Below are 57,671 nucleotides of genomic sequence, written 5' to 3'. Positions count from 1 at the left end.
CCGGTAAACAGTTCAGCCCCGACGCCGCCTGATGCTGCTTCCACCACGCAGCCTGCCAGTGCGCCGGTAAACAGTCCGGCTCCGACGCCGCCTGATGCTGCTTCCAGCACGCAGCCTGCCGGTGCCACCGTCATTGCACCCGCGACAAATCAGGCTCCGGCCAGCGATGCGGCATCTGTGGTGCCCATGAATAATGGTTCCACCCAGACGGCAGGTTCAGACCAGGTAGCCGCCCCGGTCAGCGGTGGAGAGTCTGCAATGCCGTCAGTGTCACCAGCGGCAAATGCGCCATCTGCGACACCGTCCGCAGAATCTGCACCGGCATCGGCGCCACAGAGTGCATCACCCAATGCCATGGCACCCCCGGTGAACGCCTCTTACGCCCCAGGTAGCGAGGCGACATCACAAACTCAGCCATCTTCAGTGACCGGTGACGCGACCTCAACGCCTCAGACCGTGTCATCGACCGGTGAGGCGGCGGCTTCTGCCCAGACCACCGCGCCGATGGCCGCCACCGGCGCGGTGACCCAGGACAGCAGCGCGCTGTCCGCGGTGCCCCTGCCGCAGGGCCTGAGCAGTGCCGATCCCGCGCTGGAAGCGGCCGCCAGTGCGCTGCCCTACGCGCCAGGTCAGGTAGCTGCACCGGTTGCAGAAGCGCAGCCGCCGATCGCGGCTGCCATCAATCAGCCAATCAGTAGTGTTATTTCAGTGGCCCAGATGGGCCAGTCGCGCGGCATCACGCTGACCGGCGGCCAGCTTCAGTCGGGCATCACCTTTACCCTGCCCGGCGATGAAGTCATCACCAATGCGCGACTTAATCTGACGCTGCGCGTCTCAGCTGCGCTGGCGGCACGCAATACGTCGCTGCAACTGATGCTGAATGGTCAGCCGCTCGGCACGCTGCCGCTGGGTGCGACGGACAGCGATGTCAGCGACTATGAGCTGGATATTCCGGCGGCGATGGTGGTGTCGGCGAACAATCTGAGTTTTAAAATCAATGATGCGGACAAGTTGCTGTGTGAAAGAGAGAGCGCACAGCAGTATCAGGTCACCATTCTGCCGAACACATCGCTGCACCTTGAGGGTCAGAAGCTCAATATCGGCACCAGCCTGCGTAATTTCCCGCGCCCCTTCCTGGATCCTCAGCGGATGACGGCGTCCACCGTGACGGTGGGCTTTGCCAGTCATGTTTCAGCCGATGCTGTCAGCGCGGCGGCACTGGTGACATCATGGCTTGGCATTCAGAGTGATTATCGCGGCATCCGTTTCCCGGTGGTGCGCGGCGAACTGCCGGAACACAACGGCATCCTGTTTGGTCATCCTGGTGACCGGATCGGCACCCTGACTTTCCCGGCCAGTAACGGTCCGATGTTGCAGGTGGTGGATAATCCCAATAATCCGGTTTACAAATTGCTGCTGGTCAGTGGCAACAATGAGGAGCAGTTGCGTCAGGCGGCGAACCGTCTGACGACGCAGCCACTGACGACGGATGAGAGTCATCTGCAGGTCCCCGCACAGACTATTGCAAACCGCAAACCTTACGATGCCCCGCGCTGGATTAACACTGACCGTCCGGTACGACTGAGCGAACTGCTGCGTAAAGATCAGAGTCTGACCAGTAGCGGCATCTGGCATGATGCGCTGCGTGTTAACTTCCGCGCCGCGCCTGATTTGTTCCTGTGGGATGGCGACACAGTGCCGGTCAATCTGCACTATCGCTTCCCGTCCGAAAGCTGGATCGATGAGGATAATTCCTTCCTTAACGTCATGCTTAACGGCACTTTTCTGCGCAATCTGACGGTGAACAAAGTCGGTCTGCTGGAGAACGCCTGGCACCGTCTGGGCGGTGATGCGCGTCAGGAGCAGTATCAGCTTAATCTCGAACCCTACCTGATCTATGGCGATAACCAGCTGGCGCTCTACTTCAATATCAAACCGCGGGCTGATGCGCCCTGCGGTGTGTTACTGAACAACAACATCAAGAGCCGGATTGAAGAGGATTCATGGATCGATCTGAGCCATACCCGTCACTTCAGCATGCTGCCAAACCTCTCTTACTTTGTGGGTGCCTCTTTCCCGTTCTCACGTCTGGCCGATTTCAGCCAGACCACGCTGCTGCTGCCGGAAACGCCCAGCGATGCTGAACTGTCAACGCTGCTGGATCTGGCGGCGCGGGCTGGTAAAGCCACCGGTCTGGCGCTGACACAGAATCAGGTACTGTTTGGCCTGCCGACTGGCGGCACCCATCTGGCGCGCATACAGCAGAGCGATCTGCTGGCGGTGAGCACCACCGGCAACAGCGCCTTTAACCAGGCGATGCTGGCGGCTTCCCCTTATGACGCGACTGGCAGCACCTTTGGGGTGAAAGAGCCCGATACGCTGGAAAAATTACGCGGCTGGCTGACCGGTGACTGGAGTCGTCAGCAGCTGGATGCCGATCGTTACTTCTCCTCCAACGAAGCGTGGCGAGGCTTCCTCAGCTATCGATCGCCATGGAACCGCGATCGGCTGGTGGTGATGACGGTGGCAACCAGCGACGATCAGCTGTTGCGACTGCATAACGATTTGAGTTCAGCGCAGATTAACGCCGGCATTCGTGGCGATACCGCGATTATTACCGATGAAAACGGCATTCGCAGTTTCCGCGTCGGCGCGCAGTTCCCCAGCGGTGAGTTGCCCTGGTACATGATGGTGGTGTGGTATGCCAACCAGCACTCGGTGCTGCTGGCGGTGGCGGCGATGCTGCTTTCCGCGCTGGTGGGCAGTGCGGCCTGGGTGATGCTGAAACGTCATGCCTGGCGACGTCTGAACCCAAAGCAGGGCCGTGATTCCGGCAGGAAGTAAGGATAATAACAATGAAAAACAATCTGTTAAGTGCCGGTATCCGTAAGGCGTTGCTGCTGGGCAGCGCGCTGGCCCTGTCACAGCCGCTGCTGGCGGCGGAAAGCGCCAACCCGGCGTTGCAGGCGCTGTTCGATCAGGCCTCTTACTGGCATCAGAAAGCGCATGACGACCTGGCGACAGCCTCACTGCAAAAGGTGCTGATGGTTGAACCCAACAACACTCAGGCGCTCTACCTGCTGGCGCTCTATTCACAGCAGGGTGGCGACACTGCGGCTGCGGCGCAGTATCGCGCCCGGCTGAGCCAGGTCTCCCCCAACGATCCACATCTTGGCGAGCTGGATAACGCGCGCCAGATGCAGACCATTCCGCAGGCGCAGCTTGCGCTGGCGCGTCAGCAGGCGCGCAGCGGCAATATTCCGGCGGCGTTACAGACCTGGCGCAACACCTTCAGCGGCAATGCGCCACCACCCAGCGTCGCGGCAGAATATTATCTCACTATGGCGGGCGACCGTACGCTGCTGCCGCAGGCGGTTGAGGCACTGCGCCAGTTTGCGGCTCAGCATCCGCAGGACACCGGCGCGCGGCTGGCGCTGGGTAAAGCGCTGACCTATCAGGAACCGACCCGTCGCGAAGGCATTGAGGTGCTGAGTTCGCTGGCGAGCGGTAATCAGGATGCCGACCGCTCACTGCGTCAGGCGCTGCTGTGGCTCGGTCCGCAGCCGTCAGATGCGGCGCTCTATCAGACCTGGCAGCAGCGTCATCCGCAGGACTCCGCCGTCATCGACTACTACCGTAAAAACGTCGGCGGCGCAGAAAAAGGGGCCGGATTCAGCGCGCTGAACAGCGGTGACGTCGGAGGTGCGCAGTCCAGCTTTGAAAAAGTACTGGGTGCGAATCCGCAGGATGCCGATGCGTTAGCGGGCATGGGCTATGTGGCCCAGCGAGCCGGACGTTATCAGGAAGCGGCGGATTATCTGCAGCGGTCTGCTCAGCTCGGCGGCGATCAGGGTTCATCGCGTCAGCAGCAGGCTGACGATGCGCGTTTTTATGCACAGCTGGCCAGCGCCCAGCAGGCACTGAAAAGCGGAGACACGGCGCAGGCGCTGACATTAAGCGAACCGCTGGTGCAGGCTGACGGCGAAAAAGGGCTGGCCGCCAGACTGTTCCGCGCCGACGTGCTGCGCCGCACCAATCAGCCACAGCAGGCGGAGCAACTCTATCGCACTATTCTGCAAAGCGATGCGGATAACCGCAGCGCCAAAGAGGGACTGTTCTACGTTCTGCGTCAGCAGAATCGGGGCACCGAAGCTAACACGCTGCTGGGTGCATTGCCGGACAGCGTACGCCAGAGCGTCACGCCACGGGCCAATGAAGCCGATGCGCTGCGTCAGCAGGCGAAGCGTCAACTGGCGGCCGGTAACAATGCCGCTGCCATCGCGACGCTGCAGCAGGGTATTCAGCGTTATCCCACGGATGGCTGGCTGCGGCTCGATTTAGCCCGGCTCTATCGTCAGCAGGGCGACACGCTGCTGGCGGCCAACGTGATGCAGCCGGTGATGCGCAACGGGGCCAGCACCAGCGAACTGTATGCCGGTGCGCTTAACGCCAGCGAAAGCGGCGGCTGGCAGCAGGCCAGCACGTTGCTGTCGCGTATTCCCGCTAACGCGAAGACGGCGGCGATGCGTGAACTGGCGCAGCGGGTTAATTTCAATCTGCAGATGAGCACGGCCGACCAGTATCTGGCGCAGGGCGCGACGGCTGCCGCCGCCAATACCCTGAAGGCGCTCACGGTTAATCCACCCACCAACCCGGTTGATGCCGGAAACCTGGCGCAGAAGCTGGCGCAGGCGGGCGATCTCACCAGCGCCGTTTCGGTGGTGCGGACTAACCTGCAGCGTGGCGTGCAGGGCAATGCGGGCGATTATGCCGCGCAGATGACGGTACTGAATCAGGCGGGCCTCGGCAGTGAGGCGCAGCGCTTCCTCAGCAATCCGGAACTGCAGGCGCGCAGTACGCCAACGCAACTGGCCGGTATTCGCAATGGCTATCTGATTAACGAAGTGGATCGTCTGCGGCAGCAGCGTCAGTACGCGGTGGCGTATGACAAGCTGATTGGTGCACTGCAGCAGGATCCGCAGAACCGCGATCTGATGTTCGCGATGGCCCGTCTCTACCAGGACGGCAAGATGAACCGGGATGCGGGCGTGGTCTATGACTACCTGATGACCCAGGATACGCCGACGCAGGATGCGCGCGTCGGGGCCATCAACGTCGCGCTGGCGCAGAACAATGTGCAGCGCGCTAATGAGCTGAGTCGCGGCCTTAACAGTACGACTCAGACACCGGATCGTCTGCTGCTGCTGGCGCGGGTCGCGGAAGCCAATGGCGAGCATTCTCAGGCGATGGCTTATCTGCGTTCAGCGCGCGGTCAGCTGATTGGCCTGCAGGGCGCGCAGCCTGGCAGCGTGCCGACCGTGGGCGGACTGGCGCTGGCGGATAATCCGTTTATCAACCGTGATACTTCGCCGGTGGGACGTTCACCATCCAGCTACGGCACCGTGCTGCCGTGGCAGGCGGCACCGGCGGGCGTTGCCGCTGGCGTGACAACGCAGGGTGAACCGGCCGCGGGCAGCGAAACCGTTGCTCAACAGTCACAGATTCTGCACGACGTCGACACCATGATGGATTCGCTGCAGGAAAAAACCGGCAGCTGGAGTCAGGGCATGGTGCAGGTGCGCGGGCGTGATGGCGAGTCGGGCCTGAGCAAGCTGACGGAAGCCAAAGCGCCGCTGACCTTCTCTACCGTGCCGTTTGAAACGGCGCGCCTCGACTTTACCGCCACGCCGGTCTCACTTACGGCGGGCAGTGGCGCAGCCGATGCCTGGCGCCGTTTCGGCACCAATGCGCTGAGTCAGGGCAGGGTGGTGGCTGCAGGCGGTGCAACGGTGAATGACCTGCCGAACGCCACCACCGATTCGCAAACCGCTTCGGGCGTGGAGCTGAATCTGGCGCTGAAGGGCGACAGCTATAAAGTGGATATCGGCAGTACGCCGCTGGGCCAGGATCTCAGTACTCTGGTCGGGGGCGTACAGTGGTCACCGAAACTCACCGACTTCCTGACGCTGATCCTGACCGGTGAGCGCCGCGCGATTACCGACAGCCTGCTCTCTTACGTCGGCGCAGAAGATAAAACCAGTGGCAAACGCTGGGGACGCGTCACGAAGAACGGCGCTAACGCCCTGTTAAGCTACGACAATGGCGATGCCGGCTTCTATGCTGGTGCGGGCGCGTACAGCTATCTTGGCGAGAATGTCGCCAGCAACAACAACCTGCAGGCAACTGCCGGTGCCTACGTTCGTCCGTTCCACACTGACGATCGCGAGCTGAAAGTGGGCATGAGCCTGTCGTGGATGGACTTCTCGAAAAACCTCAGCTATTTCAGCTACGGCCAGGGCGGCTACTTCAGCCCGCAGAACTATGCGTCGGTCTCGTTCCCGATAGAGTTCTCACGCAAGTTTGACGATTTAAAAGTCAATATTGGCGGCGCAGCCGGTTATCAGACCTACAGTCAGGATAAGAGCGCGTACTTCCCGTCGGATGCCAGCCTGCAGTCAGAGCTGGAATCCCTTGCCGCCAGCGGCAGCGTGAAAGACGCTTACTACTCCGGCGGCAGTAAAAACGGCATCGGCTACAACCTGCACGCCGGGGCGGACTACAAACTCAATAAAGATGTGACGATTGGCGGCCAGCTGGGTTATGACACCTTTGGTGACTACAACGAAAGCAGCGCGCAGCTCTATGTCCGTTACCTGTTCGGAGAGAAGTAATGAGTGAGCATTCGGGGGTATCGCATCCGTATCAGCCGGGCTGGTTTGACCTGGTCAGCGTGCTGATTGACGGGATGATCGCCAACGCCGGTCATCAGGAGGCGGAAGCCTTTCTCTATAAGATGGGGGAATCGCTGGCGAACCGCTATCCTTTGCCAGAGTCGCGTACCGTGCAGGATCTGGAGCGCGAGTGCAATCTGCAACTGGCGCGGTTTAACTGGGGCTTTGTGCAGCTTCAGCCGGAAGAGAAGGCGCTGCTGATTGCCTGTCACGCCTTACCGGCAGGCGACAACATCCACTCTCCGGCTGACTGGCAGGCGGCGTTTGGTGCGGTGATGGCCGGACTTTTTTCGGGCTGGTTGCAGGGCCAGGGCGGCAGCAGCATTGTGCCGGTTACGCTTGAACTCAACGATGGCAGCACGCTGCACTATCGATATCAATAGGATCGGAAATGAAACGTAATCCACTCTGGCGGGTCTGGCTCTGCTCTGTTTTACTGCTGGCCTGCAGCGCGCAGGCGAGTGCCAGCGGCTGGGAGACTTTTAAAAGTCGCTTTGTGACCTCAGAAGGGCGGATCACTGACACCGCCAATAACAACGTCAGTCATACCGAAGGCCAGGGTTATGGCATGTTGCTGGCGGTGGCCAACGACGATCGCGCCACCTTTGATCGGTTGTGGCAGTGGACGCGCAGCCAGCTGCGTAATCCGCAGACCGAGCTTTTTTACTGGCGCTACGTGCCGGGCAGTGACAACCCGGTCGCCGACAAGAATAACGCCGCGGATGGCGATGTGTTGCTGGCCTGGGCACTACAGCGTGCTGCACAGAAATGGCAGGTGGAGAGCTACCAGCAGGAATCTGACCGTATTCAGCGCGCCATTATCAGGCTGGATGTCACGAGCTTTGGCGGCCACACCGTGATGCTGCCGGGTGCGCAGGGCTTTAACAAAGTCAGTTATGTGGTGCTCAATCCCTCTTACTTCCTGTTTCAGGCGTGGCGTGAGTTTGGTGAACACAGCCATCTTCAGGTCTGGGATAAGCTGATTAACGATGGCTTTGATCTGCTGGGTAAGCTGAGCTTTGGCAAAACCGGGCTGCCAATGGACTGGGTCGCACTGAATGCCGACGGTTCGGTTGCCCCGGCCGTCGGCTACTCGAACCGCTTCAGTTACGATGCGATTCGCGTGCCGCTGAACATCTGGTGGTATGACCCGCACAGTCTGGCACTGGTGCCGTTTCAGCGCGTCTGGCAGGGTTACAGCCGCATGCTGACACCCGCCTGGTTCGACGTGCTGGCGAATGCCCCTGCACCTTACCATCTTGAGGGCGGACTGCTGGCGGTACGTGACCTGACGCTGAATGAAACCGGCTATCTGAGCGATAAGCTGGCTGCGGATCAGAACTACTTTTCTGCCAGTCTGCAGTTGCTGACCTGGCAGGCGTTTCAGGAGAAGCGCTGATAACTGGCAGAATGGCGGCACTGGCCGCTATTCTGCCATCGACAGCCACGCGCTCAACAGGGAGCAGGCGCCGCGCCTGACCCGCCTTTAACTGCCGGGTCAAGGCTCTGCAACCCGGCGGTTACGCGTTACTGCGGATAGGCGACCCAGTCGCCGCCGTTCAGCCTGATCCAGGGTTTGCCCTGATACATTATCACCACTGCACCGTCATTTTCCGACACCACCGGCGTCTGTGGCAGCTTGTCAGTCAGCACCGACATATTCACATTCGGGGCATTAAATACCTGCCCATCTACGACGCGCGACACAATCTCTGACAAGGCCAGCAGGCTGGTCGGCGCATCAATGTTCAATGGCTGAGCCTGATGCGGCGCCTTCATTCCGACGAACTTAATGCCCACCGGTACGTGAGTAATATCCGGGCTGGGAATATCGCGCAGGCCGGACATCTGCATTTTGTCTCCCTGCAGCGCGGCACCGTGCTCGGGCACTACCAGTACCATGACGCGGCGGCCCGACTTCTCCAGCTGCGTCATAAAGGCATCAAGCTGATCGAATAGTAGTTGCGCGCGCGGTTTCCACGGTGCCGTTTTGGTGCTGCCGAGTTCACGGGTGCCGTCGTGCAGCGGGATCAGATTGTAGAAGGTGGCGCTGCGTGCATCGCTGCTTTTGCTGCGGTCGTCCAGCCAGCGCTGCATCAGTTGCGCATCGTTGAATACCGGCGAGCCGTCGAATGATGTCAGTTCTGGTGCGATACCCGCCTGTGACATCAGCGGTGCCTGAATATCGCCGCCCTCGCGCACCTCCTTCAGATAGTTACCGAATACGCCGGTGTGATCCATCATCAACTGCTCTTTAAAGCCCAGCTTCGCCAGATTGTCGAACAGATAGCAACGCGGATCGGCAGGTTTATAGAGATCGCTATGCGAGGTCTGGCCACAACTGGCACGCAGCAGTCGGATACCCGCCGGTCCGCTGTAGCTGGTTGCGGCGTTGTAATTGCTCAGCATGATGTCGAAATGCTGCCACAGCGGATGGTTACGCAGCTGAGAAGCATCCATATCAGACCAGGCGAGCGAACAGATATTGATCACCAGGATGTCGAAAGGCTGCGAATCGGCAGGCAGATTGTCGGGAAAATGCGTCACGCGCTGGCGTTCACTTTCATGAAAGCGGTTCAGCCAGGCGGTGAGATTCGCGCTGGTCGGCGGCGCAGACTGCTCCAGTCCATCCGGCTTGGCGGCTGGCTGGCCGCCGCTGGGTGTCTGATTCAATACGACCTGTGGCGTAGCCGTCCGGGTCGGCAGCAGCGACATCGCCGGGCCAGCAATCGTCAGCACGTTAAGCCAGATCAGCATCAGCGAAACCAGCACCGTGATGCGAATCCATTGTGATACAAACAGATAGAGAACCAGCAGCACAAAGGCGGCTCCCACCATTTGCCAGTTAATAAAGCGATCGGCCAGGTCGAGCAGATAGGCCGCAGAGAAGCCCGCCAGCTGATCGCCCTGGCTGAGTATGCTGCTGAGTCCTGGCAGCCAGGTGTCGTGCCAGAACAGCGCGATGCCAACCGGAATCGAGATCAACTGGCGGATGCGATGCAGGCGCGCCGAGGGTAACGGAAAAAGCAGCCAGGCGAGAAACACCAGATTGCTCAGGGCGTGAAAATTGAGATAGCCATACCACAGCAGGCCGAATTTCAGTAAAAAGTAGAAATTCCAGCCGCCCAGTCCGCGCCAGGAGGACCAGAAGCGGGAAGAGGAGGCCGCCGCGGGTTGATCAGTATTCATTAATTTTTTCTATCCGTTTCAGAGGATTGACGCTGCCAGTAACCTTCCGATTTAAGCGCGCGCGCTGGCAACAAACGATTCATGATGCCGTTCCAGCGACGGGGTAGCCATTTTTGATATAATGGCTTTAAAAACAGCAGGATAACCAGAATAAGTAGCGCAATTTGTATCCAGTCCATCAGATTCATCAGGCTTTGTTCTCCGGCAGTAAAGTGATGGGCTGCGGTGCAGCGCGTTCATGTGTTTCAGGCCGGCTCTCAACGGCGGCGCGGGCCGTCTCTGATACCGGAGCCAGATCCTGAATTGCCATCGGCGTCAGTTTCTTAATATTGCTGACTTCTGCGAGGATCTGATTATCCTCAAACCAGACCATCCGGTTAGCAAACAGCTCGTCGTGAGGCAGAGAAAAGATATATTTCAATGCCTTATCAAGGTCGTTATAGCGGCAGGAAGAGAGGAAAAGGATGACACGATCTTCCAGTACCGTGACCAGGTCGCCAAAGCGGCGCGGTTTACAGAGCGTCAGGATTTGCTGAGGCTTAAGCTGTGGCACAGGCCGCAACGCGACCAGCAGGCCCTTATCATTTTCCGGCAGCAGGGTATTGCTGATCAACTGGCCGACTGACTGACAGAAGGCATCGAGACGCAGGTAGCCTTTCTCATGCAGAGGCTGCAACGAAGCGGTTAACGCCTCAAGACTGGCGGGAACGCGACGGTTAAACACCTGTCCCTGAAGGCCCTCCAGCGTGGTCAGAAAGCGCGACAGTGTGGCGTTGGTCGGGACGATGGCGTTTACACCGCAGGCCAGCAGCAGACGTTCGTCGCTATAACGCAGGCTTGCACCCATCTCGCGCACCACAATTTTCAGTCCGTTGCCGCGTGTACGACGCAGGCTGTGCACCATCTTCGCCAGTTCGTTGATATATTCGCTGCGGGTCAGGCTGAAAATCACCGTTGCGGCATTGGCCTGCTGCGCCCGCAACCAGACCTGCTCATTATCCTCGAACAGTTGCCACTGGCGTGAAAGCGGCGGCGCGCCCTCCAGCACGATGTTGTCCGCAAGATAATGCTGCTCGTCGTTGAGGCTCAGTGGTTCCTGCTTTTCATTTAAGGTAAAAAAGCGTTCATTTTCACAGCCCAGACGTATTGCCCGATCGGCAAGCAGGCGTTCCGCGGCATACCACCAGTTAATTCGATACTGCCAGCTATCCTGCTGAAAGCTCAAATGCGCAACGCCATCCAGCTGACGAAAATAACGCTGAAGATGATTACTCAGATTTATTATTGTGGTGCCGGAGGTCACGATTAAAAGGGTGAGCTTTCTTTTATGCAGCGTCTGACGCATGCCCTTTATCCAGCGGGATAATTCTGCGTCATCAAGCTTATCCCATTGCGCTGCGCTGCTATTAAATATCACCAACCCATTTTTACTGCCGAGCGTGCGCAGAAAATCACTTTCCAGCTGCAACAAACTGCCTTTGCTTTTGGAAAGAGAAAACAGCGGAATACGATCGGGTCCGCCAGGTGGGTCGGGCGTCAGCAAATCACGCGGCGGCTGGTCAGCGCTGATCAGCGTTACGGCCTGCTGATGTGAAATTACCTGTCGAATAAAAGTGCGGGCGTCATCCTGCCGCGCACAGGTCACCCAATAACAGCCAGGCGTTTGCAATGCCGTTAATTCAGGCTGAACATGCAACAGCCCCAGCGAAAAAGAATTTTTCATATTGAATTCGTTATTTTTCCAGTCCAGGCTAGCTTATTATAGACAGGCCGGGATGTAACCTGAGAAATTTAAACATTGCTAATCACAGGCCGGCTCACATTGTTCTGCAATTGCCGCGTTTCTGGAAATATTTTTCAACTTTCCTTTACGCGTACGCGCAGTCGGTCATCCTGAGTGTGACGTTGTTTTATTTTTGGCGAACAGTAATGAAAAACCACAATCTCTATAACCCTGTTGCCGCTGATGGCGATCGTCAGGATGATATTAGTGCGTTGCGTGATGCGTTTTCTTTGCACTCTTTCCGCTATGTCGACATTGCGCGGGAAGAGCGCCTGAAAGCGATCGTGTCGCGCTGGCCGCTGTTAGCGGAAACCCTTGCCAGCCAGTCTGAGACCGATCGCTGATGCCGCAGATCGCGCTTCAGGGCGTACGGGGCGGCGTCGGCACGACTTCTCTTTGTGCCGGATTAGGCTGGGCGCTGGCGGCACTCGGCGAACGAGTATTGTTGATCGATGGCTCCCCGGTCAGCCAGCTCGGCGTGCATTTTAATCTGCCCGCTCAGCAGGATAATGGCTGGATGAAAGCACTGTGTGAGGGCGGTGACTGGCAGCACAGCGGGCTTCGCTATCCCGATGGTCCTGATTTGCTGCCTCACGGGGTGCTGTCCCATCAGCATGCTTTGACTATTGCCAGACAGAATGAGGCGATCGCCGCGCCGCTGCTCCAGGCATTACCGGACCTGCGGGCGCGCTATCAGTGGATTATTTTCGATCTGCCTGCCGATACCCTGCCCTGGCATGAAACGCTCTATCCCACGCTGGACAGCCTGCTGTGCGTCACTCAGCCAGACGCGAATTGCCATTTACGGCTTAGCCAGCGCCAGTTTCCGGCGCGCACCCGGTTTATTATCAATCAGTTTAATGCCAACAGCCGTCTGCAGCAGGATCTGCATCAGCTCTGGATGGCCTCGCTGAATCCGCTGATCCCCCTGCTGATCCACCGGGATGAGGCGCTGGCAGAAGCGCTGATGATGAAGCAGCCGGTCGGTGAATACCGGCCAAATGCGTTGGTCAGTGAAGAGATCATCACGCTGGCAAGCTGGCTGCTGCTCAATCTGAATGGAGTGAGCTCTTGAATCCGTTGTGCTGGCTGTTAACAGCGCCCGCCTGGCAATCGCTGCACAGGGGCTATACCACCGCGCGAGGCAATGGCGCGTCCCGCTTCGCCAGTGCGCTCCATCTGTTCTGGTCGGTGCTGGGCCTGATGCTGCTTCGCTTCGAAACACCAGGCTGGCAGCGGATTATTCAGCAGCGCCGCCGGCTCTATCCGCACATTTCGCCGGAGCGGCCGCGACCGCTGGATATCCTGCGTTATCTGATCCAGACGCTGTGGCTTTTGGTGATCCTGCCGCAGAGCGATCGCGCTCGTGGCGGTTTCCGTGGCCTCGGTGCGCTGTCTGGCTGGCGCCACCATGGCTACCGCTGGCTGGACAAGGCCGTTGCCCACTCACAGACCCAGGGAATCGATGTGCGCATCGAACACTGGCTGAAGCGGCTGTCGCCGCTGGTGCGACGCAGCCTCTTCGCCGTCACTGCCCTGTTTGCCACGTTGCTGGCGCTGCTCTGTATCAGCCAGCCGTTTGGCCTGATGACGCAGTTTATCTTTGTGGTACTGCTCTGGAGTCTGGCGATGCTGGTACGACGCGTCCCGGGGCGTTTCCCGACCATGATGCTGATTGTGCTGTCGCTGACCGTATCGTGCCGCTACCTCTGGTGGCGCTATACCTCGACGCTGAACTGGGACGATCCGCTGAGTCTGGTGTTTGGTCTGCTGCTTATTGCGGCAGAGACCTACGCCTGGGTGGTGCTGGTGCTGGGCTATTTTCAGACGCTCTGGCCGCTTAACCGTCAGCCAGTGTCGATGCCTGTCGATCGGGATCAGTGGCCAGGCATCGATCTGCTGGTGCCAACCTACAACGAACCGCTCAGCGTGGTCAGACCCACCATCTACGCTGCCATGGGCATCGACTGGCCGAAAGACCGCCTGAATATCTATCTGCTCGACGACGGCGACCGGCCGGAATTCCGCGACTTTGCCGCCAGCGTGGGTATCAACTATGTCGTCCGTCCCACCCATGAGCACGCCAAGGCCGGCAATATCAATCACGCGCTGAAAAAGTACTGCCGCAGCGAATTTGTGGTGATTTTCGACTGTGACCATGTGCCGACGCGCGCCTTTTTGCAGATGACCATGGGCTGGTTTATTAAAGATCCCCGGCTGGCGATGATGCAGACGCCACATCACTTCTTCTCGCCTGATCCGTTTGAGCGCAATCTCGGGCGGTTTCGTCGTACGCCCAATGAGGGTTCGCTCTTTTATGGACTGGTGCAGGACGGTAATGATACCTGGGATGCCACCTTTTTCTGCGGCTCCTGCGCCGTGCTGCGCCGCAGCGCGCTGGATGAAATTGGCGGTATTGCGGTGGAAACCGTTACCGAAGATGCCCATACCTCGCTGCGGCTGCACCGGCGCGGCTACACTTCGGCCTACATCCGCATTCCTCAGGCGGCCGGACTGGCGACCGAAAGTCTGTCAGCGCATATCGGACAGCGTATCCGCTGGGCACGCGGTATGGTGCAGATCTTCCGCCTTGATAACCCGCTGTTTGGTAAGGGGCTGAAGTGGGTACAGCGGCTCTGTTATGCCAACGCCATGCTGCACTTTCTCTCTGGCATTCCGCGGCTGGTCTTCCTGCTGGCGCCGCTGGCGTTTCTGCTCTGTCATGCCTACATCATCTACGCACCTGCGCTGGCGATCGCCATTTATGTTTTGCCCCATATGCTGCATACCAGCCTCACCAACTCGCGTATTCAGGGACGCTGGCGACACTCTTTCTGGAGCGAGGTCTACGAGACGGTGCTGGCCTGGTATATCGCCCGGCCTACCACCGTGGCGCTGTTCAATCCTCATAAAGGGAAGTTTAACGTCACCGCAAAAGGCGGGCTGGTGGAGGAGGAGCATCTGGACTGGGTGATAACCAAGCCCTACATGCTGCTGGTGCTGCTCAACCTCGCAGGGGTATTGATGGCGTTCTGGCGCATGCAGCACGGTCCGGCCAATGAGGTACTGACGGTATGGGTGAGCCTGATTTGGGTGCTCTACAACATGATTATTCTTGGCGGTGCGGTAGCGGTTTCGGTTGAAGCACGGCAGATCCGTGAGGCGCACCGGGTGGAGATCGCCATGCCGGCCGCCATTGCACGCGAAGATGGTCATATGCTGCCCTGTACGCTGCGTGACTACTCTGACGGCGGCGTCGGGCTGGAGATGCGCGAGCCGGATGCGCTGCGGGAGAATGAAAAAGTGTGGCTGCTGCTGCGTCGTGGACAGCAGGAGTTCAGCTTCCCGTGCCAGGTGCAGCGGGTCTTTGGCCACCGGGCTGGCGTGCGTCTCCATCAACTGACCACTCAGCAGCATATTGAATTTATCCAGTGTACCTTCGCCCGCGCCGATACCTGGGCGCTGTGGCAGGACGGTTTTCCGGAAGATAAACCGGTCCAGAGCCTCGCCGATATCATGATCCTCGGTTTCAAAGGTTACCTGCGCCTGGCGGAATATGGCCCGCCGCAGTTACGTCGGCTGTTTAACCTGCTTACCGTTGGGGTGAGCTGGCTGGCTTCGCTGTTGCCGCAAGGCATCGGACGTGTGCCAGCTTCAAAAAACGCATTGAGTTGATGATATGACGATACCGAGAGTAAACAGGTGGTTTGCCGCTCTGCTGCTGGGCAGTGCAACGTTAAGCTGTGCCGCCGCGCAGGAGGACGCGCCCGCAAACATCGCTGGTGTAACGCCTGTGCAATCTTTACCGCAGGATAGCGGCGCGCCGCTGCGGAACAGCCAGCTGAGCTTTGCCCAGCTGGCATCGCCGCCTGGCAGCATGACGCTGCGTGGCACCCGCACCACCGGACAGATTGAGTTCGGTGTGCGCAGCGATGAGGTGGTGACGCGCGCGTTGCTGAACCTCAGCTTTCGGCCTTCGCCCGCACTGCTGCCGACGCTGTCGCAGCTGAAGATTTATCTCAATGATGAGCTGGTCGGTCTGATCACTCTGACGCCGGAACAGCTGGGCAAAGAGATCCAGACGCAGCTGTCGATCGATCCGCGCTACATTGCCGACTTTAACCGCGTGCGTTTCGAGCTGGTGGGCCACTACGCCAACGTCTGTGAAAATCCTGCCAATAGCGCAATCTGGCTGGATATCGGCAAACAGAGCGGCATCGATCTGACGCTGCAAAAACTGCCGCTGAAAAATGACCTCTCCCACTTCCCGGAACCCTTTTTTGATTCGCGGGATATGCGACCGCTGACCCTGCCGATGGTGTTCAGCGCCCAGCCGGATGTCACGCAGCAGCAGGCTGCCGCCATTCTTGCTTCCTGGTTTGGCAGCAAAACGGGCTGGCGCGGGCAGCGTTTCCCGGTGCTGTATAACCAGCTGCCGCAACAGCAGCATGCGGTGGTGTTTGCCACCAACGATGCGCGCCCGGATTTCCTGAAAGATCTGCCGCCGGTGACAAAACCCACAGTAGAGATTGTCAGCCAGCCCGATAATCCGTATGAAAAAATGCTGCTGATTCTGGGACGCAACGATGAGGACCTGCTGACGGCGGTTCAGGGTATTGCCCAGGGTGAGCTGCTGCTGCGCGGCGATACCTCAACCATCGACAGCGTTAAGCTGCTCTCCCCGCGCCAGGCCTATGACGCCCCTAACTGGGTGCGGACCGATCGCCGCACCACTTTCGCCGAACTGACGCAATATGAGAATCAGTTGCAGTCTGATGGGGTGCAGCCTAATCCCGTCAGCCTGACCCTCAATCTGCCGCCCGATCTCTTCCTGGTTCGCGCGCGCGGTATCGACATGGATCTGAGCTATCGCTATACCGCGCCTTTCCAGTCGGATGGCTCACGGCTGGCGGTCAACCTGAATAATCAGTTCATTCAGGATTATCCGCTGCCGCCGAAAAATACGACGGGTCAGCAGCTGCTGCATATTCCGCTGATTCAGGGAATGCTGGACAAGAGCCATGAGCTGCTGATTCCGGCGCTGCGCCTCGGGGTGGTGAATCAGCTGCGCTTCGATTTTGATTACGCCAACATCACCATCAGCGGCAACGCGGATGGACGCTGTGAAACCGCAACGCCGATAACGCATCATGTGGTGGTGGACGACAATTCCAGCATCGATTTTTCCGGCTATCGCCACTACATCGAAATGCCGTCGTTGCGCGCCTGGGCGAATGCGGGCTTTCCGTTCAGCCGCTACGCCGATCTGGCGCAAACCCTGGTACTGATGCCGCCAAAACCCGATGCAGAGCAGGTCAGCACGCTGCTGAATACGTTGGGCAATATGGGTGCGCAAACCGGCTATCCGGCGCTGCGCGTTCAGTTGACCGATGACTGGGCCACAGCGAAGAAGCAGGATGTGGATCTGCTGATGATCGGTGTCATCCCCAAAGATCTTCAGGATGACCAGCGGATCCCGGCGCTGGTCGACGCCACCGCCAGCTGGCTGAAAGAGCCTGTGCGACAAATCACTCCGGAGGTGAACCCGCAAAGTCAGCGCGAGCAGGCGGCAGAAAGCACGACGACTATCAGCTCCCGCGGCCCGCTGGCAACGGTGATTGGCTTCCAGTCACCTTTTTACGATCAGCGCAGCGTTGTCGCGTTGCTCGCCGATGGCACGCCGCGCAGCTGGCAGTTGCTCAACGAGGCGATGGGTGACAGCGGCAAGCGTGGCACGATGTCTGGCTCCACCGTGGTGATCCGCGAGTCAGGGGTTAACAGTCTGCGCGTGGGAGAGAGCTACTACGTTGGTCATCTGCCGTGGTGGGAGCGTCTCTGGTCGCTACTCTCCGTCCATCCCTTCTGGCTGGCACTCTGCGCACTCTTTGTAGTGGTGCTGTTTGCGCTGATGACCTGGCGTCTGATGCGAATTATTACCCGTCGTCGTTTACTGGATGAAGATGAATAACGCACAGGTGCTGCGGGCAGGCATGCTGCTTGGCGCACTGAGTGCGCTGCCGGGGCTGGCTGCACCGGTCGACGGATCGGAGGTGTCGCCGGTCGAATGGTTGCTGTCACAGGTACGCACCGGCGAGTCGACCAACAAATATGATCTGGTGCAGCAATCGCTCTACCGGCTTGAGAAGATCGATCCCGATAATCCGCAGGTGCTGGCGGCTCGCCTGCGGCTGGCGCTGCGTCAGGGCGATATCCCTAAAGCGCAGATGCTGCTGGAGCAGCTGAAAAAGGTTGCGCCCGACTCCGCCGCGACGCGTGAATCCGCCGTCGGCCTGACGCTGATGTCGTCGGATGGGCGTCAGCAGTTGCAGCAGGCGCGCCTGCTCGCCACCTCGGGGCGCCTGGCGGAGGCGAAAAGTGCTTACGATGCGTTGTTCGGAGGGGTTTTTCCGGATGCGAACACGGCGCTGGAATACTGGCGGCTGCTGGCACGCACTCCCGGTCAGGAGAGCGTCGCTTACCAGCAGCTGCAGGCGCTGGAGCAGCGCTACCCGGGCAATATCGGGGTTGAGCTGCAAATTGCACGCATGGCATTTGATCAACAGCAGCCGGAGCAGGCGATAGCGCAGTTGAAAAAGCTGGCAAACAGCAACGGCGGACGCGCCGCCGCCGCCGATCTCTGGCTGCAGCAAATCAGCGATCAGCCGGTCAGTGACAGCAGCGTGGCGCAGTTAAACGCCTACCTGACTGTTTTTACCGACGGCGACGCACACCAGCAGGGCGCGGATGTGCTGGCGAAGCAGCAGGCGCAGCTCGCCGATCCCGCCTATCGCGAGCGGATGCGTGGCCTGGCGCTGGTCGAGGCGGGCGATGTGAATAATGCGATGGCAGCGCTTAGCCGGGCACTGAAGGATAACCCCAACGACGCCGAATTGATGGGTGCAATGGGGCAGACTCAGGCACGCGCCGGCCATCGTGATGTGGCGGTGCTCTGGCTGGAACGCGCCGTTGAGGCGGGAAAGCAGAGTACGCTGATCGGCAAATGGCAGTCACTGCTGCAGACTAACCGTTACTGGCTGGCGGTCGAACAGGGCGATAAGGCGCTGGCGCAGCATGACGTTGAGGGGGCCGAACGCGCTTACCGCGCCGCACAGAAAATTGATAGCACCGACAGCTATGCCCTGATTGGCCTGGGCGATGTGGCGATGGCGCGTAAAGATGCGGCAGGTGCCGAACTGTTCTGGCAGCATGCGCTGCGGCTTGACGCGACCAACACGACCACCGTGCGTCGCCTGGCCGGGCTTTATCAGGCCGAGTCGCCTGCCCGCGTAATGCAGTTTATCAGTACGCTACCCGCCGGGCAGCAGCGCGAGATGGCGGGAACGTTGCGCGCGCTGCGCAGTGACAGTCTGCGCGCCGAGGCCGATGCGCTCGCCCGGCAGAATAAATGGCCGCAGGCGGCAGAGAAGTATCGGGCGGCGCTGGCGCTGCAGCCGGATGACGTCTGGCTGAGTTATCGGCTGGCGAGCGCGCTACGCGACGGTGGGGCCACCCAACAGGCGGATGCGCAGATCGCGACGCTGCAACAGCAGCATCCCGGCGATGCGACCGCGCTCTACGCCGCCGCGCTCTACCTTTCCAGCCGGGATAATGATGACGCCGCACTGGCAACGCTGCATCGCCTGCCTGAAACGCAGTGGAACAGCAATATGCATGAGCTGGCTGACCGGCTCGGGCAGGATAAAATTTTTGCCAGCGCCGAAGCGCTTCGTGCGGCAGGGCAGGAGCGGGCAGCCGTGACGCTGCTTTACCAGCAGCCGGTTTCCAGCCGACGCAACCTGACGCTGGCCGACTGGGCGCTGGCTCGCGGGGACGCGCAGCAGGCACTGGAGATCTATCAGCAGGTGCTGTCAGGTGAAGCTGACAACAGCGACGCAGCGCTGGGACGAATCGAAGCGCTGGTTGCCCTCCAGCGCCACAGCGAAGCACGCCAGGCACTTGAGCAGCAGCCAGCCCAGCCCAACACTCTTAATGCCGATCGCCGCGCCGCGCTGGCATGGCAGGCGGTGGGCGAAACCACGCAGGCTGCCGTGCGCTTTGCCAGCCTGAAGCAGCGCGCTGCGTCACTGCCGCCATCACAGGATAAGGCACTGGTGTTTCGTGATGCGGCACGGCTGGAGCGCACACAGCAGCAGCCAGAGATCGCGCTGGCGGATTATCGTCAGGCGATGACGGCCAGCGGTATCGGCAGCGGCGAAAGTATCAGCCGCGCGACACGTTCTCAGGAACAGGATGACTGGCTGAAGCGCAGTATTCGCAGCGACACCGCAGATCTCTATCGTCAGCGTGAGACCACGCTGACGGTGCAGCAGGATTATTCGCGCAATAAGGGTACGGCTGGGGTCTCCGACTTTACTGCCCATACCACCATGCTGCAGGCGGAAAGTCCGTTTGCCGACGGACGCGGCTTTTTCCGTCTCGACCAGGTGGACGTCTCGGCAGGAAGTTTTACCACCCGCAACGGCAGCTTCGACGAGCAGTTTGGTAGCTGCGACGACGCCAGTTCCGGCGGATGCAGCCGCGATGCCAGTCAGCGCGCCGAGGGCACTGCGCTGGGCGTCGGCTGGCATAATGACCGCTGGTCAGCGGATCTGGGTACCACGCCGCTGGGCTTTGAGGTGACCAACTGGACCGGCGGCCTGAGCTGGAAAACTGACGTCAGGGATCTTGGCGTGACGCTGACCGCCTCGCGACGGCCGATCGCCAGTTCGCTGCTTTCCTACGCGGGCGCGCGCGATCCATCAGCCAACGGTGGAAAAAGCTGGGGCGGCGTAGTGGCAACGGGTGGCAGCATCGGGCTGAGTTACGATCAGGGCGGCGCACACGGTGTCTGGGGCGACATCAGCGCGCATCAGATCACCGGTAAAAACGTTGCGGATAACAGTCGCGAGCGCTTAATGGCCGGCTACTACTACAAGCTCATTAATAGCGATAATCGCCGGGCTACCGTCGGGCTGAACAGCATGCTCTGGCACTATCAGAAGGATCTCAGCGATTACACCTTCGGTCAGGGCGGCTACTACAGTCCGCAGCAGTATCTCTCCTTTTCCGTGCCGGTCACCTGGCGACAGCGGACAGAAAACTGGTCGTTCGACCTGGGCGGCTCGGTTTCCTGGTCACATTCGAAAACCGATGCGCAGCAGCGCTATCCGGTCAATCCCGGCTTTACCCTTGCCAGCAATCCCGTTTCCGCCAGCAGCACCGGTAGCGGCACGGGGTATACGCTGCAGGGCGTGGTTGAACGTCGTATCACGCCCGACTGGTTTATCGGGGTGGGCGTCGATATTCAACAGGCGAAAGACTATACCCCAAGTCATGGGCTTATCTACGTGCGTTACTCTGCCGCTGGCTGGGAAGGGGATCTGGATATGCCGCCACAGCCGCTGACCCCTTACGCAGATTTCAAATAATCCCGGCCGGGAAAAAGCCGGACTTTTCAGACGGTAAAAAAGTCAGTTTATGGGATATACTGGCGGGCATTGTACTGTCTGCTATCTGGGCTTTTTTCATCGTCAGGAGAATATTTTTGCGCGTAAGCCGGTCACTTACGATAAAGCAGATGGCGACAGTTTCGCTGGTTGCGGTTATCACCATCAGCATCTTTATCGTCATCCAACTGTTTCATTTTGTGCAGCAGCGCAGGATTGACTACGCCCAGCAGATGGAGAATATCGCACACACCGTCCGCCAGCCGCTGTCGGAAGCGGTACTGCGCGCCGATATTTCTCAGGCCGAACGCATTCTCCATTCACTGAAACCTGCCGGTATTTTATCGCGCGCCGATGTGGTGCTGCCGAATGCGTTTCAGGCTCTGCATGCCGACTTCGAAACGGAGAAACCGGTGCCGCGTCTGGTGGCGCGACTGTTTGAGCTGCCGGTGCAGATTACCCTGCCGCTCTATTCAGTGGAAAATACCGGGATGCCGAAACCGCTGGCCTATCTGGTGCTGCAGGCTAACTCGACGCGCGTCTACCAGTTTATTCTCAGCACGCTCTCGACCATGATTATCACCTATCTGCTGTTGGCACTGATCCTGTCAGTGGCGATCAGCTGGTGTATCAACCGGCTGGTGGTGCATCCGCTGCGCAATCTCTCGCGGGAGCTGCAGGAGCTGCCGCCGCAGTCGATTCTGACGCATAAGCTGTCACTGCCGCAGAGCCACCGCGATGATGAAATCGGCATGCTGATCCGCAGCTACAACCGCAATCAGCAGGTGCTGGAGTCGATACATGATGAGATGAGCCGGCTGACCACCCATTTTCCCGTGACCGATCTGCCCAACCGTACCCTGTTTCTGGCGCTGGTCGAGCAGTTCATGAGCAGCCCGGAACAGCCGCTGGGGCTGATGGTGATCCGCATTGAAACCCTGCAGGAAGCCAACGGCGTATTAAGCGATGAGCAGCGCGATACGCTGATGCTGACGCTGGTGGAGAAGATCCGTAATACGCTGGATGACCATACTCTGCTGGCGCAGACCGGGACCAGCGACTTTGTTCTGTTAATGAAGCGCGCCAGTAATCCGTTCCGCGCCCTGCGTCTGGCCCGTAACCTGATGATTCGCCTTAATCAGCCGGTCAACCTCTATCAGCTGCAGCTGCGTCCTAACGTCAGCATTGGTCTGGCGCTGCGCGATGATCAGCCGCTGAGCGCCAGTGATCTGCTTGGCCGCGCGACCTCAGCGATGATGTCGGCCCGTCATCAGGGCAAAAATCAGATTCTGTTCTTTGACGCCGCGTTAACCGAGCGCGCGCAAAAACGTCTGACCCAGGAGCATGATATTCTGCAGGGGTTGCACAATGAGCAGTTCGCCCTCTATCTGCAACCGCAGGTCGATATGCGCACCGGCACGTTAGTCGGCGCGGAAGCGCTGCTGCGTATGCGCCAGCCAGACGGCAGCTACGGTCTGACCGAAGAGTTTATTGCCAGTGCCGAAGAGATTGGCGTGATTAGCGCGATTGGCCGCTGGGTGTTTGAAGAGGCGTGCCGCATTCTGGCAGGCTGGCAGCGACAGGGCATTATGCTGCCGCTGAGTGTGAATATTTCCGCTGTGCAACTGCGTGACACGGGCGTGGTCTCTCATCTGCAATCCCTGCTGACGCGCCACCGCATTGCACCTGGCACCTTCGTGCTGGAAGTAACAGAAACGGCTCAGCTTGATGATGCTGAACAGGCGATATCGATGCTGCGGATGCTGCAGCAGACCGGCGTAGCCGTGGCTCTGGACGATTTCGGCATGGGCTACTCCAACCTTAACTACCTCCATCAGCTGAAAGCGTTGCCGGTTAACAAGCTGAAGATGGATCGCAGCTTCGTGGCGGCGCTGCCGCATGACGACACCATGGTCTGCATCGTGGCGGCCATCGCCGAGATTATCCATCTGGAGGTGATTGCCGAAGGCGTGGAGACAGCGGAACAACGCGACTGGCTGCTGGCGCGCGGCATCTCTATCGGACAGGGCTATCTGTATGCTGAAGCGCTGCCTCTGACCCGATTCAATCAGGCATGGATCGAAAACTCCTCACTACCGCAATAATTGCCTGATTCATTGATTTTGCAAGAATTTTAGTTACAAAACCCCCTGCTGAAGCGTTTCAGTTCAGAATTACGATCCCCGGGTTTCCTGGGCGTTTGTCACCCTGTATTAATCACGTAAACAGAGTGTTATTTTCGGGTTACTGTCAGGCGCCACCTCTGTTGCCCGCCAGTCACAATAACGAATCCGACAACATCACCTCACGGCGTTAGTGGACACCTGTTTATGAAAACCTCACTTTTTAAAAGCCTTTATTTCCAGGTGCTGATGGCGATTGGCATCGGCGTTTTGTTAGGCCATTTTTACCCGGAGTTAGGGACCCAGATGAAGCCGCTGGGAGATGGCTTTGTTAAGTTAATCAAGATGATTATCGCCCCGGTGATTTTCTGTACCGTGGTGACTGGCATCGCTGGCATGGAAAGCATGAAAGCGGTAGGACGGACCGGCGCGGTTGCACTGCTCTATTTTGAAATTGTCAGCACCATCGCGCTGATTATCGGCCTGATCGTGGTGAACGTGGTGCAGCCAGGTGCCGGGATGAACGTTGATCCTGCCACGCTGGATGCCAAAGCCGTGGCGATTTATGCGCAACAGGCAGAACAGCAGGGCATCGTTGCTTTCCTGCTGGATGTCATCCCCAACAGCGTGATTGGCGCCTTTGCCAGCGGCAATATTCTACAGGTGCTGCTGTTTGCCATTCTGTTTGGTTTTGCCCTGCATCGTCTGGGTAACACTGGCACGCTGATTTTCAACGTGATTGAAAGCTTCTCAAAAGTGATTTTCGGCATCATCAACATGATCATGCGTCTGGCACCGATAGGGGCATTTGGCGCGATGGCGTTCACTATCGGCAAGTATGGCGTGGGCTCACTGGTGCAGCTCGGCCAGCTGATTATCTGCTTCTACATCACCTGTATTCTGTTTGTGGTGATCGTGCTGGGGCTGATTGCACGCCTGTTCGCCGGATTCAGCATCTTTAAGTTCATCGCCTATATCAAAGAAGAGCTGCTGATTGTGCTGGGTACTTCCTCTTCCGAGTCTGCGCTGCCGCGCATGCTGGATAAGATGGAGAAGCTGGGCTGCAAGAAATCGGTGGTAGGGCTGGTGATCCCCACCGGTTACTCCTTTAACCTGGACGGCACCTCGATTTACCTGACCATGGCGGCAGTATTTATCGCTCAGGCGACCAATGCGCACATGGATATTTTCCATCAGATTACGCTGCTGGTGGTGCTGTTGCTCTCCTCCAAAGGCGCGGCGGGGGTAACCGGGAGCGGATTTATCGTGCTGGCGGCGACGCTCTCTGCGGTGGGACATCTGCCGGTGGCGGGTCTGGCGCTCATTCTCGGTATCGACCGCTTTATGTCCGAAGCCCGTGCGCTGACCAACCTGATCGGTAACGGTGTGGCGACCGTGGTGGTGGCGAAGTGGGTCGATCAGCTGGATCATAAACAGCTGACCGACACGCTGGCAGGCCGGAATAAGGAGAATAAAGCGTCTGAATCTTCAATTTAATCATTGAATTTCACTTAAATCCCCACAAATGCCCGCTGTCGCTTGCCCTGACAGCGGGCATTTGCATAATAAACCCCACTTGTTTTTTTTGACGTTTTTCACTTCGTTACGCGACATCCTGAGCTTCCTGTGGTCAAACACTTTGTTGTTGGATAACAGCGCGATTCGGCGCCAGCCGATTCGTTAATAACAGCGGCAATATGCGCCAGTGATAACGATATTTGAATTATTTGAGTAGGGGTTCACATGCAGGGCACCAGAATTCGGCTTTTGGTTGGTGGATTAGTGCTGGCAAGCAGCTTTGGTCTCCAGGCAGAAACGCTGCAACCGGATCCGGCCTGGCAGGAAGGCAAGCTGGATAATGGATTTAACTGGCAGTTACTGGCCACACCGCAACGCCCCAGTGACCGTATTGAACTGCGGCTGGTGGTGAATACCGGCTCGCTGGTAGAGAGTGCGCAACAGGCCGGCTTCAGCCATCTGCTGCCGCGTCTGGCGATGGTGCACAACACCGCGCTTGATAACCATCAGCAGCGCGCGCTATGGCAACAGGCGATGGATCCTCAGCATCCGCTGCCACCTGTGATCACCTCCTATGATTCCACCCAATATAATCTGAGCCTGCCGAATAACCGTCCCGAGTTGCTGAAAGAAGCGCTGAACTGGCTGGCGGCCACGGCAGGCAATATGGCCATCACCGAACAGGTGGTCAATACCGCGCTGGCGGCATCGGATCCGGTGGCGACCTGGCCGAAAGATACCCAGGATGTCTGGTGGCGCTACCGCCTGAAAGGCTCCGCGCTGCTGGCGCATGACCCCGCAGCGCAACCACGCGCGCCGGTTGATTTAACCCAGCTCAATGATTTTTATCATCAGTGGTACACCCCGGATGCGATGACGCTCTACGTGGTGGGGAATGTTGACAGCCGCAACCTCTCTGAGCAGATCAATAAAACCTTCTCGGCGTTAACCGGTAAACGTGAAACGCCTGCGCCACTGCCCACCCTGTCGCCGCTGCCGCACGAGCCGGTAAATCTGGTCAGCAGCAACATGACGCAGGATCGTCTCTCGCTGGTGTGGGATACGCCGTGGCAACCGATTCGTGACTCCCAGAATCTGCAGCGTTACTGGCAGGGCGATCTGGCACGTGAAGCGCTGTTCTGGCATGTCCAGCGTGCGCTCAGTGACAGCAAGGCACAGGGCATACAGGTGGGATTTGATTGCCGTGTGCTTTATCAGCGTGCGCAGTGCTCCATCAACCTGGATGGACGCAACGAAAATCTGGCGCAGAATATGAATCTGGTGGCGCGTGAGCTGGCAAACGTGCGTGACAAAGGCTTGCCGCAGGAGGAGTTTGATGCGCTGATGGCGCAGAAGCTGCTGGAGCTGAACAAGCTGTTTACCACCTATGCCCGCACCGATACGGATGTGCTGATGAGCCAGCGCCTGCGCTCCCAGCAGAACGCCGTAGTCGATATCGCACCTGAGCAGTATCAGAAGCTGCGTCAGACTTTCCTGGCCGGCCTGACCCGCGAACAGTTAAACCAGGAGCTGCGTCAGCAGCTGACGCAGGAACTGATGATGGTACTGATTCAGCCGGAAGGCGAAGCGGAAACCAACGTGAAGAGCCTGCAAAACAACTGGGACAAAGTGATGGCACCACCAGCGGCACCGGCGACCAGCAATGAAGCCAGTCCGCCGGATAGCAACGTCAAAGACGTTCCGCCAGCCGCATAAAGTCAGGTTTTTGCCCTGAGCCACTCGGTCACTAACATCGGCCAGCTGGCGAGGGGCAAATCTGCCACGCCGCGGATACCAAATCCGTGTCCGCCTTTCTGATAGAAATGCACCTCTGCCGGGACCTTATGCTCACGCAGCGCGCCAAAAAACGCCATGCTGTGATTCACTGATACATCATCATCGTCGGCTGCGTGGATCAACAGCGTTGGCGGCACCAGCGGATGAACCCGGGTTTCCATTGAATAAGCGTCAATGGTTTTCTGATCGGGCCAGGCACCCAGCAGGCGGGTTCTGGCTCCTTCATGGGCGATGCCGTCCCGCATGCTGATTACCGGATAGACCAGGACCATCGCATCCGGACGCGGCGAGAAGTTTTCTGCGCCATCCTGCACCGGATAGAGTTTCTCTGCGAAACGCGTACCCAGACTGGCAGCCACGTGGCCACCCGCCGAAAAGCCCATCATGACGATATATTTACCATTCAGGCCGCGCTGCGCCCGTTCACGCAGGACGCGTACCGCGCGCTGAGCATCGGCCAGCGGCGCGTCGGGGCCTTCGTGATGTCCATCATAGGGCAGGCGATAAGTCATCACCGCCAGGGTGTAACCCATTGAGGTAAAGAATGTCGCCAGGGCGCTGCCTTCACGATCGATCATCACGCGCTGATAGCCACCGCCCGGTGCGACCAGCAGGGTAATCCCGTTTGATTCGACCGGATGCCAGATCGCCATCTCCGGGCAACGCACGCCGGTAGCGGCCCGATCGTAAGGCTCATACTCTTTTGCCATGTCGACAATCTGCGGCTGTGCGCGCGAATCGCTGGCGCCTGGCGCATCACCGTGTGGCCAGATATTAATAATTTCTGTGTGCATAAATAGATCCTGATGCGGGGAATATTTTAATTGTTTTGTTCGCGGCCGGAGAGAACAGCGTCCTGCTGTCTTTTGATTAAAAGATGGTCTTTTTTCAGGCAGTCGTCCATCCGAAAAGGGGGGATCTGACCAGATTCGGACTATGCCTGGTGGTGGATCTGTTTGTTTAACTTATTAATTTTAATCAATAAATTATAAGAGAGATTGAAGGGGGAGACCGCAGGGGATCTGTTATTAACCACAATTTTTCCGCTTAAGGTAAATAGCTGGCACGGCCCGCTTTATTAGCCGCAATTTACCGGATATCACGCTGTGCGTTCTTAAGGCGACATAATGATTTTAGCGTCAGGATCACACCGCCACGCTGCAGGGGCTAACGTGCCAGTCTCATCTGGGAACGGATAGCATCGGTTACAGTCACGCAGCCAGACGTTACCAGCAGCCTAAAAAAATGCGCCCTCGGGCGCATTTTCTGGCATCGGCACGATCAGTGCCTGTATCAACGACACTGGCTAGCGCTCTGTCAGTCAGGCATCGCCTCTGCCGGAATAATCGCGCCGCGATGCTGAATCACGGTGCTGGCAGTCAGGTGTCCGCGCTGCGCGGCGACCTCTGCAGAGGCGCCGGTCAGACGGCGAGCCAGATAACCGGCACTGAACGAATCACCGGCTGCGGTGGTATCGATCACTTTCTCTTTCGCCAGACGTACCGCAGGCACATCAATCAGCGGTGCGTCGCCGGTGACCACCAGGCAGGAGTCTGCACCGCGCTTAATCACGATTTCGCTGGCACCCGCCTGGCGGGTACGCGCGATAACGTCATCCAGCGGCTCTTCGCCCCAGAGCAGATGTTCATCATCCAGTGTCAGGAAGGCGATATCGGTGCAGTTGAGCATGGCGCGATAAGCGGCCTGCGTGCTGGCCCGATCGGCCCATAAACGCGGGCGGTAGTTGTTATCGAAAATCACCTTGCCGCCATTAGCCCGGCAGCGCGCCAGCAGCACCATCAGCTTTTCACGACTGGCAGGCGGCAGAATCGCCAGGCTGATGCCGCTAAGATAGAGATAATCGTAGTGCGACAGCTGTTCAGCTATCTCTGCTGATTGCGGACTGTCGAGCCAGTAACGCGCGGCGGCATCACTGCGCCAGTACCAGAAGGTGCGCTCACCGTCGGCATCGGTTTCAATGAAATACAGGCCCGGCATTTTATTATCGAGCCGCTGAATCAGGTCAGTATTGACCTTCTCCTGCTGCCAGGCCGCGATCATTTGATCGCTGAACGAATCCGTACCCAGCGCAGTGACATAATCGACCCGTAACTGCTGCTCATCAACCTGGCGGGCGAGATAAACAGCCGTATTGAGCGTATCGCCACCAAAGCCACGTTTAATGTTCTCACCCTTTTCGGACAGCTCAATCATGCATTCGCCGATGATGGCGATTTTTTTCTGCGTCATGGTTTCAGACCTGTAGTGAAATATCGCCTTAGTCTCGCGTCTGGTATGGCAGACGTCAATGGTTTTAAAACGGTGTTTTAATTTACCTTTAAAGGCGGCCATTAGCCCTGGTCTCGGGGATAACCGCCGGGAATGTCGGCTTTTTTTACCGCTTATGCTAACGAAATGGCTGAGAAACCCCTTTTTCTGAATTGAATCATCTTACTATCCCGCTTCCCTGATGCCGTTGCCCGCGGTCTCGACTATCTTTAACGCAGACCGTGAATGTGCAAGGAGAAAGCGTAATGTCGCGTACCGGGAAAATAGTCAGCTGGGTAGCAGGAATTCTGGTGTTGTTGATCGTGGTGATTATCGTCGTCATCGCGACCTTTGACTGGAATCGCCTGAAGCCCACCATCAATCAAAAAGTTTCAACCGAGTTAAACCGCCCCTTTGCGATACGCGGGGATCTGGGTATCGACTGGGCACGAAATCGCGACGAAGCAGGCTGGCGGCGCTGGGTGCCGTGGCCGCAGATCCATGCGGAAGATATCATGCTGGGGAATCCGCCTGACATTGCTGACGTCACCATGGTACATCTGCAGCGGGTCGATGCCACATTGTCACCGCTGTCGCTGCTGCACAAAGAACTGTTCATCCCGTGGATTAAATTGCAGCGGCCGGATGCGCGTCTGATCCAGACCGCGGATAAAAAGAACAACTGGACCTTTACCCTTGCCAATAGCGGCAAGGATGAGAAGAGTGCTGCGCCATCGGCCTGGTCATTCCGTCTGGATAATATTCTGTTCGATCAGGGCCAGATTCGTTATCGCGATGCCATTAACCGCGCAGATGTCACGGTGCAGGTTAATCCGCTGGGTAAACCGGTGCCGTATACGCAGATTGCCGGAGGCAATGACCAGCAGAAGGGCGCAGGCGACTTCGTCTTTGGCTGGCAGGCGAAGGGCACTTATAACAATGAGTCACTCAGCGGCGACGGTAAGATTGGCGGCATGCTGTCACTGCGCAGTCAGAACACCCCGTTCCCGATTCAGGCCGATCTGCGCAACGGCACCACCCGCGTTCAGGTGACCGGCGGTCTGCAGGATCCGATGAACCTCGGCGGGCTTAACGTGCGACTGCGCTTCTCGGGCGATACGCTGGCCAATCTCTATGGCCTGACCGGCGTCCTGCTGCCTGACACGCCACCTTATGAAACCGACGGCCATCTGATTGCTAAATTCAGCGGCGAAAAGGGCGCGGTCTACCGCTATGAGAAATTCAACGGACATATTGGCGACAGCGATATTCATGGGTCGCTGATCTACAGTCAGGTTAAACCCCGCCCGACACTCAGCGGCGAGCTGACCTCTGAGCAACTGCGCATGGCCGATCTGGGGCCGCTGATTGGCGTCGACTCTGGCAAAGGCAGTGAAAAAACTGCGCAGGCCAAAGCCCGGCGCGGGGAGAAATCGAATCAGCCCGCAGACCGCGTGCTGCCACACGATAAATTCGAAACCAAAAACTGGGACGTGATGGATGCCGACGTGAAGTTCAGCGGCAAACGGATCGAACACAGCAATTCACTGCCGTTAAGCGATCTCTATACCCATTTACAGCTGAAAAACGGTGATCTGCTGCTGGACCCGCTGCGCTTTGGTGTGGCGGGCGGCAATCTCAACAGCACTATCCGGCTGGAGGGCGATCACTCGCCGATGCGTGGCCGGGTTGATCTTCATGTCCGTAAGCTGCAGCTGCGTCAGCTCTTCCCGAATGTGGAGGCGATGAAGAACAGCCGTGGCCAGCTCAATGGCGATGCCAGCTTTACTGGCACCGGTAACTCCGTAGCCGATCTGCTGGCGACCAGCAACGGGCAACTTAAGCTGCTGATGAATGATGGTCTGATCAGCCGCAGCCTGATGGAAATTGCCGGACTCAACGTCGGTAACTACGTGGTGGGCAAACTGTTTGGCGATGACCAGGTGCGCATCAACTGCGCCGCCACCGATCTCAAACTGCAGAATGGTGTGGCGACGCCTAACCTGTTTGTGTTTGATACCGAGAACGCGATTATCAATGTTTCAGGCAACGCGAACTTCGCCAGTGAGCGGCTGGATCTGTCGGTGAATCCGGAGAGTAAGGGCGTCCGCATCGTAACGCTGCGCTCCCCGCTCTACGTGCGTGGCACCTTTAAAAATCCTGATGCGGGCGTGAAAACGGGGCCACTGCTGGCACGTGGTGCTGCTGCAGTGGCACTGGGCGCAGTAGTCGGCCCGGCGGCGGCGCTGCTGGCACTGATCTCTCCTAGTGATAACGAAGACAACCAGTGCAGCACCGTCCTGCAGCAGATGAAGCAGAAGAAGTAACTAGTTGCGATAGAGTACTTTGATAATGTGATAACCAAAGCCGGTCTTTACCGGCCCGTAAGGCGTCAGCAGCGGGCAGGTAAAGACCGCTTTATCAAAGGCCGGCACCATCTGTCCCTGCCGGAACTCGCCCAGATCGCCGCCATTCCGGCCGGAAGGACAGGTTGAGTGCTTCTTTGCCAGCAGCTGGAAATTGCCACCCTTCGCCAGTTTTGCCAGTATCTCTTTTGCCAGCGCTTCCTCTTTGACGAGGATGTGTAAAGCCGCCGCGGTTTTCGCCATGTTGGTATCTCGGTTGTGTATAATTGCCGCCCAGTATAAACCCCTTTCTTTTGATTCAATCAGGCGATTTCTCCTATGCGTTTAAACCCCAGCCAACAACGTGCCGTCGAATTTGTTACCGGTCCCTGTCTGGTGCTGGCGGGCGCGGGATCGGGCAAAACCCGCGTGATTACCAATAAAATCGCCCATCTGATCCGTGAATGCGGCTATCAGGCGCGCCACATCGCCGCGGTGACCTTTACCAATAAAGCTTCGCGCGAAATGAAAGAGCGTGTGGCGCAGACGCTGGGCCGCAAAGAGGCGCGCGGTCTGCTGATCTCCACCTTCCATACGCTGGGGCTGGAGATCATCAAACGCGAAACCGCGGCGCTGGGCATGAAGTCAAACTTCTCGCTGTTCGACGATCAGGATCAGCTCGCCCTGCTGAAAGAGCTGACAAAAGAGTGGCTGGAAGAGGATAAGACGCTGCTACAGCAGCTCATCTCCACCATCTCGAACTGGAAAAATGATCTGATCGATCCGCAGGGCGCCGCCGCGCTGGCGCGATCACAGCAGGATAATATTTTTGCTCACTGCTACGCCCTCTACAGCCAGCATCTTAAGTCGTGCAACGTGCTCGATTTCGACGATTTGATTCTGCTGCCGACGCTGCTGCTGCAGCGTAATCAGGAGGTGCGTGAACGCTGGCAGCAGCGTATCCGCTATCTGCTGGTGGATGAGTATCAGGATACCAACACCAGCCAGTATGAACTGGTTAAGCTGCTGGTGGGCGCTCGGGCGCGCTTCACGGTGGTGGGCGATGATGATCAGTCTATCTACTCCTGGCGCGGCGCACGCCCGCAGAATCTGGTGCTGCTGAATCAGGATTTCCCGGCGCTGGAGGTGGTGAAGCTGGAGCAGAACTACCGCTCTTCGCAGCGCATACTGAAAGCGGCAAATATCCTGATTGCCAATAACCCGCACGTCTTTGAGAAGCGGCTCTTTTCGGAGCTCGGGCAGGGCAGCGAGCTGAAAGTGCTCACTGCCAACAGCGAAGAGCATGAAGCGGAGCGGGTCACTGGCGAGCTCATCGCGCATCACTTTATCAACCGGACGCAGTACAAAGATTACGCGATTCTTTATCGTGGCAACCATCAGTCCCGGACCTTTGAAAAGTTTCTGATGCAGAACCGCATCCCTTATCGCATCTCTGGCGGTACTTCGTTCTTCTCACGGCCCGAGATCAAAGATCTGCTCGCCTATCTGCGCGTGCTGACCAATCCTGAGGATGACAGCGCGTTTCTGCGCATCGTCAATACGCCGCGCCGTGAGATTGGCCCGGCTACGCTGCAGAAGCTCGGTGAGTGGGCCAACCTGCGCAGCAAGAGCCTGTTTAACGCCAGTTTTGATGTCGGTCTGGGGCAGACGCTGAGTGGCCGCGGTCTGGAGCATCTGCAGCGGTTTACCCACTGGCTGAATGAGATTATCCAGCTGACCGAACGTGAGCCGGTAAACGCAGTGCGTGATTTGATTCGCGGCATCGACTACGAAAGCTGGCTGTTCGAAACCTCCGGCAGCCCGAAAGCCGCAGAGATGCGGATGAAGAACGTCAACACGCTGTTTCAGTGGATGACAGAAATGCTGGAGGGCAGCGATATTGATGAGCCGATGACGCTGGCGCAGGTGGTGACGCGCTTTACACTGCGCGACATGATGGAGCGCGGTGAAAGCGATGAAGAGCTGGATCAGGTGCAGCTGATGACGCTGCACGCCTCCAAAGGGCTGGAGTTCCCCTATGTGTTCCTGGTGGGCATGGAGGAGGGGCTGTTACCGCATCAGAGCAGCATCGATGAGAATAATATCGAAGAGGAGCGTCGCCTGGCCTACGTGGGGATCACACGGGCACAGAAAGAGCTGACCTTTACCCTGTGTCGCGAACGCCGGCAATATGGCGAATTAATCCGGCCGGAGCCGAGCCGTTTTCTGCTGGAACTGCCGCAGGACGATCTGCAATGGGAAACCGAGCGCAAAGTGGTCAGTGCGGAGGAGCGGATGAAAACCGGTCAGAGCCGGGTGGCCGGTCTGAGAGCGATGCTGGATAAGGCGAAAAAGAGTTAAACCAGTGCAGGAGGCGAAAGATATTCGCCTCACGCGACGGCAATTACGACAGGGTTAATAACCAGTGGACGTAAGACTGATAATGGCTTTCCTGCTCCAGCAGCTCACTGCGCAACGGATGGGCCTCCAGCCAGCCCGCGGGCAGGGTCAGATGCAGGGCATCATCGTCTGCCTGTAGCCGCACCGCAGGCAGGGTGTCATCGCGACGGCGGGTGGAGAAAATAATCGCCAGCCGCAGCAGACGGCACATCCGTTCCGCCAGCCGCGGCGGCAGGGCATTCTGCTGAGTCAGCAAAGCCAGATCGATGCTGCCGCTCTGGTTTTGCAGTAAACAGGCCAGCAGCTTCTTCTGCGCCGGTGTGAAACCAGGAAGATCGAGGTGACGCACCAGATACGCCGCATGCTGCGGCGCATGACGGAAGTCAACGCTCAGGCCGATTTCGTGGATCGCGCAGGCGCTGAGCAGCAACTCACGACAGCGCTGATCCAGCTTCCACAACGTGGAAACCTGACGGAAAAAGCTCTCCGCCAGCTGACGCACGCGATCCGCCTGCTCGACATCAATGCTGAAACGGCGCTGGACGTTATGCAGCGTACGGGTTCGGATATCCCGGTCGATGGGCAGATGCAGCATGCCGTAGACCAGTCCTTCACGCAGTGCGCCGCCCGCCAGCGTCATGCTATCGATACTGAGCTCCTGGAAGATGGCGATCAGAATCGACAGGCCGCTGGGGAACACCAGCGCCCGCTCCAGCGTCAGCCCTTCGATTTCCAGCTCTTCCAGTTTGCCGCACTGAATGGCGCGCTGCTTCAGCTGCTGTAGCTTATTCAGCGTGATGCGCTCATCCATCCCCTGCGCCACCATGATCTCCTGCAGCGCCTGAACCGTGCCAGAGGCACCAACACAGGCCTGCCAGCCCTGCTCACGCAGTTGCGCTGCAATGGGCTGGATCATTTCACGCGCCGCCAGCTCGGCCTGGTCAAAGTTCTCTTTTGCCAGATGACGATCGCTGAAGAAGCGCTCCAGCCACGTCACACAGCCCATCGACAGACTGAACAACACCGACGCATGCGATCCGTCGCCAGTGGCCAGCTCGGTGCTGCCGCCGCCGATATCGACCACTAAACGCTGGTCGGAACCGCCGGTGGTGTGGGCCACGCCCTGATAAATCAGGCGCGCCTCTTCTTCACCGCTGATGACGTTGATGGTACAGCCAAGGATCTGTTGGGCGGTGTCGAGGAAGGTCTGCGCATTGGCAGCCAGACGCAGCGTGGCGGTCGCCACCACGCGAATTTGATCGGGGGGAATATCCTGCAGTTGTTCAGAGAACAGTCTGAGGCAGTGCCAGCCCCGCGACATCGCGTCGGCTGACAACAGGTTATTTTTATCCAGACCGGCAGCAAGGCGAACCTTGCGCTTAATTTTTGCAACGGTCTGGATACTGCCAGAGACCTCGCGCACCACCAACATATGAAAGCTGTTAGACCCTAAATCAATCGCTGCATAAAGTGACGATGCGCTTAGCATGGTGGCCTTAACCTGAACGTTTACGGTTGTTGTTGCGTGGAGCACCGCGACGATTGGCGTTATTCCCTCCGCGACGCGGGCCATTGCCGGAACGGCTGCGTTGCAGACGCTTAGGCGGCGGTAAATCCGTTAACAACGCTTCGCTGCTGTACTTGCTGACCGGGATGCTGTGGCCGATGTACTCTTCAATCGAAGGCAGATTCAGCGCGTACTCTTCACAGGCCAGGCTGATTGAATGACCGCTGGCGCCTGCACGACCGGTACGGCCAATACGGTGAACGTAATCTTCACAGTCGTCTGGCAGATCGTAGTTAAAGACGTGGGTAACAGCCGGTATGTGCAGACCGCGAGCAGCCACGTCAGTGGCGACCAGAATATCCACATCACCTTTGGTGAAGTCATCCAGAATGCGCAGGCGCTTCTTCTGAGCAACGTCGCCGGTCAGCAGGCCGACACGATGTCCATCGGCAGCCAGGTGGCCCCAGATATCTTCACAGCGGTGCTTGGTGTTGGCGAAAATAATGGCGCGATCGGGCCACTCTTCTTCCAGCAGGGTCTGCAACAGGCGCATTTTCTCTTCGTTAGACGGATAGAAAAGCTCTTCCTGAATGCGATGGCCGGTTTTCTGTTCCGGTTCCACTTCCACATATTCAGCACTGTTCATGTGCTCAAACGCCAGTTCACGGACGCGGTAGGAGAGGGTCGCCGAGAACAGCATGCTCAGACGCTGAGTCGCCGGCGGCATGCGACGGAACAGCCAGCGAATATCTTTAATAAAGCCCAGATCGAACATACGATCGGCTTCGTCCAGCACCATGACCTGAATAGCACCGAGGTTGACGTGATTCTGTTTCGCGTAGTCGATCAGGCGACCGGTGGTAGCCACCAGAATATCAACGCCCTGCTCCAGCACTTTAAGCTGTTTGTCATAACCGTCTCCGCCATAGGCGAGACCCAGTTTCAGGCCGGTTGAGGCGGTAAGGGGTTCTGCATCTGCATGAATCTGCACAGCAAGTTCACGCGTCGGCGCAAGAATTAATGCCCGTGGCTGGTTAACCTGACGACCTTCCGCCGCAGGATGAGAGAGAAGATGATGAAACGTTGACGTCAGAAACGCCATCGTTTTGCCGGTACCGGTTTGCGCCTGGCCTGCAACATCACGCCCTGAAAGCGTAAAAGGCAGAGCTAACGCCTGAATCGGCGTGCAGTATTGAAAGCCTTTAGTATCAAGGGCTTCCACCACTTTTGGGTGCAGGGCGAAGTCGGAAAACTTCTGTTCAGTTAAGTGTGTTTTGCTCATAGTGTGGTAGAATATCAGCTTACTATCGCTTTACGAAAGCGTATCCGATGAAATAAAGTCAACCAACATTGGTATATTTTACGCCAATTCGCCAGGCATAATCTTGTGGAGTAAAACATGAGCAGCGATAAAATCGTTCATCTGACTGATGACAGTTTCGACACCGACGTGCTGAAAGCCGACGGCGTTACACTGGTAGATTTCTGGGCTGAATGGTGCGGTCCTTGCAAAATGATCGCGCCAATCCTTGATGAAGTTGCAGAAGAGTATGATGGCAAGCTGACCATCGCTAAGCTGAATATTGATGATAACCCAGGCACGGCACCGAAGTATGGCATTCGTGGTATCCCGACGCTGCTGCTGTTTAAAAATGGCGAAGTCGCCGCGACCAAAGTGGGCGCGCTGTCTAAAGGCCAGCTGAAAGAGTTCCTGAACGCCAATCTGGCGTAATTCAGGGCTGAATGTCCGGCAGTGGTGAATTTATCTCCTGCTGCTGGACGTTCGCTTTCAGGCGTGCTAATTTACCAGCACTGCATTACGAACTTACCTTGTAGTTAGCATCTAAAAGTTTTCCCTTGTTGAACCCTGTCGCCCTGTACCTTATAAAGATAGAACGGTTCAGCAATCTTACGGTTAGCTCCAACTCTGGCATCACATTCGGACATCTCCCTGCATACCGATCGCCATTCCATACGATGATCGTCAGGAAGAGCCGAAAAGAGCCATTAACGGCATGGATTAGTTGCCATACCATTCACGACAAACATTCCGAGTATTACCCCGAGTTTAAGAACCCATCACTATGAATCTTACCGAATTAAAGAATACGCCGGTTGCTGAGCTGGTTACTCTCGGCGAAAATATGGGACTGGAAAACCAGGCTCGTATGCGCAAGCAGGACATTATCTTTTCAATCCTGAAGCAGCACGCGAAAAGCGGCGAAGACATCTTCGGTGATGGCGTGCTGGAGATCCTTCAGGATGGATTTGGATTCCTCCGTTCCGGAGACAGCTCCTACCTCGCCGGCCCTGATGATATCTACGTTTCCCCTAGTCAAATCCGCCGCTTCAACCTCCGCACTGGTGACACCATCTCTGGCAAAATCCGTCCACCGAAAGAGGGTGAACGTTATTTTGCGCTGCTGAAAGTTAACGAAGTTAACTACGACAAGCCGGAAAATGCGCGTAATAAGATTCTGTTCGAAAACCTCACGCCGCTGCACGCAAATAAACGTCTGCGTATGGAGCGGGGTAATGGCTCAACGGAAGATTTAACCGCTCGCGTACTGGATCTGGCATCGCCAATTGGTCGTGGCCAGCGTGGTCTGATTGTTGCACCACCGAAAGCCGGTAAAACCATGCTGCTGCAGAACATCGCGCAGAGCCTGGCGCACAACTATCCGGACTGTACCCTGATGGTACTGCTGATCGATGAGCGCCCGGAAGAAGTCACCGAGATGCAGCGTCTGGTGAAAGGCGAAGTTATCGCCTCAACCTTCGATGAGCCAGCTTCACGCCACGTTCAGGTTGCTGAAATGGTGATTGAAAAGGCCAAGCGTCTGGTTGAGCACAAAAAAGATGTCATCATCCTGCTCGACTCCATTACACGTCTGGCACGTGCTTACAACACCGTGGTTCCTGCTTCAGGTAAAGTCCTGACCGGTGGTGTGGATGCCAACGCCCTGCATCGTCCAAAGCGTTTCTTTGGTGCTGCACGTAACGTGGAAGAGGGCGGCAGCCTGACCATCATCGCGACTGCGCTGGTTGATACCGGTTCGAAGATGGATGAAGTGATTTACGAAGAGTTTAAAGGTACCGGTAACATGGAACTGCATCTCGCCCGTAAAATCGCTGAAAAACGCGTCTTCCCGGCGATTGATTACAACCGCTCTGGTACGCGTAAAGAAGAGCTGCTCACCTCTCAGGAAGAGCTGCAGAAGATGTGGATCCTGCGTAAGATTATTCACCCGATGGGCGAAATCGACGCAATGGAATTCCTCATCAACAAGCTGGCGATGACCAAAACTAATGATGAATTCTTCGATATGATGAAGCGTTCTTAATCCGATACTGCCTGGCCGAACCACAGATTCGGCTTTTTTAGTCCAGATGCGCAGAAAATCGACCTCACGCCACGTCTCAACGTGGCGTTTTTCATTTGTGAGCTATAGGATTGAACACTGGCAGGAGCATTTATAATGACTGTGGTAGCGATGGCGAACTTTTAACCGTTCGTCTGTCTCTTTATGCAGAATTCGGAATCCGACACAGCGATAGGCGCGTTTTTTCGCGTATTGTTGTGCGGGATGTTAGCTGAGAGCGTTTAACGTGAATTTACTCACTATGAGTACTGAGCTTGGTTTAATTTTTCTCTTTTCCCTGGCTTTCCTCTTTTTTGCTCGAAAAGCAGCTAAAAAAATTGGTTTAGTTGATAAGCCTAACTCACGTAAACGCCATCATGGCGCGATTCCGTTGGTGGGCGGCATTTCTGTGTTCGCAGGTATCTGCTTTACGTTTGCCATTACCAACTACTATCTGCCTCACGCGCTGCTCTATCTGGGCTGCGCCGGTGTTCTGGTGCTGGTTGGCGCACTGGATGACCGTTTCGATATCAGCGTCAAGATCCGCGCGGTGGTGCAGGCGATTGTCGCACTGGTGATGATGTTTGGCGCAAAACTCTATCTGCTTAGCCTGGGCTTTATCGTCGGCCCGTTCGAGCTTATCGTGGGGCCGTTCGGCTATGTGCTGACGCTGTTTGCCGTCTGGGCCGCGATCAACGCCTTTAATATGGTGGATGGGATCGACGGTCTGCTGGGCGGACTCTCCTCGGTCACTTTTGCCGCCATGGGGATTATCCTCTACTTCGACGGCCAGACCAGCCTCGCGATGTGGTGTTTTGCGATGATTGCCGCCACGCTGCCCTATATCCTGCTTAACCTCGGCTTCCTTGGCCGTCGCTTCAAAGTCTTTATGGGCGATGCCGGAAGCACCATGATCGGGTTCACCATTATCTGGATTCTGCTGGAAACGACGCAGGGTCTGAGCCATCCCATCACGCCCGTTACCGCACTGTGGCTTATCGCCATTCCTCTGATGGATATGGTGGCGATTATGTATCGTCGCCTGCGTAAAGGCATGAGTCCGTTCTCGGCTGACCGTCAGCACATCCACCATCTGATTATGCGTGCCGGCTTTACCTCACGTCAGGCCTTTGTACTGATTACCGTTGCGGCGGCTATTCTCGCCGGTATCGGTGTGCTGGGCGAATATCTGGCATTTATCCCGGAGTGGGTGATGCTGCTGCTGTTCCTGGGCGCGTTTATGGTTTACGGCTACTGCCTCAAACATGCATGGCGCGTGGCGCGACGTGTCCGCCGCATTAAGCGCCGTCTGAGCCATCATCGCGAAGCAAAAAACAAATTACCCTGAAAAGAGCTGATAAAGGATACCTCTGCCATGCCTTCTGACGTTGTGGACAACGAACTGGATATTCGCAGCTTTTGCTGCCGTTTATGGCGTGGCAAGCGCTGGATTATCGGGCTGGCGCTGCTGTTTGCTCTGGTCGCCTGGCTGGCCACGCTGCTGCTGAAACAGGTCTGGAGCACCACGGCGATCACCGATCGTCCGACGGTGAACATGCTGGGTTCTTACTATGCGCAGCAGCAATTCCTGACCAATCTGGATGTGCGCAACAACGCCTTAACCCTGGCCGCACCTTCACCTACGGTGATGGATCAGGTTTATCAGGAGTTCACCATGCAACTCGCCTCCTGGGATACGCGTCGTGAGTTCTGGCAGCAAACGGATTATTACAAGAGTCGTAAAACCGGCAATGCGCATAATGATGCCGCGCTGCTCGACGATATGATCGGCAATATCCTGTTCACGCCCGCTGACGCGGCACATAACCTGCCCGATAACGTCAAACTGAAAGCGGAAACCGCTGGCGACGCCAATAATCTGCTGCGTCAGTACATCGCCTATGCCAGTGAGCGCGCCGCGCGTCATCTGAATGATGAGCTAAAAGGTGCCTGGCGGGCACGTACCGACCAGTTGCAGGCGCAGGTGAAACGTCAGGAAGATGTGGCTAATGCGGTGTTTCAGCGCCAGCAGCATCGACTGGAGCAGGCGCTGAAGATCGCCAGCCAGCAGGGCATCAATGAGAAACAGACGCGTGAAGCGGGTGAAAATCTGGCAGACAGCGACCTGTTTCTGCTGGGCCAGCCGGTTTTACAGGGACAACTGGATACGCTGCGCGCTACCGGTCCGGAGTTTGATATCAGCTATGATCAGAACAGAGCAATGCTGACCACGCTGCAGACCGGGCCAAAACTGAACAGCCAGTTCCAGACCTACCGTTATCTGCGTACGCCGGAAGAGCCGGTATCACGTGACAGTCCGCGACGTCTGTTCATGATGATTATGTGGGGTGCCATTGGGGCATTAACAGGCGCGGGAGTGGCGCTGGCACATCGTCCGCGTCTGATGTCAGACACGCATGAGTGAGAGAAACAGTGTGAAAGTTCTGACGGTATTTGGTACTCGTCCCGAAGCGATCAAAATGGCACCGCTGGTTCAGGCGCTGGCGCAGGATCCCGCTTTCGAATCGCGACTGTGCGTCACCGCACAGCATCGCGAAATGCTCGATCAGGTGCTGCGCCTGTTCAAGCTGCAGCCGGACTATGATCTCAATATTATGCGTCCCGAGCAGGGGCTGACCGAGATCACCTGCCGCATTTTAGAGGGCATGAAAACCGTCCTGCTCGACTTCAAACCGGACATCGTGCTGGTGCATGGTGACACCACCACCACACTGGCGGCGAGCCTGGCGGCATTTTATCATCAGATTCCGGTCGGGCATGTGGAGGCCGGTCTGCGTACCGGCGATCTCGCCTCGCCATGGCCGGAAGAGGGTAACCGTAAACTTACCGGTCATCTTGCCCGTCTGCATTTCACCCCCACCTCCCGATCGCGTCAGAATTTGTTGCAGGAAAATCTGCCCGATGCGCGCATTATCGTGACCGGCAATACGGTCATTGATGCGCTGCTGTGGGTTCGCGACAGGGTGCTGGATGACAGCAATCTGAATGCACAACTGGCAGCGCGCTATCCGTTTCTCGACCCGGATAAGAAACTGGTGCTGGTCACCGGACATCGTCGCGAAAGCTTTGGTGGCGGCTTTGAACGTATCTGCAGCGCGCTGGCGCAGATTGCCCGCCAGCATCCCGAGGCGCAGATTGTCTATCCGGTGCACCTTAACCCCAATGTCAGCGAGCCGGTAAACCGGATTCTCAGCGGCATTGAGAATATCATTCTGATTGAACCGCAGGAGTATCTGCCTTTTGTCTGGCTGATGAACCGCGCCTGGCTCATCCTCACCGACTCCGGTGGCATTCAGGAGGAAGCGCCTTCGCTGGGTAAACCGGTGCTGGTGATGCGTGACACCACCGAGCGGCCTGAAGCGGTCGACGCCGGCACCGTCAAACTGGTGGGGACCGATATCGCCCGAATCGTGGCGGAGGTCAGCAGCTTGCTGACTGACGACGCTGCCTGGCAGGCGATGAGCCACGCCCATAATCCGTATGGCGATGGCAAAGCCTGTGGTCGTATTTTACAAGCCTTAAAAGATAACCGAGCCGAATTATGAGTTTTGAAACCATCTCCGTGATTGGACTGGGATACATTGGTCTGCCGACGGCAGCCGTTTTTGCCTCAAAGGGAAAAAAAGTGGTGGGCGTGGATATCAACGCGCGCGCCGTTGAAACCATTAATCGTGGCGCGATCCATATCGTGGAACCCGATTTAGATCAGGTGGTGCATGCGGCCGTTACGCGTGGCGATCTGCGTGCCACCACGCAGCCGGAAGCCGCCGACGCTTTTCTTATCGCCGTACCGACCCCTTTTAAAGATGAGCATCAGCCCGATCTGCGCTTTGTGAAAGCCGCGGCGGAGTCGATTGCGCCGGTACTGAAAAAGGGCGACCTGGTGATTCTGGAGTCGACCTCACCGGTGGGCAGCACCGAACAGATGGCCGACTGGCTGGCGGCGGCGCGTCCCGACCTGCGCTTTCCTCAGCACGGTGATACGCCCGATATTTTTGTGGCCTACTGTCCGGAGCGCGTGCTGCCTGGTCAGGTGATGGTTGAGCTGATTAACAACGACCGGGTGATTGGCGGCATGACGCCAGCCTGTTCCGCCCGCGCCAGCGAGCTTTATCGGCTGTTTTTAAAAGGCGAATGCGTTGAAACCAACGCCCGAACCGCCGAGATGTGTAAGCTGACAGAAAACAGCTTCCGTGACGTGAATATCGCCTTTGCCAATGAGCTGTCGCTGATTTGTGCCGATCAGGGGATTAACGTCTGGGAGCTGATTGCGCTGGCGAATCGCCATCCGCGCGTCAACATTCTGCAGCCGGGCCCAGGCGTCGGCGGTCACTGTATCGCCGTCGATCCCTGGTTCATCGTGGCGCAGAATCCTGAATTAGCCCGCCTGATCCGCACCGCGCGCGAGGTCAATGACGCCAAGCCGCAGTGGGTGCTGGACCAGGTGAAAACCGCGCTGGCGGACTGCCTGACACAGACCGGCAAGCGCGCCAGCGATATCACCATCGCCTGCTTTGGCCTGGCCTTTAAACCCAATATTGACGACCTGCGCGAAAGCCCGGCGGTGGGCGTGGCACAGAAAATTGCAGAGTGGCACAGCGGCACTACCTGGGTGGTTGAACCCCATATTGAGCAGCTTGCTGACGCACTGGCCGACAAAGCCGTGCTGGTCTCTGCCGGGCAGGCGCTGGAACAGGCCGATATTCTGGTGATGCTGGTCGATCACCGCGCCTTCCGCGCCATTGATGGCGCCAGCGTTCAGCAGAACTGGATTGTCGACACCAAAGGTGTGTGGCGATGAGGCGTTTTCTGATCACGGGCGGTGCCGGGTTTATCGGTTCTGCACTGGTGCGCTTTCTGATCGCAGAAACCGAACATCAGGTGGTGGTGGTCGATAAACTCAGCTACGCCGGAAATCTGGCGTCACTCGCCAGCGTTGCCGACTCGCCCCGCTTTCATTTTGAGCAGGTCGATATCTGCGATCGCCCGGCACTTGATCAGGTGTTTGCCCGTCATCAGCCAGACTGTGTGATGCATCTTGCGGCTGAAAGCCATGTGGATCGTTCGATTGACGGGCCGGTAGCCTTTATCGAGACCAATATTGTCGGGACTTATCAGTTGCTGGAAGCCGCGCGTTTTTACTGGCAAAACCTGGATGACGCGCGCAAAACCGCCTTTCTGTTCCACCATATCTCGACCGATGAAGTCTTTGGCGATCTGCACGACAGCCAGGCTTACTTCACCGAAACCACACCCTATGCGCCAAGCAGTCCTTACGCCGCCAGCAAGGCCAGCAGCGACCATTTAGTGCGGGCCTGGCTGCGCACTTACGGTCTGCCCACGCTGGTCACCAACTGTTCAAATAACTACGGCCCCTGCCATTTCCCGGAGAAGCTGATCCCGCTGACCATCATCAATGCGCTGGCCGGGAAAGCCTTACCGGTTTACGGCAACGGACAGCAGATTCGTGACTGGCTCTACGTCGAAGATCACGCCCGCGCACTCTATCAGGTGGTCAGCCATGGCAAGCCAGGCGAAACTTATAATATTGGCGGCCATAACGAGCGACGCAATATTGAGGTGGTTGAAACTATCTGCAGCCTGCTTGAAGAGCTGGCCGCAGAGCAGAAACCTGCCGGGCTGGCGCATTACCGCGACCTGATTACCTATGTCACTGACCGCCCCGGTCACGATCAGCGCTATGCCATTGATGCCAGTAAAATCGCGCATGAACTTGGCTGGGTACCGCAGGAAACCTTTGAAAGCGGCATGCGTAAAACCGTGGCATGGTATCTGGCCAATCCCACCTGGTGGCAGGCTATTCTGGATGGCCGCTATCAGGGCGAACGCCTTGGCTTATCGCAATAAACCCGCGTAAGGAGCAGCGATGAAAGGCATCATTTTAGCGGGAGGGTCGGGCACGCGGTTACACCCGATAACCCGTGCAGTATCAAAGCAACTTCTGCCGGTTTACGACAAACCGATGATCTACTATCCGCTCTCCGTGCTGATGCTGGCGGGTATTCGCGACATCCTGTTAATTACCACGCCGGAAGACCGGGCGCAGTTTGAACGTCTGCTGGGCGATGGCAGTGAATTTGGGATACGCCTCAGCTATGCGGTGCAGCCAAGTCCCGATGGGCTGGCGCAGGCCTTTATCATCGGCGAATCCTTTATCGGCGAGGATAATTGCTGCCTGGTTCTGGGTGATAACCTCTATTTTGGCCAGGGCTTCAGCCCCAAGCTCCGCAAAGTTGTTGAACAGAATCGTGGCGCAACGGTGTTCGGCTATCAGGTCATGGACCCGGAACGTTTCGGCGTGGTGGAGTTTGACGATAACTTCAAGGCGATCTCGATTGAAGAGAAACCACAGCAGCCGAAATCGCGCTGGGCAGTAACCGGGCTCTATTTTTATGACAATCAGGTTATTGAATTCGCGAAACAGGTGAAACCCTCAGCGCGGGGCGAGCTGGAAATCACGGCCATTAACCAGATGTATCTGGAGCGTGGTGAGCTGACGGTCGAACTGCTGGGACGAGGTTTTGCCTGGCTGGATACCGGCACACACGACAGTCTGGTGGAAGCCAGCATGTTTGTGCAGACGGTGGAAAAACGTCAGGGCTTCAAAATTGCCTGCCTGGAAGAGATTGCCTGGCGTAACAGCTGGCTGAGTGATGACCAGTTGCGTGCCGCGGGTGAAGCGCTGACAAAAACCGGCTACGGCCAATACCTGCTGGATTTATTACATGCCCGTCCACGTCAATATTAATCCCCTTAGCTGGGAGAGCGCATTCTTCGGTGTTGATACCGTGCGGCTGGAGCCGCAAGGTGACATCCCGCTGGAACAGGCGCTGCGTCATCCCTGTGCGCTGATGCAGATGAAAGTCGCTGCCAGCGAGACGGCACTGATTGATACGCTGCAGCAGCATCAGTTCCGGCTGGCAGAAGGCGAGGCAGATCTGACGCTGGCGGTGAAACAGACTGAACGGCAGACGGGAATTCGCATCGCGCGCGAAGCCCAGATTCCGCTACTGCGCGATGCTGCCTCACAGCTCTTCAGCCAGAGTCGTTTTCGCGCGCCCTGGTATGCGCCGGACGCCAGCGGACGCTTCTATGCGCAGTGGATTGAAAATGCGGTACGCGGGGCGTTTGACGATCAGTGTCTGGTGGCAAGCGATGCCGCGGGTCAGCTGCAGGGATTTGTTTCGCTGCGCGCGGTGGATGGCGATGCCCGCATTGGCCTGCTGGGCGTACTGCCCGACGCGCAGGGCCAGGGGCTGGGTCAGCGACTGATGCTGGCGGCGGCAGACTGGGCGCGGGTACGACAGCTGGCTCAGCTTCGGGTTGCTACCCAGCTTAGCAATCTCACGGCAATGCGCCTCTATTTACGCAGCGGTGCCCGGCTCGACAGCACCGCGTACTGGTTTTACAGGAAAGGTCATGATTCCATTTAATGCGCCCCCGATTGTGGGCACAGAAATTGAGTATATGCAGTCGGCGATGAACAGCGGCAAGCTGTGCGGCGATGGTGGATTTACCCGTCGCTGTCAGCAGTGGATGGAGCAGCGTTTTGGCAGCAAAAAAGTGCTGCTGACCCCCTCCTGTACCGCTTCGCTGGAGATGGCGGCGCTGTTAATCGATCTGCAGCCCGGCGATGAAGTGATTATGCCGAGCTACACCTTTGTCTCTACCGCCAACGCCTTTGTGCTGCGCGGCGCCCGCATTGTGTTTGTCGATGTGCGCCCGGACACCATGAACATTGATGAAACGCTGATCGAAGCGGCCATCACTGAAAAAACCCGCGCCATTGTGCCGGTGCATTACGCAGGCGTGGCCTGTGAAATGGACACCATTATGGCGCTGGCGGCAAAGCATAAGCTGTTTGTGATTGAAGATGCGGCGCAGGGCGTGATGTCACGCTACAAAGGTCGTGCGCTCGGCACCATCGGTCATATTGGCTGCTTCAGTTTCCACGAAACCAAGAACTACACCGCCGGCGGCGAAGGTGGCGCGACGCTCATTAACGACGCCAGCCTGGTCGAGCGCGCCGAGATCGTGCGGGAAAAAGGCACCAACCGCAGCCAGTTCTTCCGGGGTCAGGTCGATAAATACACCTGGCGCGATATGGGATCGAGCTATCTGATGGCCGATCTGCAGGCAGCCTATCTCTGGGCGCAGCTGGAAGCCGCTGAAGGTATCAACCAGCAGCGGTTACGCATCTGGCAGCGTTACTACGATGCGCTGCAGCCGCTGGCGGCTCAGGGACGCATCAGCCTGCCGGTGATCCCCGCCAGCTGTGAACACAATGCGCACATGTTCTACATCAAACTGCGCGATCAGGACGATCGTCAGGCGCTGATAAACTGGATGAAAGAAGCCGAGATACTGACGGTGTTTCACTATATTCCGCTGCACAGTTCGCCCGCCGGTGAGCGGTTCTCGCAGTTTGTCGGCGACGATCGCTTTACCACCCGGGAAAGTGAACGCCTGCTGCGTCTGCCGCTGTTTTATAACCTGTCGGATAACAATCAGAGCACGGTTATCAGCTCACTGCTGAGCTTCTTTTCCTGATGTCATTAGCCAGAGCCTCAGTGTGGACCGCATCGTCCACGCTGGTAAAAATTGTGGCCGGCCTGCTGGTCGTCAAACTGCTGGCGGTCAGCTTCGGACCCGAGGGTGTCGGCCAGGCGGGGAACTTCCGTCAGTTGATCACCGTGCTGGGTGTGCTGGCGGGCGCAGGCATCTTTAATGGCGTCACCACCTATGTGGCGCAGTATCAGCAGCAGCCCGAGCAATTGCGGGCGATGGTGGGCACGGCATCAACCATGGTGCTGGGTTTTTCCGGTATGCTGGCGCTGCTGTTTCTGCTGGCGGCGGCACCCATCAGTATCGCGCTGTTTGGTCACGACCGTTATCAGGGCGTCATCCGCGTGGTGGCCTTTCTTCAGCTCGGCATCGCCTGGGCCAACTTTACCCTGGCGCTGCTGAAGGGCTATCGCGACGCGCGCGGTAATGCGCTGGCGCTGATTCTTGGCAGCCTGATTGGTGTGGCAGGCTATCTGCTCTGCTGGTGGCTGGGCGGCTATCAGGGCGCGCTGACGGGTCTGGCGCTGGTGCCGGCTTTGCTGCTGCTGCCTGCACTCCTGATGCTGAAACGCCGTGCGCCGCTGCCGCTTAGCTGGCTGCGACCGCAATGGCATCCTGAGCTGGCCCGTAATCTGGCAAAATATACCCTGATGGCGCTGATCACCGCCGTGACCCTGCCGGTCGCCTGGGTGCTGATGCGTAATCTGCTGGCGGAGCAGCAGGGCTGGGCACAGGTCGGATTGTGGCAGGGCGTCACCAGCATTTCCGATGCCTATCTGCAATTTATTACCGCGACGTTTAGCGTCTGGCTGCTGCCGACGCTGGCGCGGCTGGATAACAAACGCGACATCGCGCGCGAGATTGGCCGTGCACTGCGCTTTGTCCTGCCCGCCGTAGCGGTTGCCAGCCTGGGTGTCTGGGTACTGCGCGATTTCGCCATCAGCCTGCTGTTCTCTGAAGCGTTTCGCGGGATGCGCGATCTCTTTGTCTGGCAGCTGTGCGGCGATGTTTTTAAGGTAGGCGCCTATGTTTTCGGATATCTGGTTATCGCCAAAGCCTCGCTGCGCTTTTATGTTCTGACTGAGATCAGCCAGTTCCTGTTGCTGACGCTGTTTTCACGCTGGTTGATCCCGTTACATGGCGCGACGGGTGCGGCGCAGGCCTATATGTTTACCTATATGGCTTACTTTGCCCTGTGTTGTGGCGCTTTTATTGTTTACTGCCGGAAAAAATGACTTTAATTCACGTTTTGGGATCGGACATTCCCCACCACAATCTTACGGTGCTGCGCTTTTTCAACGACGTACTCAGCGTTGAGCAGCCTGCGGCTGCGCAACGCCATTTTATGGTGGTGACGCAGCAGCCCGAGAGCCTGACGCCGTTCAGTGCGTTGCAGATCGAGTGCTTTACCAGCAAGAAAGTGCTGGCGCAGGCGGTACTGCAACGGGCCAGAAATCGTCAGCAGCGTTTTTTCTGCCACGGACAGTTTAACCCGTGGATCTGGCTGGCGTTACTCAGCGGTAAGCTGCGTCGTTCACAGCTCTTCTGGCACGTCTGGGGCGCCGATCTTTATGAAGATTCGCGCAGCCTGAAGTTCCGCCTGTTCTATCTGGTTCGCCGGATAGCGCAGGGGCGTGTTGCACAGGTTTTTGCGACCCGTGGCGATCTGCATCACTATCAGCAGCGCCATCGGCGCGTACCCGGTTCACTGCTCTATTTTCCCACCAGAATGCCCGCTGCAGCCGTTGAATCTGTCCCGTCGGAGCCTTTTACGCTGTTGCTGGGCAACTCGGGCGATCCGAGTAACCGGCATATCGAAGGCTTAAAAGCGATTCACGCGCAGTTTGGCGAGCAGGTGCGTATCGAGGTCCCTTTGGGCTATCCGCCAGGTAATGAGGCTTATATCAGCCTCATTCAGGCCACTGCCGATGCGCTGTTCCCAAACGGGCAGGTGAATCTGATGCGTGAAAACCTGGCGTTTGATGATTACTTAGCCCTGCTGGCGCGCTGCCATGTCGGCTATTTTATGTTTGAACGTCAGCAAGGGGTGGGAACACTCTGCCTGCTGATTCAGGCCAACGTGCCGTTTGTCCTGACCCGCAAAAATCCATTCTGGCGTGATGTGGCAGAGCAGCAGCTTCCGGTATTGTTCAGCGAAGATACGCTGTCGCCTGCGGTGATCGCCGAGGCACGTCGTCAGCTGATGAGCTGTGATAAACAGGCTATCGCCTTTTTTGCGCCGGGTTATCTGGCGGGCTGGCGAGCCGCGTTACAGCTCAGCGAAGGGGGGTTGTCATGAGTCTTATACAGTTTGGCGGCCTGCTGGTGGTCTATTTGCTGTCGCTGGTTTTTATTCTGACCCTGACCTGGCGGGAGTTTAAGCGCGTCCGTTTTAACTTTCATCTGTTCTTCACGCTGCTGTTCTTACTGACCTTTTACTTCGGCTTCCCGCTGACCTCCGTGCTGGTGTTTCGCTTTAATGTCGAAGTGGTGCCGGTTGAGAACCTGCTGGAGGCGCTGCTGTCGGCCACGGCGTTTTACGCCATTTATTACGTCAGCTATAAAGTGCGGCTGAAACCCGCCAGCGCGTCTCCGGCGAAGCCCTGGCTGCAGATGAATCGCGTCGAAACCCATCTGACCTGCGTGATCCTGGCGCTGGTGGCGCTGGGTACCGTGACGGTGTTCTTCATTCATAACGGTTTTCTGCTGTTCCGCCTGACCGCCTATAACCAGATTTTCTCCAGTGAAGTGTCGGGTGTAGCGCTTAAGCGCTTCTTCTATTTCTTTATTCCGGCGATGCTGATCCCCTACTTTTTGAGCCCGACGCGCCGCAACTGGCTGCTGTTCCTGGTGGTGACCGTTGCCTTTGGTTTACTGACCTACGCGCTGGTGGGCGGTACCCGAGCCAATATTATTATTGCGTTTGCCCTGTTCCTGTTTATCGGGATTACCCGTGGCTGGATCACTTTGTGGATGCTGGCAACGGCGGGCGTGCTGGCGATTGCAGGAATGTTCTGGCTGGCACTGCGCCGCTATAACCTCGACGTTATGGGCGATGAAGCGTTCTATACCTTTCTGTATCTGACGCGTGATACCTTCTCGCCGTGGGAGAATCTCGCCTTGCTGCTGGATAACTACGCCAGAATTGAGTTTCAGGGGCTGGCACCGCTGTGGCGTGATTTCTACGTTTTCATTCCGACCTGGCTCTGGCCGGATCGGCCGCTGGCAGTGTTAAACAGTGCTAACTACTTCACCTGGGAAGTGCTGAACAACCATTCTGGCCTGGCGATTTCACCCACGCTGATAGGGTCGCTGGTGGTGATGGGCGGCGTCTGGGCGATTCCGATCGGTGCGGTCGCGGTAGGGATGATTATAAAAGCCTTTGATGCAATCTATCAGCGTGGCTGCCTTGAGACCAACCGTTACACCGGCGCCATCCTGCAAAGCTTCTGTTTTGGCGCGGTCTTTAACATGATCGTGCTGGCACGCGAAGGCCTTGATGCGTTCGGTTCACGCGTTGTGTTTTTCTGCATCATTTTTGCTGCCTGTCTGGGCATGGCTAAATTACTTTTCTGGTTACTGGATCGCGCAGGTTTGATTCGCGACCGCAGCAGGCGGGTGTTGCACAGCCCGCTCTGAGTAGCCTCTGGGATTGACGGAAGATATGACAAAGTTAACTGAGACGCCGCAGTACCGGATTCGCGGCGTTGAGTTGTATGGCTTCGAAAACATGCCGTCGGCGGTGAATTTTCTGATGCCGCCGCACAGCGTACGCAGCGGTATTTTAGTGGCGATTAATGCGGAGAAGATCCTGACCGCTGAGCGGGATGAGGGATTACGTACGCTGTTAGCGCAGGCGGAATATGCATACGCCGATGGCATCAGCATTGTGCGCTCGATTCGTAAAAAGTATCCACACGCGTCGGTGCAGCGCATTGCGGGTGCTGATTTATGGGAAGCGCTGATGGAACGCGCCGGGCGGGAAGGGACGCCTGTATTTCTTATCGGCGGTCGTCAGCAGGTGCTGGATGAAACCTGCGATAAGCTACGTCGTCAGTGGAATGTGAATATTGTCGGGGCGCAGGATGGCTATTTTGCGCCAGCCGATCAGGATGCGCTGTTTGCCCGGATTGCGGCCAGCGGCGCGAAGCTGGTGACTGTAGCGCTGGGGTCGCCCCGTCAGGAGCTATTGATGCTGGCGTGCCGTGCGCACTGGCCTGATGCGCTCTATATGGGCGTGGGTGGAACGTACGATGTTTTCACCGGCCATGTGAAGCGAGCGCCTGAGATTTGGCAGCGGCTGGGGCTGGAGTGGCTCTATCGTCTGATTCGGCAGCCTGGCCGCCTGCGCCGGCAATTAAAACTGCTTAAATATTTGCGCTATCACTGGCGTGGCGATCTCTGATATTGCTGATAAATGCCGCATTTTTACGCGTTGTGAGAGAGGAAATGCACTATTTGTCGACAAAATGCACAAAGCGTAATCAAACGCGTCTTTTTATTTAAAAAGCACTAGACACGATGGGCGCTTATCTCTAGTATGCACATCCGCAACGGCGCTACGCGCCCGTAGCTCAGCTGGATAGAGCGCTGCCCTCCGGAGGCAGAGGTCTCAGGTTCGAATCCTGTCGGGCGCGCCATATCGTTTGTGCGCATGAGCTTCGGTGGTTGATTTACCGCGGTTGGCAGTAGAGATTTAAATGCTGCAGGTTTTTAACTTGTGACATTAAGTATTGTGGTGGCTATAGCTCAGTTGGTAGAGCCCTGGATTGTGATTCCAGTTGTCGTGGGTTCGAGTCCCATTAGCCACCCCAGATTTTGCTGGGAAACGCGAAGGTGGCGGAATTGGTAGACGCGCTAGCTTCAGGTGTTAGTGTCTTAACGGACGTGAGGGTTCAAGTCCCTCTCTTCGCACCAGGCAAAACAGTTAAAAAAATCGGCGAGTAGCGCAGCTTGGTAGCGCAACTGGTTTGGGACCAGTGGGTCGGAGGTTCGAATCCTCTCTCGCCGACCATTTTAGAAACCTGTCTGAAAAGACAGGTTTTTTTTCGTCTGCAGAAAAGAGGATGAGGACCTCCGAAGGAGGTTTAGGTGGGTACAGCTAAATAAGTTTGCTGTAAATCCGAGCCTGCGAAGGGAACATGGTCAGATCGGAAAGTCGCTTAAGCCATCCATGGCCGCTCGGCCCACGCCGTCCCTGGCGTGGGACGCTTTCCTCTTCTGACCATGCTCCCTGCGCGTTGAGCTTATGCGCTGTGGTCAGATGCATCCGGGTTTAGATCTGTCATTTGTCTGAAGCGTCCTTGTAAGTATCAGATGCGTCTGCCATACGTGAAGCGAAGGGAGCATACGCCTGTAGCAAAGCATCGCGGGCCAGGGACGGCCCGCGCTGAGCCCGACAGGGATGGCGTCTTTTGCGTCTTTGCGAAAGGCGTATGCTCCCTGAAGCCCGCACAGCAGTGAGAGCGGGCTGCTTGTTAGCTAATCCTTTGATGCCAGCTCACCCTTGATTTCGCCAGTTGTCAGATAAAGTTGCTTAAACAGTAGCAGCTGCGTCGTGAATTGCCGACAAATAAGTCATTGTTATTGTTGATTTCACAGAGAGATTTGCCTTGCTGTCTCCATTCAGAGACAGAGAAAATGCCAGCTGTCGCTGGATACCGACATTTCCCGACAGGCCTGTTGAATGAAGCTTTGAGCTAATTCTTTAACATGCTGATTTATTGTGATTTTAAAAATAATCATAAACCTGGCATGGCTTGTGCAATACTTCTGCTGTAGATGCTCATTCCACCTCTTATGTCTGCTGATGCTACATAAACCTGGGAATGATGCAGAGCCAATTTTAGGTACCTGTTGTCTGCCTGCCTGTATCGCGAAAGCCTTACAGGGTTAACAGACACCACGTTGAGTCAGGTACCTCCCGGTTGTCTTACCGACCTGATCTTGCACCTGCCACTGGCAGGTGTTTTTTTTTGCCTGCGAAAGCGTGCTGGCAGATTGCGGGCACAAAAAAGCCGGGCAAGCCCGGCTTTATCAGGTATGAAAAGAGGATCAGGCGTTGGGATTGTTCTTCAAGGTGAGCAGCAACCCTTCACGACGCATCTTCGCCGCTTCTTCCGGGCGACGCAGACGATCATAAACATCCGCCAGCCATGCATAATCAAACGCGTCAGGACGCTGTGCCAGCGCCTGCTGCAGTGCCTCAGCAGCCTGCTGCCATTCACCATGCCGCATCAGCAACTGCCCCAGCGTACTGTGCAGCAGCGGTGTTGCGCCGTGTTGTTTGATTTGCTGGCGTAGAACTTTCTCCAGCGCTTCCGGATTACCGCTTTTGATACGAGGCATCAGCAGTACCAGACGATCGTCATAATGACGCTTGAGGCCCTCCAGCACGATCGATTGCGCGGTGTCGTGATCGTTGCATTCAATCAGATGATCCGCCATGGCCACCTGCAGCGTCGTTTCCTGACGGGTTTTGCGGCTCAGATCGTTCCACCAGCGCTTCAGCCCATCGCTGCCCTGGTCAGCCATCGCCTGATTCATCAGACCCAGCCAGGCTTGCTGCTGTAATGCATCACGATGCAGCTCATCGCCGACCTGCGCCTTCTGCATGGCGGGCAGAATATCCAGCAATGCACTCCAGGCACCAGTACGGACATACGCCTGTTCGGCCAGGCGCAGCACTTCAGGATGACGCGGTGCCACTTCCAGCAGACGGTCAATGCTATGACGCGCAGCATGATCTTCGTTACGTGCCAGCTGAATACGTGTGCGGGCAATTTCTACCGGAATGGTGTTGCTCTCCGACAGCTCTGCAGCACGTTCAAGATGCTGATTGGCACGGATTTCATCACCACGCTGTTGCGCAGCTTCTGCTGCCAGCAGGTAGTTCGCCACCGGCACATCAGCGTGATCGGCATCTTTAGAAAGCAGTTTTTCCACCTGACGGTGATCGCCTTCTGCCAGCTTCATCAGCGCCGACTGAGTATGACGCTGGGCGCGACGGCGTTTACGTCCGGTAAACCAGCCACGGGTACGCGCGCCGGTGTGCAGCACGCGGCGCAGCAGCCATTCCACGGCCAGAATCACCAGCAGGCTGAGGATGAGGATAATGACCAGGCCGGTGACGCTGGTTTCGATGTTCCAGTTATCGGTCTGAATCAGCACGTAACCCTGATGACCGGCAATCATCGGTCCCAGCACCACGCCAGCAATCAGCAGGATAAAGAGGATAAATACCTTAAGCATGCTTAGCCTCCCTGCTGATTAGCAGCGGCAGAAGGTTGCGCTAACAGGTTCCGGACGCGGGTCTGCATCAGCTGTTCCAGCAACGGCTGACTTTCCAGGTTATCCGGCAGATCCATATTGATGTTCTGCTGGCTCAGCTCATCCAGCTGGGCAAGGAAGGCTTTGGTAGCGGCATCATTGGTGTCGTACCAGGCGCGAACCCATGCGGACACGGTGTCGATAGATTGTTTATAAATCTCATCCTGATGACGCGGTACCGCCTGAGCAGCAATCAGCAGACGCGAGCGGATATTCTCACGCAGGTAAACATCCTGATTAGGTGCCAGCAGCGGCTGGGCGGTGTTATCGCGGCGGCGGATGGTAATAAAATCATCCATAAAGTTATGCCAGCTTTTCACCAGATTCTGACGCCATTCGCGCACGGAACCTGACAGTTCACCGCCATCGCTGTCCATCGGCGCATCATCGCTGTCATTATCGGCCAGACGCAGATTATCAACGTTGTTCGACAACTGGTTCAGTTTGAGGATCACGCCGTCATAATCGACCTGCGTAACCGAAGAGAGGTTACTGATATCCTGGGTCAGCGCACGACGCACATTCATGACGCTGGGATCGTTCATGTCGGCCAGGCTGGCATCGGCGCTTTTCAGCAGTGCAGCGGCGGTGGTGACATCCTGGTCGCTCCAGAGTTTGCGGCCAGCCAGTTTCACCAAATAGTCCGCCTGTGCCAGCAACCAGCTGCGCACGTCGTTGCCAGAAATCACGGCCACTTTTTCACGCAGGGTTTCCAGCTCTTTTGCTGACGCGTTCTGCTGTGTCTGGGCTGTCTGCAACGCGGTTTCAGCGCCGCTCAGTTGCTGAGTCAGCTGCTGTTTGTCGCTGCTGGCCTGCTGTTGCAACGCGCTTAATTGTTCGCTCAGCTTCTGATTGGTTTGTGCCTGTAAATCAGCCTGATGTTTCCCGTTAAGGTATAAACCCGCACCAATCGCCAGCGCAATCACAATCGCAACTGCACCCAGCACCATGCCACCATTTTTCGCATTACGCGGTGGTGTGCTGTTGCTGGAAGGAGAGCGGTCGACCGCTGGGGTGGTTTCTTCAACCATGGCGGAGGAGTCTTTTTGTTCCGTCATATGTGGCACATCCCATTGTTAAAGTTCAGCGTAACGCGCGCAGCAGCGCATCGTTATCGGCACCATCGGCTACCTGAATATCCTGCCAACCCAATCCTGCGGCCAGGGTAGCCAAACGTTCACTGACGACAACCAGTCGGCAGTTGAGCAGCCATTCCTCGCGATCAACTGCGGGGAACAGCGAAAAAAGCTGTTGTAACATTTCACCGCTGGTCACCACCAGCACGGAGACACCGCGATCGCGCCAGCGGCGTCCTTCAACGGGTCCATCATAATACTTCTGGCAGCGCTGATAACAGGCTGCAAACGACACCTCAGCACCTCGCCGGGTTAACGTCTGAGCCAGCAACTCGCGTCCGGGATCGCCACGCAGGATCAGCGCACGTTTACCCGCAACCTGCTGAAGGGTATTCAGCCGGATCAATTCTTCACTGGTTTCATGCGCATGAGGCCAGGTCACCTGCTGTCCGCTGGCGGTATGAAACGCCAGGGCGGTGCTGCGACCAATTGCATAATAGTCCAGCTCAGCGGGCCATGCTGTGACAGTGTGTTGTGCGTAATGTATAACCTGCTGAGAAAGGATAAAAACCAGGTCGCCAGGGCGAAGTGCGGCGAGCTTTTGTGGCAGAGAGGTGAGATCAGCGCCCGGCCCAAATTCGATCAGCGGCAGGCTCCACGCCTGTTTGCCAAGGGCATGCAGGCGTGACACCAGCTCTGCCGCTGCGGGTTCCGGGCGCGTCACCAGAATGGTCATGCCGGCGGCTGCCCCTGGTAAACTTCCTGCAGGATTTCACGCGCGCCGCCATTCAGCAGTTCATCGGCCAGTGAAATACCCATCTGTTCAGCCTGAGCGCGGGGACCACGGCGTTCGCCGCTGACCATGACCCGGCCATCCGGTGCGCCGACCATGCCGCGCAGCCAGAGGTCATCGCCTTCCAGCACCGCGAAACTGCCGATTGGCACCTGGCAGCCACCCTCTAAACGGGTATTCATGGCGCGCTCCGCTCTGACACAGACTTCGGTATCATCGTGATTCAGCGCCTGCAACAGGCCAATTAAGGTGGTGTCGTCCAGACGGCATTCAATGCCGACCGCACCCTGACCCACGGCGGGCAGGGAAACTTCGGCAGGCATCGCCTGACGAATGCGATCTTCCAGTCCCAGGCGTTTCAGCCCGGCGACAGCAAGAATAATCGCGTCATACTCTCCGGCATCAAGCTTGCCGAGGCGGGTGCCGACATTGCCACGCAGCGAGCGGATCACCAGATCCGGACGGCGCGCACTAATCTGGCACTGACGGCGCAGGCTGGACGTGCCGACAATGGCACCCTGTGGCAGCGCGTCGATGGAGTCATAATGATGAGAAACGAACGCATCGCGCGGATCGTCGCGCTCGCAGATGGTTACCAGGCCCAGACCTTCCGGGAAATTGACCGGCACATCCTTCATCGAGTGCACCGCCATATCGGCACGGCCATCCTGCATCGCCAGCTCAAGCTCTTTGACAAACAGCCCTTTGCCACCCACTTTTGCCAGCGGCGTATCAAGGATGATGTCACCTTTCGTGACCATAGGCACCAGCTCAACGCGCAGTCCCGGATGGGCACTCATGAGTCGTTGCTGTACATAATGTGCCTGCCATAATGCGAGCGGGCTTTGTCTTGTAGCAATTCTGAAAATTTTGTCTAACATGCTGTTAACCATTTTTATCGTTCACTGAATATCCTATCATCTCTGGGTGAAGACTGTCAGTTTCAACGGATTGAAAACGGCCTGCGTGCGGTTTCAGGCCGGTTTATTAAGCCATAACGTGGGAACCAGAGCTGAAAAGGCGGGAAGCTGGTAAGAACGTGCTAAACTGTCAGGTAGCGCAACTTTCTTTACGGTCAATCTGCAGGGTGTTAGATTGATCACGTTTCCAGCAATTATCTGCCCACTTTTTTACTTTATAAGCGGCAGAGTGTGGAAACAGGGTGCTTAAACACTGGGACAATCAGGCGAAACGTCTTGTACCTCTACATTGAGACACTGAAACAGAGACTGGATGCAATCAACCAGCTGCGCGTTGATCGTGCGCTGGCTGCTATGGGACCCGCTTTTCAGCGCGTCTACAGTCTGCTGCCAACCTTATTACATTATCAACATCCGCAGATGCCGGGTTACCTTGAAGGTAGCGTTCCACATGGCATCAGCTTCTTCACGCCTGAT

General features: G+C 57.2%; 41 protein-coding genes and 4 tRNA genes (2 of these 45 only partly in view). 33 read left to right on the top strand and 12 right to left on the bottom strand.

The window, feature by feature from the left end; translation table 11 throughout:
• The 4 genes in view from bcsB (ACXKZD_RS18750) to ACXKZD_RS18735 are tightly spaced (at most 11 nt apart) and all read left to right on the top strand, a layout consistent with a single transcriptional unit that may run on beyond the window.
• Window positions 1-2,844: the 3' portion of a cellulose biosynthesis cyclic di-GMP-binding regulatory protein BcsB gene (gene bcsB, locus ACXKZD_RS18750; RefSeq protein ID WP_488981795.1), read on the top strand. 108 nt of this gene lie to the left of the window's left edge; the window shows 2,844 of its 2,952 coding nt (coding positions 109-2,952); the start codon falls outside the window, past its left edge; its stop codon occupies window positions 2,842-2,844.
• Between the two features lie 11 nt (window positions 2,845-2,855).
• Window positions 2,856-6,671 carry a cellulose biosynthesis protein BcsC gene (locus ACXKZD_RS18745; protein WP_488981794.1) on the top strand — a complete coding sequence of 1,272 codons (3,816 nt, stop codon included), beginning with the start codon at window positions 2,856-2,858 and terminating at the stop codon, window positions 6,669-6,671.
• A complete protein-coding gene (bcsD, locus tag ACXKZD_RS18740; RefSeq protein ID WP_488981793.1) occupies window positions 6,671-7,114 on the top strand; it encodes a cellulose biosynthesis protein BcsD in 444 nt (147 codons plus the stop codon). Before ACXKZD_RS18745 ends, bcsD begins: the two co-directional genes overlap by 1 nt.
• Window positions 7,115-7,122: 8 nt before the next feature.
• Window positions 7,123-8,130 carry a family 8 glycosyl hydrolase gene (locus ACXKZD_RS18735; RefSeq protein ID WP_031590334.1) on the top strand — a complete coding sequence of 336 codons (1,008 nt, stop codon included), beginning with the start codon at window positions 7,123-7,125 and terminating at the stop codon, window positions 8,128-8,130.
• A gap of 128 nt (window positions 8,131-8,258) precedes the next feature.
• Here ACXKZD_RS18735 and bcsG read toward each other — a convergent pair whose 3' ends face one another.
• From bcsG to bcsE, 3 genes are read right to left on the bottom strand one after another with little or no spacing between them, the layout of a single operon-like run.
• Window positions 8,259-9,920, bottom strand: coding sequence for a cellulose biosynthesis protein BcsG (gene bcsG / locus ACXKZD_RS18730; RefSeq protein WP_488981792.1), 1,662 nt, complete (start codon window positions 9,918-9,920; stop codon window positions 8,259-8,261).
• Window positions 9,920-10,108, bottom strand: a complete 189-nt coding sequence (gene bcsF / locus ACXKZD_RS18725) for a cellulose biosynthesis protein BcsF (protein WP_033759427.1) — start codon at window positions 10,106-10,108, stop codon at window positions 9,920-9,922. Before bcsF ends, bcsG begins: the two co-directional genes overlap by 1 nt.
• Window positions 10,108-11,643, bottom strand: coding sequence for a cellulose biosynthesis protein BcsE (gene bcsE / locus ACXKZD_RS18720; RefSeq protein ID WP_187505918.1), 1,536 nt, complete (start codon window positions 11,641-11,643; stop codon window positions 10,108-10,110). The genes bcsF and bcsE overlap by 1 nt, the downstream gene beginning before the upstream one ends.
• Before the next feature lie 206 nt (window positions 11,644-11,849).
• Here bcsE and bcsR point away from each other — a divergent pair, with 206 nt between their 5' ends.
• The 8 genes from bcsR (at window position 11,850) to ACXKZD_RS18680 (ending at window position 26,506) form a co-directional block, all read left to right on the top strand.
• The gene (gene bcsR, locus ACXKZD_RS18715; RefSeq protein ID WP_010257416.1) at window positions 11,850-12,047 is read left to right on the top strand and encodes a cellulose biosynthesis protein BcsR; all 198 of its coding nucleotides are present in this window, start codon (window positions 11,850-11,852) and stop codon (window positions 12,045-12,047) included.
• A complete protein-coding gene (bcsQ, locus tag ACXKZD_RS18710) occupies window positions 12,047-12,778 on the top strand; it encodes a cellulose biosynthesis protein BcsQ (RefSeq protein WP_033773252.1) in 732 nt (243 codons plus the stop codon). Before bcsR ends, bcsQ begins: the two co-directional genes overlap by 1 nt.
• On the top strand, window positions 12,775-15,378 hold the full coding sequence (gene bcsA / locus ACXKZD_RS18705; RefSeq protein WP_050680412.1) for a UDP-forming cellulose synthase catalytic subunit: 2,604 nt from the start codon (window positions 12,775-12,777) through the stop codon (window positions 15,376-15,378). Before bcsQ ends, bcsA begins: the two co-directional genes overlap by 4 nt.
• Window positions 15,379-15,382: 4 nt before the next feature.
• Entirely contained in the window at window positions 15,383-17,671 is a 2,289-nt protein-coding gene (gene bcsB / locus ACXKZD_RS18700; RefSeq protein WP_488981791.1) for a cellulose biosynthesis cyclic di-GMP-binding regulatory protein BcsB, read from the top strand.
• Entirely contained in the window at window positions 17,664-21,131 is a 3,468-nt protein-coding gene (gene bcsC / locus ACXKZD_RS18695) for a cellulose synthase complex outer membrane protein BcsC (RefSeq protein WP_488981790.1), read from the top strand. Before bcsB (ACXKZD_RS18700) ends, bcsC begins: the two co-directional genes overlap by 8 nt.
• A 116-nt stretch (window positions 21,132-21,247) precedes the next feature.
• Window positions 21,248-23,254 (top strand): biofilm formation regulator HmsP, encoded by a 2,007-nt coding sequence (hmsP, locus tag ACXKZD_RS18690; RefSeq protein WP_031292605.1) that lies wholly within the window; start codon window positions 21,248-21,250, stop codon window positions 23,252-23,254.
• A 225-nt stretch (window positions 23,255-23,479) separates the two neighbouring features.
• Window positions 23,480-24,769 (top strand): dicarboxylate/amino acid:cation symporter, encoded by a 1,290-nt coding sequence (locus ACXKZD_RS18685; protein ID WP_010257403.1) that lies wholly within the window; start codon window positions 23,480-23,482, stop codon window positions 24,767-24,769.
• Window positions 24,770-25,015: 246 nt separating this feature from the next.
• Complete coding sequence (locus ACXKZD_RS18680) at window positions 25,016-26,506, top strand: M16 family metallopeptidase (RefSeq protein ID WP_010257399.1); 1,491 nt, start codon at window positions 25,016-25,018, stop codon at window positions 26,504-26,506.
• Window positions 26,507-26,508: 2 nt separating this feature from the next.
• On the opposite strand, the gene ACXKZD_RS18675 is transcribed toward ACXKZD_RS18680, so the two are convergent.
• Together ACXKZD_RS18675 and kdgK are read right to left on the bottom strand one after the other, a co-directional pair.
• Complete coding sequence (locus ACXKZD_RS18675; protein ID WP_010671660.1) at window positions 26,509-27,381, bottom strand: alpha/beta hydrolase; 873 nt, start codon at window positions 27,379-27,381, stop codon at window positions 26,509-26,511.
• A 523-nt stretch (window positions 27,382-27,904) separates the two neighbouring features.
• Window positions 27,905-28,837, bottom strand: coding sequence for a 2-dehydro-3-deoxygluconokinase (gene kdgK, locus ACXKZD_RS18670; protein ID WP_010671661.1), 933 nt, complete (start codon window positions 28,835-28,837; stop codon window positions 27,905-27,907).
• Window positions 28,838-29,121: 284 nt separating this feature from the next.
• Between kdgK and ACXKZD_RS18665 the strand changes: the two genes are divergently transcribed.
• Window positions 29,122-31,182: an AsmA family protein gene (locus ACXKZD_RS18665; protein ID WP_045140898.1), complete on the top strand. Its 2,061-nt coding sequence runs from the start codon at window positions 29,122-29,124 to the stop codon at window positions 31,180-31,182.
• Here the strand turns inward: ACXKZD_RS18665 and ppiC are convergent, their stop codons facing one another.
• Window positions 31,183-31,464 carry a peptidylprolyl isomerase PpiC gene (gene ppiC, locus ACXKZD_RS18660; RefSeq protein ID WP_033759445.1) on the bottom strand — a complete coding sequence of 94 codons (282 nt, stop codon included), beginning with the start codon at window positions 31,462-31,464 and terminating at the stop codon, window positions 31,183-31,185.
• Window positions 31,465-31,539: 75 nt separating this feature from the next.
• On the opposite strand from ppiC, the gene rep reads away from it, so the two are divergent.
• Window positions 31,540-33,561, top strand: a complete 2,022-nt coding sequence (gene rep, locus ACXKZD_RS18655; protein WP_010257384.1) for a DNA helicase Rep — start codon at window positions 31,540-31,542, stop codon at window positions 33,559-33,561.
• Window positions 33,562-33,604: 43 nt separating this feature from the next.
• Here the strand turns inward: rep and gppA are convergent, their stop codons facing one another.
• Entirely contained in the window at window positions 33,605-35,089 is a 1,485-nt protein-coding gene (gene gppA, locus ACXKZD_RS18650; RefSeq protein WP_033759447.1) for a guanosine-5'-triphosphate,3'-diphosphate diphosphatase, read from the bottom strand.
• A gap of 7 nt (window positions 35,090-35,096) precedes the next feature.
• Window positions 35,097-36,389, bottom strand: coding sequence for an ATP-dependent RNA helicase RhlB (gene rhlB / locus ACXKZD_RS18645; RefSeq protein ID WP_022624852.1), 1,293 nt, complete (start codon window positions 36,387-36,389; stop codon window positions 35,097-35,099).
• A gap of 117 nt (window positions 36,390-36,506) precedes the next feature.
• On the opposite strand from rhlB, the gene trxA reads away from it, so the two are divergent.
• The 18 genes from trxA (at window position 36,507) to ACXKZD_RS18555 (ending at window position 52,090) form a co-directional block, all read left to right on the top strand.
• Complete coding sequence (gene trxA / locus ACXKZD_RS18640; RefSeq protein WP_003851963.1) at window positions 36,507-36,839, top strand: thioredoxin TrxA; 333 nt, start codon at window positions 36,507-36,509, stop codon at window positions 36,837-36,839.
• A gap of 352 nt (window positions 36,840-37,191) precedes the next feature.
• Entirely contained in the window at window positions 37,192-38,451 is a 1,260-nt protein-coding gene (gene rho, locus ACXKZD_RS18635) for a transcription termination factor Rho (RefSeq protein WP_010257369.1), read from the top strand.
• A 280-nt stretch (window positions 38,452-38,731) separates the two neighbouring features.
• Window positions 38,732-39,817 carry a UDP-N-acetylglucosamine--undecaprenyl-phosphate N-acetylglucosaminephosphotransferase gene (gene wecA / locus ACXKZD_RS18630; protein ID WP_022624853.1) on the top strand — a complete coding sequence of 362 codons (1,086 nt, stop codon included), beginning with the start codon at window positions 38,732-38,734 and terminating at the stop codon, window positions 39,815-39,817.
• Between the two features lie 27 nt (window positions 39,818-39,844).
• Window positions 39,845-40,894 carry an ECA polysaccharide chain length modulation protein gene (gene wzzE / locus ACXKZD_RS18625; protein WP_033767587.1) on the top strand — a complete coding sequence of 350 codons (1,050 nt, stop codon included), beginning with the start codon at window positions 39,845-39,847 and terminating at the stop codon, window positions 40,892-40,894.
• A gap of 10 nt (window positions 40,895-40,904) precedes the next feature.
• Entirely contained in the window at window positions 40,905-42,035 is a 1,131-nt protein-coding gene (gene wecB / locus ACXKZD_RS18620; RefSeq protein WP_033767625.1) for a non-hydrolyzing UDP-N-acetylglucosamine 2-epimerase, read from the top strand.
• Window positions 42,032-43,291: a UDP-N-acetyl-D-mannosamine dehydrogenase gene (wecC, locus tag ACXKZD_RS18615; protein ID WP_010257361.1), complete on the top strand. Its 1,260-nt coding sequence runs from the start codon at window positions 42,032-42,034 to the stop codon at window positions 43,289-43,291. The genes wecB and wecC overlap by 4 nt, the downstream gene beginning before the upstream one ends.
• A complete protein-coding gene (gene rffG, locus ACXKZD_RS18610) occupies window positions 43,288-44,358 on the top strand; it encodes a dTDP-glucose 4,6-dehydratase (protein WP_033767584.1) in 1,071 nt (356 codons plus the stop codon). The genes wecC and rffG overlap by 4 nt, the downstream gene beginning before the upstream one ends.
• Window positions 44,359-44,377: 19 nt before the next feature.
• Window positions 44,378-45,259 (top strand): glucose-1-phosphate thymidylyltransferase RfbA, encoded by an 882-nt coding sequence (gene rfbA / locus ACXKZD_RS18605; RefSeq protein ID WP_010257356.1) that lies wholly within the window; start codon window positions 44,378-44,380, stop codon window positions 45,257-45,259.
• Window positions 45,237-45,944, top strand: a complete 708-nt coding sequence (gene rffC, locus ACXKZD_RS18600; RefSeq protein ID WP_033767582.1) for a dTDP-4-amino-4,6-dideoxy-D-galactose acyltransferase — start codon at window positions 45,237-45,239, stop codon at window positions 45,942-45,944. The genes rfbA and rffC overlap by 23 nt, the downstream gene beginning before the upstream one ends.
• Window positions 45,931-47,061 (top strand): dTDP-4-amino-4,6-dideoxygalactose transaminase, encoded by a 1,131-nt coding sequence (gene rffA, locus ACXKZD_RS18595; RefSeq protein WP_010257349.1) that lies wholly within the window; start codon window positions 45,931-45,933, stop codon window positions 47,059-47,061. Before rffC ends, rffA begins: the two co-directional genes overlap by 14 nt.
• Window positions 47,061-48,311: a lipid III flippase WzxE gene (gene wzxE / locus ACXKZD_RS18590; protein WP_163799629.1), complete on the top strand. Its 1,251-nt coding sequence runs from the start codon at window positions 47,061-47,063 to the stop codon at window positions 48,309-48,311. The genes rffA and wzxE overlap by 1 nt, the downstream gene beginning before the upstream one ends.
• Window positions 48,308-49,375: a TDP-N-acetylfucosamine:lipid II N-acetylfucosaminyltransferase gene (gene wecF, locus ACXKZD_RS18585; protein ID WP_033785789.1), complete on the top strand. Its 1,068-nt coding sequence runs from the start codon at window positions 48,308-48,310 to the stop codon at window positions 49,373-49,375. The genes wzxE and wecF overlap by 4 nt, the downstream gene beginning before the upstream one ends.
• On the top strand, window positions 49,372-50,715 hold the full coding sequence (gene wzyE, locus ACXKZD_RS18580; protein WP_033785786.1) for an ECA oligosaccharide polymerase: 1,344 nt from the start codon (window positions 49,372-49,374) through the stop codon (window positions 50,713-50,715). The genes wecF and wzyE overlap by 4 nt, the downstream gene beginning before the upstream one ends.
• 25 nt (window positions 50,716-50,740) lie before the next feature.
• Window positions 50,741-51,481 (top strand): lipopolysaccharide N-acetylmannosaminouronosyltransferase, encoded by a 741-nt coding sequence (gene wecG / locus ACXKZD_RS18575; protein ID WP_010671671.1) that lies wholly within the window; start codon window positions 50,741-50,743, stop codon window positions 51,479-51,481.
• Between the two features lie 158 nt (window positions 51,482-51,639).
• Window positions 51,640-51,716: transfer RNA gene (locus ACXKZD_RS18570), tRNA-Arg, on the top strand.
• A 98-nt stretch (window positions 51,717-51,814) separates the two neighbouring features.
• Window positions 51,815-51,890: transfer RNA gene (locus ACXKZD_RS18565), tRNA-His, on the top strand.
• Between the two features lie 16 nt (window positions 51,891-51,906).
• Window positions 51,907-51,993: transfer RNA gene (locus ACXKZD_RS18560), tRNA-Leu, on the top strand.
• Window positions 51,994-52,013: 20 nt separating this feature from the next.
• Window positions 52,014-52,090, top strand: a tRNA-Pro gene (locus ACXKZD_RS18555).
• A 1,040-nt stretch (window positions 52,091-53,130) separates the two neighbouring features.
• On the opposite strand, the gene hemY is transcribed toward ACXKZD_RS18555, so the two are convergent.
• The 4 genes from hemY to hemC are packed head-to-tail and all read right to left on the bottom strand — an operon-like array spanning window position 53,131 to window position 57,155.
• Window positions 53,131-54,327: a protoheme IX biogenesis protein HemY gene (gene hemY / locus ACXKZD_RS18550; protein WP_488981789.1), complete on the bottom strand. Its 1,197-nt coding sequence runs from the start codon at window positions 54,325-54,327 to the stop codon at window positions 53,131-53,133.
• 2 nt (window positions 54,328-54,329) lie between these two features.
• A complete protein-coding gene (gene hemX, locus ACXKZD_RS18545) occupies window positions 54,330-55,463 on the bottom strand; it encodes a uroporphyrinogen-III C-methyltransferase (RefSeq protein WP_010257336.1) in 1,134 nt (377 codons plus the stop codon).
• Between the two features lie 25 nt (window positions 55,464-55,488).
• Window positions 55,489-56,217 (bottom strand): uroporphyrinogen-III synthase, encoded by a 729-nt coding sequence (gene hemD / locus ACXKZD_RS18540; RefSeq protein WP_052271839.1) that lies wholly within the window; start codon window positions 56,215-56,217, stop codon window positions 55,489-55,491.
• The gene (hemC, locus tag ACXKZD_RS18535) at window positions 56,214-57,155 is read right to left on the bottom strand and encodes a hydroxymethylbilane synthase (RefSeq protein ID WP_031292611.1); all 942 of its coding nucleotides are present in this window, start codon (window positions 57,153-57,155) and stop codon (window positions 56,214-56,216) included. The genes hemD and hemC overlap by 4 nt, the downstream gene beginning before the upstream one ends.
• 315 nt (window positions 57,156-57,470) lie before the next feature.
• Here hemC and ACXKZD_RS18530 point away from each other — a divergent pair, with 315 nt between their 5' ends.
• A protein-coding gene (locus ACXKZD_RS18530) for a class I adenylate cyclase (RefSeq protein WP_342606188.1) crosses the window boundary here: on the top strand, window positions 57,471-57,671 show its 5' end (the start). The gene runs 2,358 nt beyond the window's last position; only the first 201 of its 2,559 coding nucleotides appear in the window; it begins with the start codon at window positions 57,471-57,473; the stop codon falls past the right edge of the window.

The organism is Pantoea sp. ABR1s, assembly GCF_057812235.1.
The sequence above is the reverse complement of the archived record's forward strand: the minus strand, read 5'-3'. Positions and strand labels throughout refer to the sequence as shown.

Bases quoted from the DNA above. Each gene is read 5' to 3' on its own strand.
- ACXKZD_RS18745 (WP_488981794.1), top strand. From the start codon at position 2,856: ATGAAAAACAATCTGTTAAGTGCCGGTATCCGTAAGGCGTTGCTGCTG.
- bcsD (WP_488981793.1), top strand. From the start codon at position 6,671: ATGAGTGAGCATTCGGGGGTATCGCATCCGTATCAGCCGGGCTGGTTT.
- ACXKZD_RS18735 (WP_031590334.1), top strand. From the start codon at position 7,123: ATGAAACGTAATCCACTCTGGCGGGTCTGGCTCTGCTCTGTTTTACTG.
- bcsG (WP_488981792.1), bottom strand. From the start codon at position 9,920: ATGAATACTGATCAACCCGCGGCGGCCTCCTCTTCCCGCTTCTGGTCC.
- bcsF (WP_033759427.1), bottom strand. From the start codon at position 10,108: ATGAATCTGATGGACTGGATACAAATTGCGCTACTTATTCTGGTTATC.
- bcsE (WP_187505918.1), bottom strand. From the start codon at position 11,643: ATGAAAAATTCTTTTTCGCTGGGGCTGTTGCATGTTCAGCCTGAATTA.
- bcsR (WP_010257416.1), top strand. From the start codon at position 11,850: ATGAAAAACCACAATCTCTATAACCCTGTTGCCGCTGATGGCGATCGT.
- bcsQ (WP_033773252.1), top strand. From the start codon at position 12,047: ATGCCGCAGATCGCGCTTCAGGGCGTACGGGGCGGCGTCGGCACGACT.
- bcsB (WP_488981791.1), top strand. From the start codon at position 15,383: ATGACGATACCGAGAGTAAACAGGTGGTTTGCCGCTCTGCTGCTGGGC.
- bcsC (WP_488981790.1), top strand. From the start codon at position 17,664: ATGAATAACGCACAGGTGCTGCGGGCAGGCATGCTGCTTGGCGCACTG.
- ACXKZD_RS18685 (WP_010257403.1), top strand. From the start codon at position 23,480: ATGAAAACCTCACTTTTTAAAAGCCTTTATTTCCAGGTGCTGATGGCG.
- ACXKZD_RS18680 (WP_010257399.1), top strand. From the start codon at position 25,016: ATGCAGGGCACCAGAATTCGGCTTTTGGTTGGTGGATTAGTGCTGGCA.
- ACXKZD_RS18675 (WP_010671660.1), bottom strand. From the start codon at position 27,381: ATGCACACAGAAATTATTAATATCTGGCCACACGGTGATGCGCCAGGC.
- kdgK (WP_010671661.1), bottom strand. From the start codon at position 28,837: ATGACGCAGAAAAAAATCGCCATCATCGGCGAATGCATGATTGAGCTG.
- ACXKZD_RS18665 (WP_045140898.1), top strand. From the start codon at position 29,122: ATGTCGCGTACCGGGAAAATAGTCAGCTGGGTAGCAGGAATTCTGGTG.
- ppiC (WP_033759445.1), bottom strand. From the start codon at position 31,464: ATGGCGAAAACCGCGGCGGCTTTACACATCCTCGTCAAAGAGGAAGCG.
- rep (WP_010257384.1), top strand. From the start codon at position 31,540: ATGCGTTTAAACCCCAGCCAACAACGTGCCGTCGAATTTGTTACCGGT.
- gppA (WP_033759447.1), bottom strand. From the start codon at position 35,089: ATGCTAAGCGCATCGTCACTTTATGCAGCGATTGATTTAGGGTCTAAC.
- rhlB (WP_022624852.1), bottom strand. From the start codon at position 36,389: ATGAGCAAAACACACTTAACTGAACAGAAGTTTTCCGACTTCGCCCTG.
- trxA (WP_003851963.1), top strand. From the start codon at position 36,507: ATGAGCAGCGATAAAATCGTTCATCTGACTGATGACAGTTTCGACACC.
- rho (WP_010257369.1), top strand. From the start codon at position 37,192: ATGAATCTTACCGAATTAAAGAATACGCCGGTTGCTGAGCTGGTTACT.
- wecA (WP_022624853.1), top strand. From the start codon at position 38,732: ATGAGTACTGAGCTTGGTTTAATTTTTCTCTTTTCCCTGGCTTTCCTC.
- wzzE (WP_033767587.1), top strand. From the start codon at position 39,845: ATGCCTTCTGACGTTGTGGACAACGAACTGGATATTCGCAGCTTTTGC.
- wecC (WP_010257361.1), top strand. From the start codon at position 42,032: ATGAGTTTTGAAACCATCTCCGTGATTGGACTGGGATACATTGGTCTG.
- rffG (WP_033767584.1), top strand. From the start codon at position 43,288: ATGAGGCGTTTTCTGATCACGGGCGGTGCCGGGTTTATCGGTTCTGCA.
- rfbA (WP_010257356.1), top strand. From the start codon at position 44,378: ATGAAAGGCATCATTTTAGCGGGAGGGTCGGGCACGCGGTTACACCCG.
- rffC (WP_033767582.1), top strand. From the start codon at position 45,237: ATGCCCGTCCACGTCAATATTAATCCCCTTAGCTGGGAGAGCGCATTC.
- rffA (WP_010257349.1), top strand. From the start codon at position 45,931: ATGATTCCATTTAATGCGCCCCCGATTGTGGGCACAGAAATTGAGTAT.
- wzxE (WP_163799629.1), top strand. From the start codon at position 47,061: ATGTCATTAGCCAGAGCCTCAGTGTGGACCGCATCGTCCACGCTGGTA.
- wecF (WP_033785789.1), top strand. From the start codon at position 48,308: ATGACTTTAATTCACGTTTTGGGATCGGACATTCCCCACCACAATCTT.
- wzyE (WP_033785786.1), top strand. From the start codon at position 49,372: ATGAGTCTTATACAGTTTGGCGGCCTGCTGGTGGTCTATTTGCTGTCG.
- wecG (WP_010671671.1), top strand. From the start codon at position 50,741: ATGACAAAGTTAACTGAGACGCCGCAGTACCGGATTCGCGGCGTTGAG.
- hemY (WP_488981789.1), bottom strand. From the start codon at position 54,327: ATGCTTAAGGTATTTATCCTCTTTATCCTGCTGATTGCTGGCGTGGTG.
- hemX (WP_010257336.1), bottom strand. From the start codon at position 55,463: ATGACGGAACAAAAAGACTCCTCCGCCATGGTTGAAGAAACCACCCCA.
- hemD (WP_052271839.1), bottom strand. From the start codon at position 56,217: ATGACCATTCTGGTGACGCGCCCGGAACCCGCAGCGGCAGAGCTGGTG.
- hemC (WP_031292611.1), bottom strand. From the start codon at position 57,155: ATGTTAGACAAAATTTTCAGAATTGCTACAAGACAAAGCCCGCTCGCA.